This window comes from Paenibacillus sp. FSL R5-0810 (assembly GCF_038002285.1).
In the GTDB taxonomy this organism is placed as follows: Bacteria; Bacillota; Bacilli; order Paenibacillales; family Paenibacillaceae; genus Paenibacillus_AQ; species Paenibacillus_AQ lactis.
In genome coordinates this window covers 5,711,611-5,769,281 of record NZ_JBBOCF010000001.1, presented here as the reverse complement: position 1 = coordinate 5,769,281, position 57,671 = coordinate 5,711,611, and the positions used below count along the sequence as shown (strand labels likewise).

The window sequence follows — 57,671 nt, the reverse complement described above, 5'->3', positions numbered from 1 at the left end:
GTAGACACGCTTTCCATTGATGCCATACAGCACGTCTCCCTCCGCTATTCCAGCCTTTTTGGCCTCGGCGGACAGCACCTTGGTGACCGTCAGCGGGTCATCCGAAGGCAGCCCGACAATGGCGGACCAGCTTTCCTCCAGCTCCAGCCCAAGCGTGGCTCTCCGAACCTCGCCGTACTTCAGCAGATGATCGACAACATACCGGACGGTTTCCGCCGGAATGGAGAAGCCCATGTTTTCGATGCCGACAGCGGCGAATTTCTTGCTATTGATGCCGATGACCTCGCCCTTTAAATTGACAAGCGGTCCTCCGCTATTTCCCGGATTGATTGCGGTATCCGTCTGAATCAATCGGTAGGAGCCGTCAACGCTCCGGTTCAGCCCGCTGACCACCCCGACCGAAGCGGAGTTCCGGAGCGAGAACGAGATCGGCGTACCGATTGCAACGACCGTCTCGCCAACCACTGCCTCCTGGGCGGTTACCGCGAACACAGCTGGCTTGAGGGATTTGGCGTTGATTTTGACGAGTGCGATATCACTCTTCGGATCGCTAAAAACAGCCTTTGCCTTATAGGACTTGCCGTCGGACGTAACGACGGTAATGCCGCTTAGCCCGTCCACTACATGGGCGTTCGTTACGATCCAGCCGTCCGCTTTCCAGATGACGCCCGTTCCGTGCGCCAGATTATATCGATCATCCACTTCGCCCGGTGTTCCCTGGGCCACTTTACCGATAATGCCCACTACCGACGGCGATAATCGGCTAATCACGCTTGGTACCGTTTCTGGCTCGTATGTACTCTTGACTATAAAACTTTCTGTCGCTGCAGCCTCCCCTTCCAGAATGGCCCCATGGCTTCCTAGCATGAGCGCAGTGCTCAGCAGCAGCGCCGTTGATACTTTGTATCCGCGTCTCTTCATTTGTTCACCTGTTCCTCCCCGGTCCCATCCTCGATCCCGTTTCAACATTACTCCTGTATAAGTTGAACGTTTGATTAACGCTTAAGGCTGCCGTGTGAAATGTTCTTACGATCACTGTTGTTCCCTGATTTCTATGATTCCAAATTTATGTAGAGGGGAAATCCGGTCACAAAGGCGAACCAAGCGCGTGCTTCCGAAGCAGCTTTCCTTCAGAAAGCTTTTACCTTCTTCAGAATCATTTCTCACTATGCCTCTTTTGTTAAATCTTTAGTTTTCAACTTATATATAAGTTATCATATTTTTCCATATGCAACCATGACTTTAAGACCTATATCATGTGCACTATTGAACGGAATGCAAGACAGGTGCGTAATAATTCCTGCCAATTAAATTGCAGGGCCGCATCCCCTCCTGTTCCTGCATCAACTCGCAAAACGTCAGCCGTCCACGGACCCTCGATCAGGTTTCTAAACTTTGCCCGGTATATCAGCCGATCAGAACACAAAAAGACGCTCTCCCTGCTCCATGCAGGCGGCGTCTTGTTTGTATGTATTATCCCTTCGTCATGACCATTCATTACGATCGTCCGTACGGTTTAACTATTTGAACCAACCGGTAACCATCGCGTAGTCCGAGTACAGGAACACGAGCAAGCTGACGATACCGAAAGCGATTGCGAATTTATTTTTTTGGCGGGCCATCAACAAGCGAACCACACCAACAAAAATGAGAATGGTGAACAGGATCATAAAGATATCGAAATACTTGAACTTGGCAGTTGCATCCGATACAGCTGCAAGGAACATGAGACGTACCTCCTCGTGAGTTTCTTTCTCGGGCAAATTTGCATATCTTCTTCTATGTTATCCGTGAGTCCGCCAAGATGCAAGTCCCAGTGACCACAAAATGAAAAAAAGTCATAGAAATTTCTCATATTTAACCAGTCACTTCGTTTTTGTCGTGAAAATAATCATATTCTTGGGGCTTGGCATCATAGCACAAAGGCCGCTACAGTGGCGGATCGTTCTTCGATCATTTGTAATATCCGGGAACCGGAATGGCCCTATCCTGAAGGTAAAATCAGCATAAGCTGCAATCCTTAGGATGACCGCTTATGCCGGTCTTTTATTCGTTTGGCTTCAGGCCAACGTTCGGATTCTGAATCCATTCCGCATCCTAATAAAAAGAGCACCCGATGATCCATTCATCGGGTGCTCGGCAAGGATTCGAGAAGCGGCAGCTCCTTAACGGGCAGCCTCTACCTTATTCAGCTCCGCCGTCCGCTTCGTGTCGCGTTCCAATACCGGCTTCAGATATTTGCCTGTGTAAGACTGAGGCACCTTCACGATGTCCTCCGGCGTTCCGGTAGCGATGATGGTGCCGCCGCCGCTTCCGCCTTCCGGACCAAGGTCAATGATATAATCCGCCGTCTTAATGACATCCAGATTATGCTCAATGACCAGCACCGATTCGCCGGAATCGACTAACCGGTGAAGCACGGTAAGCAGGCGGTCGATATCGTCCACATGCAAGCCCGTGGTCGGCTCATCCAGGATATACATCGTCTTGCCCGTGCTCCGGCGATACAGCTCCGAAGCCAGCTTCACACGCTGTGCCTCCCCGCCGGAGAGCGTCGTGGCCGGCTGCCCGAGCGTAATATACCCGAGACCGACATCCATCAGCGTCTGCATCTTTCGGTGGATCTTCGGAATGTTCTGGAAGAACTCGGTGGCATTCTCCACCGTCATCTCCAGCACTTCCGATATATTTTTGCCTTTATACTTAACCTCAAGCGTCTCCCGGTTATACCGTTTGCCCTTGCATACTTCGCATGGCACATAAATATCCGGCAGGAAGTGCATCTCGATCTTGATGATGCCGTCGCCGCGGCAGGCCTCACAGCGGCCGCCCTTGACGTTGAAGCTGAAGCGGCCTTTCTTGTATCCGCGAATCTTCGCTTCGTTCGTCTGGGCGAAGATATCCCGAATATCGTCGAACACGCCGGTATAGGTGGCCGGGTTCGAGCGCGGCGTACGACCGATCGGCGACTGGTCGATATCGATCACTTTCTCGACATGCTCAAGTCCCTTGATCTCACGATACTGACCCGGGCGTACTTTCGCTTTGTTCAAATCCCGAGCAAGCGTCTTGTACAGAATCTCGTTCACCAAGGTCGATTTCCCTGAACCGGACACGCCCGTTACCGCCGTAAAGACGCCGATCGGAAACTTAACGTTGATGTTCTTGAGGTTGTTCTCCTTCGCTCCCTTGATTTCGAGCCAGCGTCCATCCGGCTTCCGGCGCTCCAGATTAACCGGGATGAACTTGCGGCCGCTCAAGTATTGGCCGGTCAGAGAATTCGGGTCCTCCATAATTTCCTTCGGCGTTCCTTGGGCAATAACCTGCCCGCCATGAATGCCGGCACCCGGACCGATATCGATGATATAATCGGCAGCCATCATCGTATCCTCGTCATGCTCAACGACGATGAGCGTGTTCCCTAGATCCCGCATATGCTCCAGCGTAGCAATCAGGCGGTCATTATCGCGCTGGTGAAGACCGATGCTGGGCTCGTCCAAAATATAGAGTACGCCCATCAAGCTCGAGCCGATCTGCGTGGCGAGCCGGATCCGCTGCGCTTCGCCGCCGGAGAGGGTCCCTGCCGAACGGCTGAGGGTCAAATAATCCAGACCCACATTGACGAGGAAGCCCAAGCGGCTATGAATTTCCTTCAGAATCAGATTGGCGATCTGCCGCTCTTTCTCGGTCAAATCCAGCGATTCGAAAAACTTCAGCGACTCTCCGATCGACAGGCTGGTGACATAAGCCATGTTACGGTCATTGATCGTAACGGCCAAGCTCTCCTTGCGGAGGCGGTGCCCCTTACATACATCGCATGGCTTGCTGCTCATGTAGCCTTCGATATATTCGCGAATGCCCTCGGAATTCGTATCGCGATAACGGCGCTCCAGGTTCGGGATGATACCCTCGAAGGTGACATACGCTTCCTTTCGCTGTCCGAAATCATTCTCATAACGGAAGTGCACCTTCTCGTTGCCCGTTCCGTACAGCAGCTTATTCATCTGCTCCTGGCTTAATTCGCTCACAGGCACATCCTGCGGAATGCCGTAATGCTGGCATACCGATTTCAGGAATTGCGGGTAATACGTCGATGTGCCGCCGCTCCAGGCCAAAAATGCCCCTTCCTCGATGCTCTTGCTCGTGTCCGGCACCAGCAGCTCGGGATCAACGATCATCTCCACGCCCAAGCCGTCGCAATCCGGACACGCACCGAACGGGGTATTAAAGGAAAACATTCTCGGCGTCAGCTCTTCCATGCTGAATCCGCAGATCGGGCAGGCAAAGTTCGAGCTGAACCGCAGCTCCTCCTGGCCGATAATATCGACCAGCAGCTGCCCGCCGGACAGGTTAAGCGCGGTCTCGATGGAGTCTGCCAGGCGCGCCTCGATATCCTCTTTAACGACGATGCGGTCAACGACAACCTCGATGGTATGCTTCTTATTCTTCTCGAGCTCAATGCTCTCGGACAGGTCGCGAAGCTCGCCGTCGACCCGCACGCGGACGAAGCCCTGCTTCGCAATGTCCGTGAACAGGTTCTTATGCTCGCCTTTTCGTCCGGAAACGACCGGGGCCAAAATTTGCAGCCTTGTCTTCTCCGGGTACTGCATAATGCGGTCCACCATCTGCTCTACCGTCTGGGACGTTATCTCCACGCCGTGCTCCGGACAGTGGGGATGCCCGATCCGGGCAAACAGAAGCCGCAGATAATCATATATTTCGGTGACCGTACCTACGGTCGAACGCGGGTTGCGGCTGGTCGTCTTCTGGTCGATCGAGATGGCCGGGGACAGACCGTCGATCGAATCCACATCCGGCTTCTCCATCTGCCCGAGGAACTGCCGGGCATATGCGGAGAGCGATTCTACATACCGGCGCTGCCCCTCGGCATAAATGGTGTCAAACGCGAGGGAGGATTTGCCCGAGCCGCTAAGTCCGGTCAGCACAACAAACTTGTCGCGCGGGATCGTGATGTCGATATTCTTCAAATTGTGTGCGCGGGCGCCTTTAATCACAATATTCTCACTGGCCAAACGATATCATCTCCTACTCCGTGCATAAAAATATGAGCCTGTATATATGAACCAAGAAGAACGACCGCCCGGGCCGTCCTCCTTGTTATCCAAATCCAAAATCCAGCATAATGCCCGCGGGAAGCTAATTGCCGGGCATGACTCGCCTAATGCGGAGCTCCGATAAGATAAGCTCCTTACTCGGCTTGAAGCTCCAGCAGCGCATCCCGAAGCTCTGCGGCACGCTCGAACTGGAGATTCTTCGCGGCTTCCTTCATTTCGGCTTCCAGACGCTGAATCAGGCTTTGACGCTCCTTCTTCGACATCTTCTGCTTGTCGCCGGCCAAATAGTCCGCCTTGCCCTCGGCCACCTTCGTCGCTTCAATGACGTCCCGCACCTTCTTGCGGATCGTCTGCGGCGTAATGCCGTGCTTCTCGTTGTAGGCAACCTGAATGCTGCGGCGGCGCTCCGTCTCCTTAATCGCCCGATCCATCGAATCGGTGATCTTGTCTCCGTACATGATGACCTTGCCGTCCGAGTTCCGGGCGGCGCGGCCGATCGTCTGGATCAGGGACCGGTCGGAGCGGAGGAAGCCTTCCTTATCCGCGTCCAGAATCGCTACCAGGGACACCTCCGGCAGGTCAAGGCCTTCCCGGAGTAGGTTAATTCCGACCAATACGTGGAACGTCCCCAAGCGCAGGTCGCGCAGGATCTGCATCCGCTCCAGCGTCTTAATATCGGAGTGCATGTAGCGGACCTTGATGCCAATCTCCTTGAGGTAATCGGTCAAGTCTTCCGCCATCTTCTTCGTAAGCGTCGTAATCAGCACACGTTCGTCACGGTCAACCCGCTCCCGGATCTCGCCGATCAGATCGTCGATCTGCCCTTCCGTCGGCCGCACGTCAATGATCGGATCGAGCAGCCCGGTCGGCCGGATGATCTGCTCCACCATCGTATCGCAGTGCTCAAGCTCATAAGGCCCCGGCGTTGCGGATACATAGATAATCTGGTTGACCTTCTCCTCGAACTCCTCGAACTTCAGTGGACGGTTATCGAGCGCCGACGGCAGGCGGAACCCGTGCTCCACGAGCACTGTCTTCCTTGCGCGGTCGCCGTTGTACATGGCCCGGATCTGCGGCAGCGTCACGTGCGATTCGTCGATCACGATCAGCATGTCGTCCGGGAAATAATCGAGCAGCGTATACGGGGTTGCCCCCGGCTCCCGGAACGTCAGCGGCCCCGAATAGTTCTCGATGCCGGAGCAGAATCCGACTTCCTTCATCATCTCGATATCATAACGCGTACGCTGCTCCAGCCGCTGCGCTTCGAGCAGCTTGCCCTCGGAGCGGAGCTGCTCAAGGCGCTCCTCCAGCTCCCGCTCGATATTGATCAGCGCAACCCGCATCGTCTCTTCGCGGGTTACGAAGTGGGAGGCCGGGAAGATCGCAATATGCTCGCGCTCTCCGACCAGCTCTCCCGTCAGGACGTCAATCTCCGTGATTCGCTCGATTTCGTCGCCGAACAGCTCGACGCGAACCGCATGCTCGCCCTTCGAGGCAGGGAATATCTCGATGACGTCTCCGCGGACGCGGAACGTGCCGCGCACGAAATTGATATCGTTGCGCTGGTACTGAATATCAACAAGCCGCGCCAGAATCTGATTGCGCGGCTTCTCCATGCCTACCCGGAGCGAGAGCAGCAATTCCCCGTATTCCTTCGGCGATCCCAAGCCGTAAATGCACGATACGCTCGCAACGATGATGACATCCCGTCGCTCGAACAGCGAGCTCGTGGCCGAGTGACGAAGCTTGTCGATCTCTTCGTTGATGCTGGAATCCTTCTCGATATACGTATCTGAAGAAGGGATGTACGCTTCCGGCTGATAGTAATCGTAGTAGCTGACAAAGTAATCAACCGAATTGTTCGGGAAAAACTCCTTGAATTCGCTCGCCAGCTGTGCGGCAAGCGTCTTGTTATGCGCAATGACAAGGGTCGGCCGGTTGACTCTGGCGATGGTCTGCGCGATCGTAAACGTCTTGCCGGTTCCTGTTGCACCGAGCAGGGTCTGGTGCTTCTTCCCCTGGCGCAGCCCTTCAACCAGCTGCTCGATCGCAGCCGGCTGGTCGCCTTGCGGCTGGAACTCGGACTCAATCTCAAAGGATTTGGTACTGACAACTAAATCGCTCATTGTCCATCATCACCCTTATGCTCTAAAATGTAAATCATGCTAAAAGATATGTCGAAATCTCCCGATGATATAGATATTGGGAAATTAGTGGTGTCGGTTAACAGGAATAAGAATATCTGTTCCCGTCTCATTATACCCTTTACGTTTTTTTGATGCAAACAATTTCATGGAATATTCAGCAGCCCGCGATCCGGTAAATTTAGCGCGGGCAAACGTGCGCTTTTCGGTCCGTTTTAAATTGCCTTAAACGGTTTCTAGTGAGTTCAATCATGGTTCAACTATAAATAAAGGAGATGATTACAGCATTATGGATATAACAATCATTATCGGCATTCTGGCCGGACTCGCGGCCCTCATCGGAGGCTTCCTCTGGGAAGGCGGACATATCGGAGGGCTGATGCAGGGCGCGGCAGCGCTGATCGTGTTCGGCGGAACCGTGGCCGCTGTCCTCATCAGCTTCCCGCTCTCCCGTCTCCGAACCATCCCCGCCGCCCTCCGGCTGGCCTTCGGCCGCAGCGTCCGTTCACCGGGCGAGCTTATCGATTCGCTGGTCGATATGTCGGTCATTGCGCGAAGAGACGGCGTTCTGGCCTTGGAGCGCGTCTCGGACGAGCATGCCGATCCTTTTCTGAGAGAAGGGATGCAGATGGTCGTCGACGGCACCGATCCCGAAATGGTCCGCCAAATCCTTGAGCTTGAAATCCAGGCCGCCGAGCAGAAGCACGAAGGCTACGCTAAAATTTTCGAATCTGCCGGAGGCTATGCGCCCACGATGGGGATTATCGGAACCGTCATGGGATTGATCCATGTGCTCGGCAGTTTGCAGGAGCCCACGAATCTCGGCCCTTCGATTGCCGTCGCGTTCACAGCTACCTTATACGGTGTTGCGAGCGCCAATATTATCTTTTTGCCCATTGCAACGAAGATTAAAGCACGTTCCGAAGAAGAAATTGTAAATATGGAGCTCCTGCTGGAAGGCATTCTAGCCATTCAGAACGGAGAGCACCCGCTTATCGTCCGCAAGAAGCTGGCCTCCTTCGCATCGGCGGGCAGGTTGGATGGACCGGCATCAAGGGGGTTCGCCCATGAGTGGACCGAATAGACGGAGGCGGCGCTCCCGTCCGCAGGCTGGCGGCGATCAGCGCGACCGCTGGATGATCACCTATGCGGATCTGATTACTTTGCTGCTGATATTTTTTGTCGTCATGTATGGGATGAGCCGTTTGGATCCGGAAAAATATCAATTGGTCACCGAGTCGCTGCAGGCCACCTTTCAGAGCGGGGACAGTATTCTGGAGATGGGCTCCGGCATAACCGGCACGGCCGATACGGAGAACCACAAGAACCCTCCTTCTAAAGCTGAGGAAGACAGCGCCGATGATGCCGAAGACGCCGGGCCGTTAAGCGAGCGTGAGCTCGCCTTCCGCGCCCAGGAAGAGGAGCTGGCGAGCTTTATGGGACTCATTCAGCAATATGTGAAGGATAACCAGCTCGAGGACGATATTTTCATCTCGGACGAGCCCCAAGGAATCGCCATTACATTAAGCGACCGCTTCCTGTTCGATGTCGGCCGGGCGGAATTGAAGCCGGGTGCAGCTCCCGTGCTCGGCAAGCTGGCGAGCCTGTTCAAAAATTTGGATTCCACCGTCAGCATCGAAGGCCATACGGACGATGTGCCGATCGGACGCGGCTCCATCTACAAGGATAATTGGGAGCTTTCCGGCGCACGCGCCATGTCGGTGCTTCGCTTCTTCTTAGAGAAGGAAGGGCTGGATCCAGCGGACTTCCAGTATGCGGGATATGCGGATACAAGACCGGCCGCGGACAATACCACTCCTGAAGGCCGACAGAAAAACCGCCGGGTCGAGATCACCGTGCTGCGACAGCTTCGCCAGTAGCAGGCACCGACTCTCAACGTAGCACGGCATTCAAATCTTGCGAGTTGCCGATAAAGCACTCCCTTTCACATCATCAAAGGCCAGGCCGCAGGTTGCGGTCTGGCCTTTGATTTTCTTAGCTATCACGATCGGTACTCGTCAACGAAGCTCGACAGACGAATCATTACAAGAACCGGCTCTAAGCGGCGGTTCCTGTCCCGCTCTCGCTTGGCCGCAGAACGGCAGAGCCGACGGCGAGCAAAATGACGGCCATCAAGCCGAGGACCGCAAGCGGCAGGCTGATATCAGCGAGCGTGCCGCCGGTCGCGGCGATCTCCACCGCTTCAATCGCCCACTTTTGCGGAATAAAGTTGGCGAGTTTCTGCATGAACTCCGGCATGATGGCCAGCGGCCAGAAGCAGCCGCCCAGCATGCAGCTCGGCGTGACGATCATGGAATTGATCATCGCGGCATTTTGATCGTTGCGGATGAGTCCCGCGATCGTGCTGGCAAGCCCCAGCGACACCAGCATGAAGGCCATCAGGATGAGAAAGTGCAGCATGAACGGAATGCCGTACTCGTAACGCAGCACATACCGGCTGAGCAGAAGCACGATGATTACCTGCAGCGAACCGACGACAAGGCTCCCCAGAAAGTTGCCGAGCGCGATCTCGTATGCCCGGACCGGTGCCGTATACATCCGCGACAGCGTGCGCTGCCTCCGGTCGTCCAATATCATCGCCACGACGCTCGAGATCAGGGTCATCATGAACATAAGCGTAAATCCCGTCACATTCGACAAGCCCGGCTTGGCGTACAGATTCAGATCCGTCACCTTCGTATCCACCCGCTTCTTGGCGGATTGCTCCAGCACCTGGCTCAGCGCTTGCATGCGGCCCTCACCCGAGTCAGACATTTCCCGGATTGCTGAGGCCGATCCGTTCAGACGCTTAACCGTTGAATCGGCGGTCATGCGGATCATGACCGATGCTTCCGACGTTGATACTTCATACACCTTGACGCTCGGCGATCCCCCTTCCATGATTCCGTCGCTGAAGCTTCGGGGAACATAAACGCCGACCGTGCTTTTATTCTGAAGCAGCTCCTCGCGCAGCACATCCTCGGAAGCCGACTCCTTCAGCACATATTGTCCGCTGTGCTCCAGCTGCTCCATCAAGTATTTCCCTGCAGGACCTTCGTCCTCATTCACATAGGAGACAATGATACCGGCTGCCGTCGTTCTGCCCAGCAGAAACACCGTCAGCGTGACGACGACACAGGGCACCAGGACAAAGACAATCCAGCCCCGTCTCCGCCCAAGCGTCCGTTTCACCATATTCCAGGCGATAATCAAGCTAGGCATGGTATCCCACCTTTCGGTACGTGATCATGGCAAAGGCCGACAGCACGGCCGTTATGATCGCCAGCATCCCGATGCAGGAGAGGACGAGGCCGGTCTCGCTGTCCAGCATCATCCGCAGCATGCTCTGCATCGCCCAGTGGTTGACCGTAAAGGCTGCGATCTTCTGAAAAAACTCCACCGGCAGCGGCATAAAGCCTCCGCTGACAAACGTCATGGCGATGATTATGGCCTGCATCAGGCCCCTGGCTCCGGCCGCCGTGCGGGACACGAACGTAATGAGCGCCGCAATCGTCATGGACGACAAGGTGAGCAGGACGCAGACCGTGATCAGCAGGAGCGGATGCCCTCCCCACTTCACGCCATAAAGCCACATCGATCCAAGCACAATGACAGCTGCTTTCACAAACGTGATCAGACTGCACCCAATGATTTTGCCGGCAAAAATCGTGCCGGGGGATACCGGTGCACTTTGCAGCCGGTACAGGGTCCGGCTCTCCCGCTCGCCCAGCAGGCTGCTGCTTGCCATCAGGCCTGAATACAGCAGAAACATGACCAACATGGAAGCCGCATAGTATTGAGCGGCAGAATAAGACCCGCCCTTTTCGCCCAATTGTCCAACCTCCACGCTAGCTCCGCCTGGCTTCCCATCGGAAGCCGATGCGGGTACCGCCAACGACGGCGAGCCGCCGAGCACGATGGCCTCCGCCTGTTTATGATTCGCGTCCGCCATAAATGTTGTAAAGACGGTATCCGCCACGAGATTCAGATTATAGTCTCTGCCGGGAAGCAGCTCCAGCTTCACCGCTTCTCCCCGTCCCATCCGCTCGTCGAAAGCTTCCGGGATCACAACCGCATAATCCAGCTCTCCCCGGCGGAGCTTGCCTATCGCTTCCTCACGGTTTGACAGGACATGCTGAACGATAATATCTTGCAACTCCCGTACATTCACAAGCCCAATCATACTTGCAGGGAGCTCCCCCTGCGCTTCGGGCAGAATAAAGCCCACATTCACCGGCGGCTGCTCAAATTCCTTTTCGTTGCCGAACCAGCCGGATAGCGCGTTACCTAATATAAAGATCAGAATAAGCGGCAGCAAAAATTGATTGATCAGCACCGTCCGGCTCGTAGCCATTCGCTTGAGCTCAAACCAGGCGATAATCGCAGTATTCATGGTTTGTTTTCTCCCTTCATGTATCCGGAGACCTCCGGCCTGTCTAGTCCCGCAGCTTCCGTCCAGTCAGGCTGAGAAACAGCGTCTCCAAGTCAGGCTCCTCGCACTGCAGCGATCGGAGCGTCGTGCCGTGCTTGCCGCAAATGAACAGAATATCCTGCAGCTCCTCTTGCGCCGATGGAACATAAATCTCGAGCCGATGATCAAGTTGCGTAACGCGCCCGACGCGCGGATGAAGCTTCATCTCCTGGATAAGCTCCTCCGTGACCCCATCTGCCGTGAGGATAATGCGCTCCTCTTGAGCCACCCGGGCCCGCAGCTCCTGCTGCGTACCGCAGGCGATGACATGACCTTGGTCCATAATGGCCACCCGGTCGCTGATCGCGGCAACCTCCTCCATATAATGGCTGGTATAAATGACCGTCGAGCCCATCTCATTCAACGTCCGGACAGACTCCAGGATATGATTGCGCGACTGTGGATCAATGCCTACCGTCGGTTCATCCATGATGATGAGCTTCGGGCGATGGGTAATCGAGCAGGCGATGTTCAGCCGTCGCTTCATCCCGCCGGAAAAGGTCGACGGCCGGTCCTTGGCCCGATCCTGCAGTCCGACGAACGTCAATGCCTCCTCCACCCGTTCCTTCAGCTGCTGCCCCCGAAGTCCGTACAATTTTGCAAAAAAAGCGACGTTGTCCATCGCGGACATTTCCTCGTACAAGGCGAGATCCTGCGGAACCAATCCGATTCTTCGCTTCACCTCAAGCGGCTGATCCTCAATCGATATGCCATCGACCTTGATGCTCCCCTGATCCTTCGGCAGCAGGCCGCAGATCATGCTGATGGACGTGCTTTTCCCAGCCCCGTTCGGCCCGAGCAGCCCGAAAATTTCCCCTTCCTGTACCTCCAGGTTCAGGTGGTCCACCGACAGCTTGCTACCATATCGTTTCACGACATCCTTCATTTCCAGAAAGACCGCCATTCGTACCATCTCCGTTTCCTCAATTCAGCTTTCTGACATTCATTGTATACAAGTTCGTCGTTTCCTTCAGGTAGAAGAAGTCACCTTATGGGGTGACCAAAGTCATCTCCTATCGCTCGAATGTCCTGTGATATAATGAAGCCACTGATGGACCGGAAGATATTAGTTTATGAAAAAGGTTGCTGATCGCACATGTCTTCTCCTCTCGCTTATCTTCGTTACGGCTTGATTCTCCTTCCGGCCGCGGCCGATATGTTCCTTCAGCAGCTGGATGACTACGGGGAATATATGGTGTTCGTCCTCCTGTTTCTCGCGGTGACGGTGCTGAGCCGTTTCCTGCCCACCCCGCCCGGGGCCAAGGCGGCTGCGGTGGTTGAAATCGCGTTATCCTTGTGGCTGTGCCATCAATACGGATTCATGATGGTGTTCTTGTCCATGTCCACGATGTGCGTCTATCTGCCCCTGCTGGAGCGCTCTTGGCGGTGGTGGTTTGCCTTCGCTCACCTCGGGCTGCTGAACATCGCCATTGCCGGCTGGGATCCGCTCTTGACGACAACGGCCAATTTGTTATTTTTGTTCTTCGCGGCGGCTTTCGGCCAAATCCAGCAACTGTTTGAAAAACAAGCCGATCACATCAAGCTGTACGACGAGCTGAAGCGGCTGCATTTCCAGCAGGATGAAGCGGGCAGACAGCTGCTGCAATTCGCGCACCAGGTGGAACGGGCGGCGCAGGCCGAGGAACGGAACCGGATCTCCCGCCAGCTGCATGACGATATCGGCCACCGGCTGATCCGCATCAAAATGATGATGGAGGCGGTCGTCCATACCGTCCCCCGCGATTCCGCTCGCGGCATGGAGCTGCTGCACCAGATCCGGGACCAACTGGGCGACAGCATGGAACAGCTGCGTTCGGCCGTTAAGCAGATGAGCCCGCACCGGCGCATGGCCGATGATTATTCCCTGGACCGGCTCCTTGCCGAGACCGGAAAGGAAACCGGCATCGAAACCGACCTTGAGCTGCAAGGAATGCCCTATCCGCTCTATCCGAGCCAGCAGGTGGTATTATATAAGAACGCCCGCGAGGCGATCACGAATGCTCTCCGTCACGGAGGCGCCACGCATGTCCGAATTTTTCTGCACTATGGGGAAGATGAGGTTCGCATGGAGGTCAGCAACAACGGCAAAGTGCCGGAGCCGGCCGATGGTCCGGACCCGGGCCAAGGCAAGCAGGGCATCGGCCTCAGCGGCATGCTGGAGCGGACCAAGGTCGTTGGCGGAACGCTTACGGTACAGCAAAGCGCTCCGTTTACCGTGATCACCCGGCTGCCGGTTTACCGAAAGCGTGAGATCGTATAAAACGATCGATGAAGGAGCAAGCGTCCAATTTAAAGAAAAGGTAGTGCTTACCATGATTTCCGTACTGATTGTCGATGATGACCCGTTCATTCGGGAGAGCTTGAAGCTGCTCGTGGGGATGGATCCGGATATCGAAATAACCGGGGCGGCGGCTCACGGCGGGGAAGCGCTCGACTTGCTGGAAGGCGGGCTTGCGGCCGACGTCGTGCTGATGGACATCCGCATGCCGGTATGTGACGGCGTTGAAGGTACCTTGCGCATCAGGGAGAAATACCCCGACATCCGGGTGCTGATGCTGACCACGTTCGATGATGAGGATTATATTGCAGAGGCTTTGCGGAATGGGGCAAGCGGCTATCTGCTCAAGAACATCCCGCCGGACCGGATCATCCAGGGCATCAAAACCGTCCATGACGGCAATATGCTGATTCATCCCGATATCGCCCGCAAGCTGACCGGCATGCTCCGCCCTGCCGCGCAGCCCGCTCCCCAGACGCCGGCCAGGCTGGAGGCGTTCGGTTTGACGCCGGCGGAATGCAACATCGTTACCCTCATTGCCGACGGCCTGTCCAACAAGGAGATTGCCGGCCGGCTGTACCTGAGCGAGGGCACCGTTAAGAATTACGTGACCGATATTTTGGGCAAGCTCAGTCTGCGCGACCGGACGCAAATTGCGATCTTTTATTTGAAGAAAGTTCAGAGTTAACTAATAATCGATTTAACCGTCAATAAGGCCTGCAAAGCGGAGTCTTCCTTCATGGAAAGCCGCGCTTTGCAGGCCTTGAGTTATGATACGGTTTGGTTTGGTTCAAGGGTTTGCGATTTACGGTTTACGGTTTACGGTTTGCGATTTACGGTTTGCGATTTACGGTTTGCGATTTACGGTTAGCGATTTACGGTTTGCGATTTACGGTTTGCGATTTACGGTTTGCGATTTACGGTTAGCGGATTACAGTTACAGGCTACGGTTAGAGGTTACGATTACGGGTTACGGGTTCCATTTACGGTTTGGTTACGCGACTCTATGCTTCAGCGCTGCTCGGAAGCTCTCAGATTGAACCAGCGCTGCAGCTCCTTCACCGATTCGGTACGAAAGAGCAGGTCATCACGGTCGAACACGAGATAGACCGGCAATCTATCGAGCCCGAGCTCCAGCTTATAATCGACAGCATCTCCCTCACGGTATTCGATGGCGGAATAACCGCCATATAAAGCTCCAGGCACTTGTGCCGCAAGCTCATCCCATTGCTGGCTTGCGTCACTTCCCGCTTGATCCATAAGGACCGTATGGATTCCGCCCGGCCCTTGGGCAATCAACCTCCGGAGCTTTTCCTTCCTAGTCTGTTCAAGCCTTGTGACCTTATCTGCCCGTAAAGGCTGTTGGCTGCCATCTCGGTCATACCGGTAGCTTCCTCCCGCCGGCACAACATTCAGTTTATCTCCAGTCTTGATGGAGGACAGCTCCAGCCTTCTCTCCTGCTCGTCACGAAGCACCGTACCCTCATTGATGTTCACGCCTATCACGTGCCCGATGTCTTCAATAGCACCTCTCTTATCCCGGTTCACCCAAGCCGAAACGTCCAGCTCGATCCGCCTTGCATTGGCGTCCAGTGAACGCACCGTACCCGTTATGACATCATCCAGAAAATTAAAATGGAACCGTCCTTCCGGTTCCTGTACAATATCCACGGTTTGTGCCAGGCGAACGGGGGGACGCATATCCAGCTGCTCGTTCGTCGATACCGCCTTTACGCGCTGACCGCGCCGGATGAGATCAAACTGCTCCCGGCTTACCTCATACCACGCTCCATTTGAAGCTACCGCCGCCCGCTCCAGATCGCGCTGCCTGCCATTCACTGCCGTCTGTTCATCGACCTCACGAAGGATCAGAACTCGGTATTTGATCTTATTCGTGCCCAAGATCGTACTTTTTCCGGCTACCAGCCCTTCATACACGACCGCTTCCTCGGGCCCTGCCGCAGTTTCGGAATCTCTCGTGTCTGCATGGCTCGCGGCAACCCCCGTTGCCGGACCCTGTGGGGCTTCGTGCGCCGGCTTCGGCTGGGAAGATGATCCTCCCGACTCGCATCCAATGATCGATAACACCCCTGCGACGACAACGGTCCAAATCACAGCTGCATTAGATAATGAAGCCACTCCATTCCCCCCTCTACGCCATCACTGGCTATTTGTGGATACAGACGCACATGACTTCCATTAGGTTGCAAGTGAATTGAAGGACAGCCTGAAATGAAATAAAAAAACGATGCTTGTCTCTTCGACAAGCACCGTCATTCCCATTTATGAATGAAATCCCGCTTCTTCCGAGCGGCGAGCCTTCTCGCCCGCCGGATCCTTGCGAAACTTCTGGACATGCAGCTTGTTCGCCAGCAGCGTAATAAGACTTACCGGCTTCAATCGGGCGGCAATGCCATCGCGCGGATCCGGGGCTACGATCGCTCCCAGCTGATGATGGTCCCCGGCATAAATGGCGCGCTGCAAAAACTTGCTTTCGCCCTGATGGTTCTGAACCTCCAGCTTGCAAAAAGCCGGGTTTTGCCGGAGAGCGCCGTGAAGCTGCTCCTTGCTGTGGACCAGGGTACCGTTCACCTTCAGAATCGTCTCGCCCGGCTGAATGCCGAGCTCATGGGCCGGGCTATCCGGCAGAACAGCCAGCACCCGTAATCCGCGAACGGGATGCACAAATACCGGACTGCGCTGCTGCTCTTCATACCGGCTGTACCATACCAAGCCTTCATGCAGCAGCAGAGCGGCCAATGCCGCAATCAGGGTCAACGGCGACCACCATTCGGCAAGCATGCTCAATGCGAGCACGACCGCGGCGTAAATGATCAGCCGCTTGGAGGTGATCGCCGCCTTCTCCTTGGGCAGCATGCTCTGCGTCATCTCGCCGAAGCCGATGACGACCGGCAGCGCCATCATCATAAATCCGCCGCTCCACGCATCCCCGCCGAAGAACGGCGTCCACGGAAGCACGGCCCCTCCGCCGGCGGCAGGTACAAGCATGAACAGCGGCAGCGGCCAGAAGCTCTGCATATGATAGCCGCCGACCAGCTTGCCCCGCTTCCCTTCCAGGAACAGCGGCGTCGCAAAGCTTGACCCCTGCAGCTTGACCAGAACGGCTTCGGCGAAATGCAGCACGGCAGCCAGCGCCAGCAGGGCCGGAATATCCAGGCTGCGGATGGTGGACAGCACCGCATGAGCCCATCCCTCCGCTGCCAGATTCGGAAACCAGCTCAACACGAACTGGAGGATGCCGAGCAGTCCGATGGAATAAGCAAAGCACAAATACCGGATATGAAACAGCATCAAGATCAATGAGGTGACCCAGATGCAGATAATCGCCCCCAGGCTTAGGCTTACCCCCAGGAAAGCGACTGCGACAGACACCGCAAGCCCTGCCAGCAATCCGCCGAGAAATGTCCGCCAGGTTTGCAATCCCCAGGAATGCAAGCGTACATGAAACAGTTTACGCTCCAGGAGTACCTGCCTCCGGTAGAGCAGCATAACGAATAGGATCGAAATATAATAAAAGGGCTGCGTCAGAAGTTGCAAGCCTGCATCCATCCCACGCATCAGCAGTTGTACCAGCGTTTCCAACAGCCAGCCACGCTCCTTTCTCGAATCAAAGAAAAAAGAAGGCTAAGTTGCAGCCTTCTTATGGTTTCGACGCTCTTGCCGCGATTTCCTTCCGAACTTCGGAAAGTCCGCGATTCAGTTGATTATCCACTTTCGGATCCTGAATCTTCTCGATCAGTGCTGCCTCCAGACTTTCCGCCGTCGCACTGTTAAGGACGCCGTCGGATTTCAGCTTATGCTTGCTCTGGAAGCTCTTGACGGCCTTCTCTGTCGCCCGGTCGAAATATCCGTCGGTGCGACCCGGATCAAAGCCGAGGGCCTCCAGCATGATTTGGGCATTCTTGACGTCGCTGCTGTTCGCGTCATACTTGTAGGTCTTCTTCTTGTCAATCGGGGCGACCGTAAAGTATTCCGGCTGGTCTACTTTAATATCCGGTTCAATCCCCTTCTCATGAATCCAGGTGCCGTTCGGCGTGAGCCACTTCGCAATGGTGACCTTCAACAGGCTGCCGTCGCCAAGCTGCTTCTCGAAGCTGGTCTGAACGGTCCCTTTGCCGAAGGAATGCTCGCCGACCAAGGTCGCACCTGCCGATTCCTGAAGTGCTCCGGCCAAAATTTCAGATGCACTTGCGCTGCCCTTGTTCATCAGAACGGTGATCGGATAAGGCTTCGCCTGCCCGTTCGACACATGCTTTTCCCGTTTCTTGTCTTTGTCTTCAACTTGGACGATCAACTTGCCTTTCGGCACAAAATTCTCGGTGATCCCGATGACCTCGGACAGAACGCCGCCCGGATTGTTCCGCACATCGATCACGAGGCCCTTCATGCCCTGCTTCTCCAGCTTCTCAAGCTCTTCCGTAAAGCGTTCACCGGTATTTGATGAGAATTGGGTAATCTCGATAATCCCGATGCCGTCCTTCTCCATCCGGGCGGTCACCGTCTCCAGGCTAACATCATCCCGAACAATGACAAGCTCGATCGGCTCATCGGAGCCTGCGCGCTTAATCTTCAGTACAGCTTTGGAGCCTTTCGGACCGCGGATTTTGGCTACCGCCGCGTTCAGGTCGAGGCCTTGCAGCGATTCGCCGTTCACGGACAATATGGTGTCCTTCGCCCGAATGCCTGCTTTATCTGCCGGGGATCCCTTGATCGGCGATACGACGACGACATTGCCGTCCTGCGAGGATACTTCAGCGCCGATCCCGCTAAAGGATCCTGCGATGCTCTCCGTGAATTGCTTCGCGGATTCCTCGCCCATATAGTTGGAATACGGATCGCCAAGGGCTTCCATCATTCCGTTAATCGCCCCGTCAACCAGCTTCGACCGGTCGACGTCCTTATAATAATTGTCTTCGATCAGGTCCAGCGCCGTACCGAGCTTCCTTGCCTCGGCATCATCGAGCCCGCTGCGATTCGAAATGCTCGCCAGAAGACCTTCACCGTTTCCGGTCTGCTGCGCAGCCGGCAGCTGGGTCAATGCCATGGTTATGAGTACACCGCACAGCATAGCGGCAACCATTAGAAAGACAACCGTTCGTTTTTTCAGCATGTACTTCACCGCCTTTGTACATTTCAACTGCTCTTTCGGGAATCCCGTCCACCTAGTATATGATAGGCTTACCGGGAATATTTATACAGCGGTACGAAGCATGTGTGGCGCAGATTCGCCCTGCCGTTACAGGTAAGGCCCAGGATTAACAGGCGATCCGTTAACCCGTACTTCGAAGTGAAGATGCGGTCCGGTACTTTGACCGGTCGAACCGACCTCGGCAATCTTCTGGCCTCTGGACACCTTGTCGCCCTCACTCACCATGATGCCGCCGTTGCGGATATGTCCGTACAAGGTCCATACGCCGCCCCCATGATCAACAATAACACAGTTTCCGTAACCGCTCCACCATTCGGCCAGAATGACGGTGCCGCTCTCGGCTGCCCGGATCTCCGTTCCTTGCGGAGCAGCAAAATCTTGACCGGTATGCATCTTGCCGACCTCACCCGTTACCGGATGCACCCGCGGGCCATAGCCCGATGAGAGTCTTGCCCCCGATACCGGAAGCGCAAACGGACCTCCGTTGCCGGTAAATCCGCCTCCCTTGCTTCCGCCAAGCTTGGTTGCCTTCGCCCGTTTCGCCGCCGCGGCGGCTGCCGCTTTCGCAGCAGCTGCTCTGCGTGCAGCCTCTTCAGCCGCCAGCTTGTTCTTCTCTTTCTGCAGATCCGATCGTTTGCTGGCCAAGGCCACCAGCATCTGGTCCTGCTCCTTGGTCAAAATCTCCGCGTCCTCGATCTCTTGATCATATTGGGCGAGAAGCACGCGCTTCTCCTTTTCCTTCTCATTCAGGAGGCTCTTGCGGTCTTCCATCTGTGCGTACAGATCTTTCGCCGTCGCATACTGGGTCTCGAGCTGTTTCTTCTTCTCGATGACAAGGAGCTTGTCCTGTTTATGCTGCACGAGCAAATTCTGGTCCTGATTGACGATCGTCTTTAAAGAATCCGCCCGCTCCAGGAAATCGCTGAAGCTTGTGGAGGAGAGCAGCACATCAAGATAGGAAGGCTGCCCGTCCATATAGATCAGACGAATGCGGGATTCCAGCAGCTTCTCGCGGGAAGCGATGCGCTCCTCGGCCGCTTCAAGCTCCTTCGTCGTCGTTCTCAGATTATCCTCGGTTTCCTCGATCTTCATCGATATCTTCATCAGCTCGTTGCTGACGATGCTGATTTGTTCCATGACATATTTCAGGTTTTTGGTCGTCTTTTTCTTATAATGCTGCGCTTCCTTCTTCTCCTCGGCAGCCTTGCTCTTCTGGGCTCTGGCCTCGCGGACCTGCTCCTGCAGCACTTTCAGCTCACGGTCGACGTCGGCTGCGGTCTTCTTCTCAGCTTGTCCGTCAGAGGGTTGGATCATAACAGAGGCCAATAATAAGGCTGCTACTCCAGCGGCGATTTTCTTCAACGTTCGCTCCCCATCCTTTACCTGGTTTAGACTTTCAAAAACTTACGGATCGACATGGTGCTGCCCCAGACTCCGATCGCAACACCGAGCACAATGATGATTCCGCCGAGCCACAACCACAGGTCTCCAAGCGGGATCAGGCTCTTGGCAAGCGTCATATCGGTCTGAGCGGCCGCATACAAGCGTCCGTATCCGACAAACAACAGGGTCACCGTGACAATCGAGCCGACGAGGCCGATCAATGCCCCCTCGACGAAAAACGGCCAGCGAATGAAGCTGTTGGTCGCACCGACCAGCTTCATAATGCCGATCTCACGTCTGCGGGCCAGAATGGTAACACGGATCGTATTCGAAATCAGGAACATCGACATCAGTCCCAGTCCGGCGACGAATATGAAGCCGATATTCCGGACCGTCCGCGTGATTTTGAACAGCGTTTCCACCGTTCCTTCGCCGTACTTGACGCGCATGATCGGCTCCTCCGCGTACTTCTCGTTCAAAGCGCTAATCTTGTCGGCAACGAAGCCGACGGTCGTAGGCTCGATGACGGATACCTCAAACGCATCCGGCAGCGGGTTCTGGTCCTCTTCGCTGAAGCCCTCCAGCCATTCCGAGCCGAGGCTCTCCTCCAGCTCCTTCATCCCGTCTTCCTTGGATACGAATTTAATCGAGCTGACCTCCGGCATCGTCTCGATCTCGCTGCGGATCTTCTCCCGAAGCGCCTCGTCGACATTCAGATTCAAGTAGGTGTTGATCTGCACATTACTATCTGCTTTATCGGCTAACGCGTTTACGTTCATTACAAGCAGCATGAACACACCCAATATAAATAACGACACCACGATGGAAGTTACCGATGCGACAGACATCCAGCCGTTGCGAAATATACTCTTCGCCCCTTCCCGCAGGTGCCGCAAGAAGGTTCTAAAACTCATACCCGTATTCTCCTCTCAGCTGGTCGCGCACGATCTGTCCGCGCTCGATGGCTAGTACGCGTTTGCGCATGGTGTTGACGATTTCCTTGTTATGCGTGGCCATGACAATCGTTGTGCCGCGAAAATTGATCTCGTCCAGCAGCTGCATGATTTCCCAAGATGTCTCCGGATCCAGGTTCCCGGTAGGCTCGTCCGCAATAATGACCGACGGATTGTTCACGATCGCCCGCGCGATTGCAATCCGCTGCTGCTCGCCGCCGGATAGCTGGGAAGGCTCGCGGTTCGCCTTGGCCTTCAGCCCGACAAGCTCCAGCACTTCCATCACCCGTTTCTTGATGATTCGCTGCGGCGCCTCGATGACTTCCATGGCAAAAGCTACATTTTCGTAAGCTGTCAGCTTTGGCAGCAGGCGGTAGTCCTGGAAAACCACCCCGATATTGCGCCGAACATAGGGGATTTTGCGCTGCTTCAGCTTCCCGATATTGAATCCGTTCACGGAAATTTGCCCCTTGGTAGGCACTTCTTCTCTATAAATAAGCTTCATAAACGTCGACTTTCCCGCACCGGACGGTCCGACGACATAGACAAATTCATTCCGGTTGATCTTAACCGACACGCCTTGCAGCGCATGAGCGCCGTTCGGGTAAGTCTTCCAAACGTCTTGCATTTCAATCACTAAGAATCACTTCCCAATCCATAATTAGCCTTTATAATTTCGACAGCTTCCATTGAATTCCTTTAAAATTCCTGAAAAATCCTCACAACACCACCTATTGTAACAAATTTGTTACCTTTTGAGTACCCGAAAGTTTATCCCCATCGTGACATATACATGAACAAGCGCATGAACGTCGGCCAATACGAAGTTAAGAGGGTGGTTTTGCATGAAAAAAATTCATCTTGGTCTCATCATTGTCAGCAGTTTGGTGCTGGTCCTCTCCGTAGGATTCGGCATGCTGACCCTGTACGTCAATCAGAAGGAGCTTCCTGAAGGGGTTATCGTGTCCGGATGGGATGTCGGCGGCAGGCCCGCCGATGAGGTGCTGGCCGAGCTCGATCAGCGGCTGGCTGCCCTGGCCGGCACGAAGGTCAAGCTGCAGGCGGCCATGCTGAAGGGGAAGACGGAGACGTTTACGCTGAAGGAGGCTGGAGTTCGATATGATGCGGAATCGTTCCGGGAGGCTGTAAGCAAGCTCCAGGACAACTCCGGCACCTTATGGGAACAGATGTGGTTCAGGCGAAACTTTCGGTCAGAATGGGAAATTTCCGCCGCGTGGAACCGGGACCTGCTGAAGAAGCGGCTTAATGAGGAATGGGAGAAGGAGCGATTCGGAGAGCCCGTCAATGCCGTGCGGAGCATTTCCGAGGATGATATCGTCAGATACATGCCGGAGAAGACTGCTTACCGCATCGATTGGGCCATGTTATATGATCGGCTGGGGGCAGCGCTGCCGGGCGACCTGTCGGCGGCCGGGAAGCAGGCGGGCACCGAGTTGGTGCTGGAATTGCCTCTAAACCTTGAGAAGCCCCCCGTGACCCTAGAGTCGCTTCAGGCGGAAGGCATAGCGCGCAAGATCGTCGAGTTCTCAACAAGCCTTGGAGCCAGCGGGCCCGGAAGGGTCCATAACGTAACGGCGGCGGCCAAGGCGGTAGACGGCATGATCTTGAAGCCGGGCGATGAATTCAATTATGGGCACGTCATCGATACCGCCAAGAAGGAATACGGCTTCAAGGAAGCGCCTGTTATCGTAAACGGCAAGCTCGTGCCGGGAATCGGCGGCGGCATCTGCCAAGTATCAAGCACGGTGTATCACGCCGCCCTCATGATCGGGCTTGACATCACCGAGCGCCGGAATCACTCTCTGCCGGTCAGCTATATGCCTAAGGGGCAGGATGCCACTTTTGCCGAAGGGGCGATTAACTTCCGCTTCCGCAATAACACCGGGAAGCATCTGCTCATTCTCTCCGAAGTATCGGACGATGCGCTGACGGTCAAAATGTTCGGAACCTTTCCCGAAGATACCGTCTATGAGCTGGAATCCTCGACGATCGAAACGCTGCCATCACCGGAAAAGATCATCCACAACAAAGCGCTGCCGCCAGGCTTCAAGCAGGTCATTCAGCAGGGCAAGCCCGGTTATGTAGTCGAAACATTCCGGACCAAAAAGGTGAACGGCAAGCTTGTGGAACGCGTTAAAATTTCCACGGATACGTACCGCGCCCAAGACAGCATCGTTGCCATCAATCCGACCCATGACGACGGGATGCCGGTACCTAACGAAACGCCTAAGGAAGAGGTGGTGGAAGACGGAATTACGGCCGCGCCTTAACATGCTGGACTAACTTCATGCGATACGCGTGACTCTTCTGTGCGTGCAGGGGATCTATAGACATAAAAAAAAGAACTGCCCCATAGTAGAAAATCTACTTATGGGGCAGTTCCCTAGCGTATGATTTCAGCATGCCCGTCTTGCCGGCTTAAAATCTGTGCGCCGTCCCGATCTCCGCCTCGGGATCCCGGCTCAGCTCATCCCGGAACTCGACCTGCCGCACCTTGCATCCCTTGCCGAGAATAACCCGGTTACCGCGAACCATATCGGCTTCAACGTATTCCAAATCCAGAACGTCTCCCTCAATTACCCGGGCCTCCAGCCTTGGCCCGCTTAAGGAGAACGACAGCATCTCCCACAGCCGCTTGCCCTTCCGGCGCACCGTTATCCGGTCGCCGATGACCTCCAGGGCCTTGCAGCGTCCAAATAGACGGATATCTCCGTTACCAAGATGCAGCCGGCCGCTGATGTTAAAGCTTCCTCTAAGCTCCGCCCATTCGCTCCGAACATCGCCATGTCCGCGGAGATTGCCGCTTAACGTGAGCCGTTCGGATTCCGAATCGCCATGAATGCTGCAGTGCCCCCCGATCTCGATGAAACGGCTGCGCAGCTGATCCTTCAGGTTCAAGTTGCCGGCCACATTTAGGCTTTCCGCCTCAACGGCCCCATGGACGGTGCCGGATCCGTTCACGCGAAGCTTCTGCGTCATCAAGGATCCGTTCACGCTCATATTCCCGTTCGCAACCAAGTCGACGCATTCGATATCGCCGTTGATTTGGCCCGAGCCGTCGATGCGAACTTTGCCGTACCGGCCGCCCGTTGCATTCCCGGTACCGGCAATTTTCAGATCGGACAGCTTCTCTTCATAGGGTATCATGGTAGTCCTCCTCCAATATATTACATAGGGTGAAATCACCTTATATAGTCGTTATAGTCGGTTATTATAAGTCGTCGAATGGTATCTTCATTCTATCGTTACATTAAGAATTCCACCCTTGTCGGCGGAATCCTCTGCCGGATCACAAAAGGAGCATCAGCTCTACGCTGGTGAGCTCCGTTCTCTTAGTAGATTATCACAACAGCATCCCTCGCTAAACCGCCTGATGGCTGAATCTTTCCTCGGTCTTGAGACCGAGGCGTTAAAAAGAATGGCCGGGAAATTTTACAGCTGCAGCCTGCTAAATTATGATATGATCCCATATGTAAACGCATTAGCTATTTCTGATCCTGATGATGAAAGGGGATACATACCATGGCTTTGATTCAATGTCATTTCTTCTCCGAAGTGCTTGGGCTCAGCACGTCCATGACCGTCATCTTGCCGCAGCAGACCTCCGCACAGATCGGCATGACCAATACGGCAGGCAGCGGCCTGCATCCAACGCTGTACCTTCTGCACGGCTTGTCCGATGACGATTCGATCTGGCTCCGCCGCACCTCTATTGAGCGCTATGTGGCCTCCATGGGATTAGCGGTCGTTATGCCGCAGGTACACCGCAGCTTCTATACCGACATGGAGCACGGCGGCAAATACTGGACCTTCATCAGCGAGGAGCTGCCGGCTCTCGCCCGCTCCTTCTTCCCGCTCTCCCATGTCAGGGAGGATAATTTTGTCGCCGGCCTGTCGATGGGCGGTTACGGTGCGTTCAAGCTCGGACTGCGCTGCCCGCAAACGTTCGCGGCGGCTGCAAGCCTGTCCGGTGCGCTTGATATGGTGAGCCGGATCGGCCCTGCCGAAGACCGGCATTATGACAACAGGCTCATCTACGGGGACCGCGACATTTCCGGAACGGACGACGACTTGCTGCATTTGGTGCGCAAGGTAGACGCCAGCGATGGACCGAAGCCGATGCTGTACCAGTGCTGCGGAACCGAGGACTTCCTGTATGAGGATAACCAGTCCTTCCGCCAGGTCTGCGAGCAGACCTCGCTGGACTACACCTATCAGGAAGGACCGGGCGGTCATGATTGGGGCTACTGGGACACCCATATTCAAGATGTGTTAAAGTGGCTCCCTCTGAAAAAGTAAACCCAAGTAAAAAAATGCACTCTTAAGAGAGGGCCCCTGCGGCTGCAGCCGGCGCTTTCGCTCCATGAGTGCATTTTTTCATTTATTGCATGTATTCAGCTGATGGGATTACTCCACATTGCCTTGCCGAAGGGCAAGCCACTCCTCGGTCGCCTGCAGCAGCTTCACGCTGCGCTCGATCGCATCCTTCACCTGAGCGGTTGCCGTGCCGCCGTATACGTTTCGGGCGTTAACCACCGTCTCCGGCTGCAGAACGCCGTAAATGCTGTCATCGAACAGCTCCGAGAACTGACGGAATTCCTCCAGCGTCAAGTCCAGCAAATATTTGTTATTCTGGATGCAGTACAGCACCGTTTTGCCGATCACCTCATGCGCCTGCCGGAACGGCAGTCCCTTGCCGACCAAGAAATCCGCAATATCCGTCGCATTCGAGAAGTCCGTATTCACCGCTTCGCGCATGCGTCCCTTGTTGACCTTCATCGTGGCAATCATCGGCGCGAACAGCTGCAGCGCTCCTTCCAGCGTGGCTACCGTATCGAACATGCCTTCCTTGTCCTCCTGCATGTCCTTGTTGTAAGCAAGCGGAAGCGACTTCAGCACGGTAAGCAGGCCCATCAGATTGCCGTATACGCGTCCGGTTTTGCCGCGAACCAGCTCCGGCACGTCCGGATTCTTCTTCTGCGGCATGATGCTGCTGCCGGTGCAGAATGCATCGTCAAGCTCAATGAAATTGAACTCCGTGCTGCTCCACAGCACCAGCTCTTCGCTTAGGCGGGACAGATGCATCATGATGATCGAGGCGTCCGCCAAAAATTCGAGAATGAAGTCGCGATCGCTGACCGCATCCAAGCTGTTCTCGTACACGCCGTCGAAGCCGAGCTGCTCGGCGACATAGTGCCGGTCGATCGGGAACGTCGTGCCGGCAAGCGCTCCGGCGCCCAGCGGCAAAATATTGATCCGTTTGTAGCTGTCGATCAGCCGGTCGATATCCCGCTGGAACATCGACACGTACGCCATCAGATGATGGGCGAACAGAATCGGCTGCGCGCGCTGCAGATGCGTATATCCCGGAATGATCGTATCCAGATTGTCCTTGGCCTGTCCGATCAGCGCCGTCTGAAGCTCATGCAGCATGCCGGTCAGTGCAACGACACGGTTGCGCAGGTACAGATGCATATCCGTCGCTACCTGGTCGTTCCGGCTTCGTCCGGTATGGAGTTTCCCGCCGACCGGCCCGACTTCCTCAATGAGATTTTTCTCGATATTCATATGAATGTCCTCGTCCGAAACCGAGAACTCGATGCTTCCTTCGCGGATGCGCTCAAGCACTTTATTCAAGCCCGCTTTGATCGTCTCCACATCCTCGACCGGCACGATGCCGCACTTGCCCAGCATGGATACATGCGCCAGACTGCCCTGGATGTCCTCCTCCGCCAGCTGCTTGTCAAAACCGATGGAAGCCGTGTACTCCTCCACCAACGCGTTGGTCTGCTTCGTAAAACGTCCGCCCCATAACTTGCTCACAACACTTGCCCCTCTCTGTTTGAAGGCAGAGGGCCGCTTCCCGCCGGGGATGGCAGCAAGAGCACCTGTTTAAAGGCTGCCCCTGTCCGCGAATCCCAAGCATGAAAACGGCCTTCAGCCCCTTCATTACTTGCATAGCTTTGCGTGGCTTACAATGCTTATCTTGCTTGCATTTTATAAAATGAACTTTTGAACTGGATTGCTTACTTATTCTGGTTTACGCCCGCCGCCACTTTCAGCCGCAGCGCGTTCAGGCGGATAAAGCCGGTAGCATCGCCTTGATCATAGGCTTGCGTTGGGTCGGCCTCCATCGTGGCGATATCCGGATTGTACAAGCTGACCGGGCTCTTCACGCCGGCGCCGATCACATTGCCCTTGTACAGCTTCACGCGCACCGTGCCGGTGACGTTCTTCTGGCTTTCCGTTACCAGGGCCTGCAGCGCCAAACGCTCCGGCGCAAACCAGAAGCCGTTGTATACGAGCGTGCTGTATCGGGTGATCAGGCTGTCGCGCAGGTTCATTACTTCGCGGTCCATGGTGATGGACTCCATTTTGCGATGGGCGGTGAACAGAATCGTTCCGCCTGGCGTCTCATAAACGCCGCGGCTCTTCATGCCGACGAAGCGGTTCTCCACCATGTCGACGCGGCCGATGCCGTGCTTGCCGCCAAGCTCGTTGAGCTTCTCCATCACCTGCAGCGGGCTCATCGCCTCGCCATTGAGGGCAACGACATTGCCCTGCTTGAATTCCAGCTCCAGGTATTCCGCCTCATCCGGCGCATCCTCAGGCGAAACGCTGAGCAGATACATGTCCTTGCTTGCCTCCGCGCTTGCGTCAAACCAAGGATCTTCCAGCACGCCGCTCTCGTAGCTGATATGAAGCAGGTTGCGGTCCATCGAATACGATTTCGCCGCAGAAGCCGTGACCGGAATGCCGTGCGCTTCCGCATATGCGATCATCTCGGCGCGTCCCGGGAAGGAGTTGCGGAACTCCTCAAGGCGCCATGGCGCAATTACATCAATGTCAGGAGCGAGTCCGGCTACGCCGAGCTCGAAGCGCACCTGGTCATTGCCCTTGCCCGTTGCCCCGTGAGCGATCGCCGTAGCGCCTTCCGCGCGTGCAATCTCCACCATGCGCTTGGCGATAAGGGGACGCGCGATGCTTGTTCCGAGCAGGTATTGCCCTTCATACATCGCTCCCGCTTGGAACATCGGGAAGATGAAATCTTTAGCGAACTCGTCGCGCAGGTCGTCGATATATACTTTGGAGGCGCCGGTAGCGAGCGCTTTTTCCTCCAGGCCGTCCAGCTCTTCTTTCTGGCCGATGTCCGCCGTGAACGCAATGATTTCAGCGTCATACGTTTCCTTGAGCCATTTGAGGATAACGGACGTATCCAGACCGCCGGAATACGCCAATACGATTTTTTGCTTTGCCATGGTTAAACTCCCTCTCCTTGTAACTAACAAATCCTATTCTTGCGTCTTTCACAAGCTAGACCAACAAACGGTCCAATCTTCGTATTTCAAGATTCGATGCCGAATTGCTCCTTGACTCACTTCATGACCCAAGGATGACTTTTTGAACAACCTCTATTATGCCATTAATGCTACCATTAACGCTTTTTGCGCATGCAGCCGGTTCTCGGCCTGATCGAAAATGACGGAGTTCGCGCCGTCGATCACGCCTTCGGAAACCTCCTCGCCCCGATGCGCCGGCAAACAGTGCAGGAACAAATAATCCGGCTTCGCCGCCTTGACCAGCTCCTCGTTCACCTGAAAATCCGCAAAGGCGGCCTCCCGTTCGGCTTGCTCCTCTTCAAAGCCCATGCTCGCCCATACATCGGTATAGATGACATCGGCATCCTTGGCAGCTTCGATCGGATCATGCGTGATCGTGATCTTTCCACCGGTTTGCGCTGCAATCTCTTCGCTCAGCTTCACAATGCCTTCATCCGGCATATAACCCTCAGGGCTCGCTACCGCCACATGCATGCCCATCTTGGCTCCGCCGATCAGCAGGGAATGCGCCATATTGTTGCCGTCCCCGATAAAGGCCATTTTCAACCCTTTCAGCTTGCCCTTATGCTCCAGCACCGTCTGCAGGTCAGCCAGCACCTGGCAAGGATGCGCCATGTCGCTCAAGCCGTTGATCACCGGAATGGATGCATGCTTCGCGAGGTTGATGACATTGTCGTGCCCGAAGGTACGGATCATGATGCCATCCAGATAACGGGACATGACCTGCGCCGTATCGCTGATCGGCTCCCCGCGTCCGAGCTGAATATCGTTCTTGCTCAAGAAGAGCGCATGGCCGCCCAATTGGAACATGCCGACCTCGAAGGAGACCCGGGTCCGTGTCGAGGATTTCTCGAAAATAAGTCCGAGCGTCTTCCCCTTTAACGGCTGGTACACCTCTCCGTTCTTCTGCTTACGCTTTAGCTCGATCGCCGAGTCCAGCAAAAACTGGATCTCCTCGGTGGAATACTCGTCCAATTCGATCATATCCCGGCCTTTCAAGCTGATTCCCTGTAGTTGTCCGCTAGCGGTCATCCCCTTGTCCTCCTTGCTGTTTGCTGTATTTTTCTATTGTATCATGACTTTCTATGCTTGGTTAACCGCCGTATGGGCATGAATGATATCGATAAGGATTGACACCGCCTGATCGATTTCCTCCCGTGTGACAAGCAAATTCGGAAGGAGGCGGATCACATTCGGGCCTGCGGTCACGAACAACAGTCCGCGGCGCTGCCCTTCCAGCACCAGCTCGCCGACCGGCTCCGCGCATTCAATGCCGATCAGAAGGCCTTTTCCGCGAATGCTTTTCACAAAAGGAATTCCCGCAAGCTTCTCTTGCAGCTGAGCCGTCAAGTATTCGCCCGCTTCCGCTGCGCGCTGAGGCACGTTGTCCTCCAGCATCGTCTCGATCGTAGCCGCCACCACTGCGCTTGCCAGCGGCGTACCGCCAAAGGTCGATCCATGGCTGCCTGCCGTAAAGGCATCGCGCAGATAGCCCTTCCCGAGCATCGCGCCGACCGGGAAGCCGGAGCCAAGCCCCTTGGCTACCGTGAAAATATCCGGCTCGATGCCGTAATGCTCATGGGCGAACAGCTTGCCGGTCCGGCCCATGCCGGTCTGTACCTCGTCAACGATGAGCAGCAGCCCGTGCTGCTTGCACAGCTCCGTGACGGCCTGTAAGAATTCCGGCTCGACCGGATGCACGCCGCCTTCGGCCTGCACCATCTCGATCATGATGGCCGTGGTGTTGTCGTTAATCGCCGCTTCCAGTGCCGGCAGGTCATGCAGCGGAACGCTCAGGAAGCCGGCAGGGAGCGGAAGGAAGCCTTCCTTCACCTTGTCTTGTCCCGTAGCGGTCAGCGTGGCCAGCGTCCGGCCGTGGAAAGACTGCGTAAAGGTAATGATCTCATAACGGCCGGTGCCCTTCACCTTCTGGTGATAGCGGCGAGCCAGCTTGATCGCGGCTTCGTTCGCCTCCGCACCGCTGTTGCAGAAGAAGACGGCATCCGCGCAGGTGTTTGCGGTCAGCAGCGCCGCTGCTTTTTCCTGTCCCGGAATATGAAACAGATTCGAGACGTGCCACAGCTCATCCAGCTGGGCCTTCAGCTTCTCCTTCACCTTAACCGGGGCATGCCCGAGATTGGTTACCGCAAGCCCGGCCATAAAGTCCAAATATTTATTGCCTTGGTCGTCCCACAACCAGCTGCCTTCCCCTTTGACGAGGCTGAGAGGGTATCTCGCATAGGTCTGAAACAATGAGCTCTCATGGCCTCCCGCTGCCGCATTAGCCGCTGCGCTTCCGCTTCCTTGTGCATCTTTCCCCATGACCTGTTACACTCCTTTACTTATGGCTTTGCTTAATTGAAGAAGTTGTTCAAAAAGCCGGCTTTTGATCACGAAGCCAATTAAGAAGTAAGCTCGGCATCGAATCTTGAATTCGGCCCGGTCTTCCGATCCTCAAGGGGTCTTACGAAGACCCGTTCTATGAATGCTTCAGCTATCCGTACGGTGTTGGCGGCTACATCCGAACAATGCGCGTCCCGAGCACTTCGCCTGCGACTACGCGGCTGAGTACATTCGGCTCGCTGCCGTCCACAATGACGACCTCGCGCACCTTGCCGTGAATGCAAGCAATGGCTGCCCTGACCTTCGGAATCATGCCGCCGTAGATTTCACCCGTACCGATCATATCCTCGATCTCCTGCACCGTAACGGTCGGCAGCACCCGCTTCTCGCCCCCCGCACTCTTCATGATGCCGGGCACGTCGGTTACGACGATCATCCGGGCTACGCCGAGATGAGAAGCGACTGCGCCTGCTGCTGTATCCGCGTTAATGTTGTAGCGCTGCCCTGATGCATCGACGCCGATCGGTGCTACAACGGGCATGTAGCCCATCTCCATCACGCCGTTAAGGATGGAGGACTTCACATGCGTGACATCACCAACCCAGCCGACCTCTGCGCTGTTCGCAACCGGCCGGGCTTCAATCAAACCGCCGTCGGAGCCGGACAGCCCGAGGGCCGAGCCGCCGACGCTCTGAATCCGGCGGACGATCTGTTTGTTGATCGTGCCGGCCAGCACCATCTCCACCACATCCAGCACGTCCTCCGTCGTCTTGCGCAGACCGTTCACGAACTCGGTCTCGATCCCCAGCTTCTCCAGGTTTCCGGAGATCGCTGGCCCGCCGCCATGCACAATCACCGGCTGAACCCCCTTCTCCTGCAGTCCCTTCAAATCCTCAAAGAAGCTGTCCGGTAGGGCGGCCAGCGTGCTGCCGCCGCACTTCATCACAAACATGTCTCCGCCCGCCTTCTTGCCGGGCATGGTCTCCTCCTGGTTCAACGTGCTGTTCACATCCGTCTCCTCCCGTCACTGCTTGAAGTATTATGTGCGGTAAGCCGCATTGATCCGTACATAGTCATAGGTTAAGTCGCAGCCCCAGGCGGTGGCTGATCCACTGCCAGTATGGAGCTTCACTTCGATATTCACCGTATCTCCCTGAAGATAGGCCAGTGCTGCATCCTCGTCAAAAGCCACTGGCCTTGACTGCTCCAGCACCGAAATCGGCCCAATCTTTATATCAACCGTCTCGGGATTGACCGGCCGGCCGGCTCGGCCTACGGCTGCAATGATACGCCCCCAGTTGGCATCGGCGCCGAACACCGCCGATTTGACCAGGCTGGAGCCGATAATCGTCTTCGCAATGGCCTGGGCGTCCACGTCGGTCTCCGCTCCGTCGACGTGGACCTCGATCAAATGCGTTGCCCCTTCGCCGTCCCGGGCAATCGCCATCGCGAGCATCCGGCACACATATTGAAAGCCGGAAGCAAAACCTTCCCAATCCGGGTGCGCCGGCGACAGCTCATCATGCCCGGCCAGACCGCTGGCCATGGCAATCAGCATATCGTTCGTGCTCGTGTCCCCATCAACGGTAATCATATTAAAGGTCAGATCGGTCGTCTGGCGAAGCAGCTGCTGCAGCGCTTCCTGCCCGATGACCGCATCGGTGGTGACGAAGCCGAGCATGGTTGCCATGTTCGGATGAATCATGCCGGAGCCTTTCGCCGAACCGGCTATCGTTACGTTCACCCCGCCGACCGAAACGGTTACGCAGGCTTCTTTTTTCACCAAATCCGTTGTCAGAATCGCTTGGTTAAAGGCTTCCGCTCCTTCGCGAGCGCCGCTCAGACGGCCCGGCAGGCCCTCTATGCCCGCAATCACGCGGTCCATCTTAAGCAGCTCGCCGATAACGCCTGTTGACGCCACCGCAACGTCGCTCTCCTCCACGCCAAACTCAGCGGCAGCCCGGGAACGCATCGTGTACGCATCCTCTTCACCTTGCTTGCCTGTGCACGCATTGGCATTCCCGCTGTTGACCACGATGGCGCGGAGCCTGCCGTCCGCAAGGCTTTCCCGCGTCACCTTCAGCGGAGCCGCTTGAAATACATTTGTCGTATAAACAGCTGCCGCAACAGCCGGCACCTCGCATACGATGGCGCCAAGATCGTGGCGGTCGGTCTTCTTCAGTCCGCAGTGGAGACCGGCAGCCTTGAAGCCTTTCGGCGTCACGATGGTGCCTTCCTCCAAAATCGCAAATAAGTTATCTCCCATGTCCATCTCCCCCGTCTGTTACGGATACACTGGCGTAAACGTAAGACCGAGGCTTTCCTCCCATCCCATCATCAGGTTCAAATTCTGGATTGCCTGCCCGGCAGCGCCCTTCACGACATTGTCGATCACCGATATGACGGTCAACCGGTTCGTTCGGGCATCCACCGCAAAGCCGATGTCGCAATAATTGGAGCCGCTAACCTCTTTCGTCGCCGGCCATACGCCGTTATCGCGAATGCGGACAAAAGAGCGATCTTTATAGTACTCGCGATACAATCCGATGAAGTCCTCTTCGGTATACGATCCCTTGAGCGTTGCATACATCGTGCTCATAATCCCGCGCGTCATCGGTACGAGATGAGTCGTAAAGGTGACGGTAACGGGCTCGCCCGATACTTGGCTGAGCACCTGCTCGATCTCCGGGATATGCTGATGCTTGTTGACCTTGTAGGCCTTGAAGTTTTCATTGATTTCCGCAAAATGCGTCATGAGGCTCGTTCCCCGTCCCGCCCCGGATACGCCGGACTTCGCGTCGATGATCAAGCTGGCCGGGTCAATCCAGCCGGCGTTAATCGCCGGGATCAGTCCAAGGAGCGTAGCGGTCGGGTAGCAGCCGGGATTCGAAATGAAATCGACGCCCTTCACTTCGTCTCCGAATACCTCGCACAAGCCGTATACGGCTTTTTCAAGAAGCTCGGACGAAGGGGCCGGATGCTTATACCACTGCTCGTAAGCAGTACCGTCCTTCAGCCTGAAATCGCCCGAGAGGTCGATAACCTTCAGCCCTGCCGCTAGGAGCTCCGGAACGAGCTTGGCGCTTACGCCGGAAGGCGTCGCCGTGAACACAAGATCCGCAGCCTGCGCAATCTCCGCAGGATCAACGCCATCCAGATTCTTCGCAACAATATTCGTCAAATGCGGGAATCCGTCCGATATCGGGACCCCGCTGCTCGATGATGAAATCACCGAAGTAATCTCGATGTAAGGATGCGCCTGCAGCAATCGGATCAGCTCCACGCCTCCATAACCGGTGGATCCTACAATGGCAACTCTCAGCTTGTTGTCTGTCATATCCTCATCCCTCTCCCACGGAACATCCGATAGACCGCAAGTGGAAAGGCGCCTGCTTGTAAGCGTCCTGATCGAGCGGTCTTATGCACGGTTGCATGATTCCAAATCCATTATCCGTCTCATAAATATGTATTATTATACGACTGTATTCATATAAATACAATGGATTCTCATAAATTGGCTGGAAATGGGTCAATCTCTCCCCCTATAAGTCGGACGCACGTTCATATTCTTCTTTTAATATCGAGAATACTTTGAGATTCCAATGCCGGTCCTTCACCTTCATCGCTTTGCGCAGTGTCCCCTCATAACGCATGCCGATCTTCTCCATGACGCGCTGGGAGCCGATATTGTCCTCGAAGCAGCGGGCTTGGACCCGAATCAGATCCATTTCGCCAAAGCCAAGCTTCAGGAGCGCGGAAGCCGCTTCGGTCATGATCCCCCGGCCCCAATATTCCCGAGCAAGCACATAGCCGATTTCTGCGCTTTGATGCTCAGGTCTCCACCATACAAAATCGACCGTGCCAATCAGCCTGCCGTTCTCCTTCAGTTCTATTCCCCAGGGTGCGATGTCGTGCTTGGCATATTGGGCTAATATGTATTGAATAAATCGCTTGCTGTCCTCAATCGAGCGATGAGTTTCCCATGTTACGTATTGGGCCACCTCATCATTTGAGGCATAGGCGTACATATCCTCCGCATCCCGCATCGATATTCTGCGCAAGCGCAGACGGTCGGTTTCTAGTTCGGGCAGGCTTGCATAGATCCGTTCAATCCCCATTTTTCGTAGCCTCCTCCAAGATATTAGTTTCCATTATAGGCGCTTCCCCGGAAAAATAAAGAAAAAATTCCCTTTTGTTATTTCGACTCCGCCTTTAGTTTCCAGGCTCCTGAATAGAACCTGTTACGGCCACGAACCGGCTCAAGGTAACAACCCATATCCATAAAAAAAGAACGGCGCTCATGCGCCGTTCTTGCATCATGTTATATGATTTAGGTTCTAATATTCCGAAAGCCTTCACCCAGCACCTCGTGTGCATTATGGATAATGACAAACGCATCCGGATCCACCGATTGGACCACCGTCTTCAGCCGGGGAATCTCGCTCTGGCCGACGACGACCATAAGAACGGTCCGGTGTTCGCCGGTATATCCGCCCTCAGCCGTCAGCTTGGTCAAGCCCCGGTCGAGATCCTCCAAAATCGCCTTCGTAATCGGCTCCGTATGATCGGAGATAATGTAAGCGACCTTGGTGAAGCTGAAGCCCAGCTCGATCGCATCAATCACCTTGCCCGTTACATATAATCCGATTAAGGCATACAGCGCTTGCTCCAATGACAGCACCATGGCTGCCGAAGAAATAACGATCGCATCCAGAATGACGATGCATAAGGAAAATGCAAGCCCGCTGTATTTATGCAGCAGCTGCGCGACAATGCTGAGTCCCCCTGTCGAGCCGCGGCCGCGGTAGACGAGCCCCATGCCGACGCCGACGCCGATCCCTCCATAAATGGAGGCGAGCAGCGGATTAGAGAGCGGAATTACCCAATCCTTGGTCAAAAACACGAATAGCGGCAACACCACGCTTCCCAGCAGGGAGCGGACGCCATATTCGCGGCCGATCAGCCCGAAGGCGAGAAACAGCAGCGGGATATTGAGCGCCCACTGCGTGAAAGCCGGTTCAATGCCAAGCCAAGCTTGGACAAGGACGGATAACCCGGACACGCCCCCCGAGGCAATATGGTTCGGCAGGAAAAACAGATTAAACGCCAGCGCCATAATAAAGGAGCCGGCGATAATAAAGATCGTATCGACGGTCTGACGGAGCGGACCGTTGATCGGAATGATAGGTTCCCGCCTTCTCTTGCTGGCGGATGGTTTACGAACGGACTGCGCCATGTTCTTCAAATCTCTCCTCGCGGCCTATTCGACTTCCTGTTTGATTTGACTGCGCAAATATCCGTCGATAAAAGCATCCAGGTCTCCGTCCATCACGGCGCCAACGTTCCCGGTCTCCACCTGGGTGCGATGGTCCTTCACCATGCTGTATGGATGGAACACGTACGAGCGGATCTGGCTGCCCCATGCGATTTCGGACTGCTCACCGCGGATTTCAGCCAGCTCCTTTTGCTGCTCCTCGATTTTGCGCTCATAGAGCTTGGAGCGGAGCATCGTCATCGCGCGCTCGCGGTTTTTGATCTGAGAGCGTTCGTTCTGGCATGTTACGACGACGCCAGTCGGAATATGCGTAATCCGTACAGCCGAGTCGGTCGTGTTGATATGCTGACCGCCCGCGCCGCTTGCGCGGTACGTATCGATCTTCAGATCCTCGGTCCGGATTTCCACCTCTACGTCATCGGTAATTTCCGGTACGACATCGCAGGATACGAACGACGTATGCCGGCGTCCCGAGGAATCGAAAGGCGAGATGCGCACGAGTCGGTGCACGCCTTTTTCCGCCTTCAGATAGCCGTATGCATTAAAGCCTTTAATCAAGAGCGTTACGCTCTTGATGCCTGCCTCATCCCCCGGCTGGTAGTCCAGCGTCTCCACCTTGAAGCCGCGTTTCTCGGCCCACCGGGTATACATCCGGTGCAGCATCTGGCCCCAGTCCTGCGACTCGGTACCGCCCGCGCCGGGATGCAGCTCGAGGATGGCATTCATTTTGTCATAAGGCTGATTCAGCAGCAGCTGGAGCTCAAACGCCTCCACGCGTCCGACCAGTTCCTTAATGGTATCCCCGATCTCGCCGGCCAAGGAATCGTCTCCCTCTTCATCCGCCAGCTCGATCATCACCACAGCATCGTCATAGTCCTGCTGCAGCTTCTGATATGAATCCACCGCGGATTTGACCGCATTCATCTCCGAGATAATGCCCTGAGCCTTCTCATTGTCGTCCCAAAAATCCGGAGCCGCCATCTTCTCCTCAAAATTCTCAATTAACTCCTGCTTGAGATCTAAGTCAAAGAGACCCCCTAAGATTGGTTAGTTTCTTGCTGATTTCACGCAGGTCCTGCTTTACGCTTGGATCGATCATAAGTCCTCGTCCTTTCTGTCTTTGCATCGTATCTTCTTCTAGTATACCCTCTCCGATCGGGAAATCGTTCCATTCGGAGGATAAATTTAGCTGTTACTTTCCGAATGACGCGACTAGGCAAAAGCTTTTTAGCTCAAATCGTTCAGCAGCCGTGTCGTTACGGGAGCATGTGCCGTCTCGTTATGGAAGCATGTGCCGTGCTCTCAACCGGGATGTCGATATGTTCAGATAAACTCCCTTAATCGCTGCCAGGGCTTTGGAGTCATGGCCTTAGCCACCACCCCGACTGCCCAAGCAGCTCTTAAGGGAGTTCAATGAATGCCGGTCCATCGACAAGTCCGGCATGATATGCAGTTACCATTCTTTAAGATTGACTATACCGGGATGTGGGACAAGTACGTAAAATGTTCCTACGATCACTGTTGCTCTCGGATTTCTTGATCAAATGAATTCATAGGTTGAAATCCGATCACAAAGGCGACCGCTGCCGCTTCTTCGAAATCATTTTACTCCCTTGTCCTGCTACCTGCTCTTTAATTCGTCCTATATCGAATGTTACGCGTTCTGCCCATGGCAGTGCTTGAATTTCTTGCCGCTGCCGCATGGGCAAGGATCGTTGCGGCCGATCTGTTCACCGACCTGAACCGGACGCTTCTCGGCAGGCTCGCTGCTGCTGTTCGTGGATACCTTATTCTCGTCCACTACTGCTTGGCGCTCCTGGTTCGTGGCGATTTGAGCCTTCATGATATACGTGGCGACTTCCTCTTGGATCGTCGCAATCATGGCATTAAACATCTCAAAGCCCTCGAATTGGTATTCACGAAGCGGATCGGTACCGCCGTAAGCACGGAGGTGGATACCCTGACGCAGTTGATCCATCGCGTCGATATGATCCATCCACTTGCTGTCTACCGCGCGGAGCACGATAACCTTCTCGAACTCGCGTACCATTTCCGGACCGATCGCCTGCTCGCGCTCGTCATACTTCTGCATGACGCGCTCGAAGAGGTAATCGGTAATCTCTTGGGCTTCCTTGCCCCAGAGATCTTCGCGCGTAACTGAACCTTCGTCCAGCAGCTTGCTGTTGATGTAATCGGCAACGTCCTGCAGATCCCAGTTCTCCGGAATATCATCGCTGCAATGAGCCTCTACAACCCGCTCAATGACCGGCTTGATCATATCAACAACAATCTGTTTGATATCCTCGGACTCCAGAATCTCCCGGCGCTGCTTGTAAATGATTTCGCGCTGTTGGTTCATTACGTCGTCATACTGGAGGACGACCTTACGCATGTCGAAGTTGTTGCCTTCTACCCGCTTCTGCGCGGATTCGACCGCACGGGTGATCATCTTGCTCTCGATCGGCTGATCTTCTTCAAAGCCAAGTCGTTCCATCATGTTCAGTACGTTGTCCGTACCGAAACGCTTCATCAGCTCATCGCCCAGGGACAGATAGAACTGCGTAGAACCCGGATCGCCCTGACGGCCGGCACGGCCGCGCAGCTGGTTATCGATCCGGCGCGATTCATGGCGCTCGGTACCGATAATATGCAGACCGCCGATATCTTGCACGCCATCACCCAGCAAAATATCCGTACCGCGTCCCGCCATATTGGTGGCGATGGTAACGGCTCCCGGCTGGCCAGCGCGCGAGATAATCTCGGCTTCCTCGGCATGGTATTTCGCGTTCAGTACTTTATGCTGAACCCCTTTGCGCTTCAGCATTTCAGACAATCGCTCGGAGTTCTCGATCGAAACGGTACCGACGAGCACCGGCTGATTTTTCTTATGGCGCTCTACGATCTCGTTCACGACCGCTCTGAACTTGCCTTCCTCGCTCTTGTAGACCACATCCGGCATATCAATCCGCTGGTTCGGCCGGTTCGTCGGAATTTGAAGCACTTCAAGACCGTAGATCTTCTTGAACTCCTCTTCCTCCGTCTTCGCCGTACCGGTCATACCCGCTAGCTTGCGGTACATCCGGAAGTAGTTCTGGAAGGTGATGGTCGCGAGCGTCATGCTCTCGTTCTGTACCTCGATGCCTTCCTTCGCTTCGATCGCCTGGTGCAGACCGTCGCTATAACGGCGTCCGGCCATCAGGCGGCCCGTAAACTCGTCGACGATAACCACTTCATCGTCCGTCACGACGTAGTCAACGTCACGGCGCATGATGACATTGGCCTTCAATGCCTGCACAATATGGTGGTTCAACGTAACATGGTTGTGGTCATACAAGTTGTCGATACCGAAGATACGCTCTGCGGTAGCCACACCTTTTTCCGTAAGGGATACGGATTTGACCTTGATGTCCACCGTGTAGTCCTCTTCCGGAACGAGACGCTTCACGAACCGGTCAGCTGCATAGTACAGCTCGGTGGATTTCTGCGCTTGGCCCGAAATAATCAGCGGCGTACGCGCTTCGTCGATCAGGATGGAGTCCACTTCGTCAATGATACAGAAGTACAGCGGACGCTGAACCATCTGTTCCTTGTACAGCACCATGTTGTCCCGCAAGTAGTCGAAACCGAACTCATTGTTCGTTCCGTAAGTAATGTCGCAGGCGTAAGCATGCTGTTTCTCCGGATGCTCCATGCCGCTCAGGTTGAGCCCGACGGTCATGCCCAGGAAATTATATATCTGCCCCATCTCTTCGCTGTCACGCTGCGCCAAGTAATCGTTGACGGTAACCACGTGAACTCCTTTGCCAAGCAGGGCATTCAAGTATACCGGCAGGGTACCTACAAGCGTCTTACCTTCACCGGTCTTCATTTCTGCAATTTTACCTTCGTGGAGGGCCATCCCGCCGACCAGCTGCACGTCGTAATGACGCTTGCCGAGCACCCGTTTGGAAGCCTCGCGGACTGTCGCAAACGCTTCAGGAAGCAACTCCTCAGGCGTCTCACCTTTCTCGATCCGCGCACGGAACTCTTCGGTTTTCGCTTTAAGCTGCTCGTCTGAGAGCGCCTCAAATTCCGGTTCCATTTTGTTGATTACATCGACCGTCTTCATGAGACGTTTGACATCACGTTCATTGGTGTCGCCGAAAATCTTTTTGACAAGTCCTAGCATGGTTAACCCCTTTCGTGCAAAACAAGTGATAGAATCAACTTCATTAAATGCCAAAGGGTTAAATGATGAAATCGATTCATTGATTCCTTATGATGGTCCCATTCCTGACAGGGTTCGCAGCCTGTCCCAAAGAATGAGGGTTTGCCTAAATTGTAACAGTTTGTAAGGGATGCCGCAACAAGTTGCTGCTTCTGCTGCCCGCATTCGTCTGGCGCGAATCCCTGCTTTATAAGACGAAGCAGCACGCATAAAAGTTGCGTGGAGCATTTACCCAGTACCTTTTGACCCCATGGCAGATGGCATACCCGGTCCTGCTTGTTCGAAGGGCGTTAGCATTGACCCTGCGAACCAGGACATCTGTATGTTTGAAAATTCGAAATGACAGGCAAGAACCCACAGCTAAATTCAAGCATACTTAAGGCCAAGCACCATGCGCCCATTTAGTAACTAAACCACAAATATATTCGTTAAACGCAGCCAGATATCTAAACAAAGCCACTCAATATTATCGACAAAAAGAGGGTTCCTATTTAGCCCTGAACGGCCTCCAACCAAATAAAGAGCCCCACCTGCGGGTGAAGGCTCATCTTGCATGTACATTTCAGCTTAAAGGTTTCATTCGTTTAGTATGATTCGTTCCGGTCGCTGCAAGGTAAACATCCGCTGGCCCCAGGGACCCGCGTCCTCGCCTTACTCGCGCTCGATCAATCCGTACTTGCCGTCATTGCGCTTGTAGACGACATTTACTTCCTGTGTGTCAATGTTGGAAAATACGAAGAAATTATGACCAACCATGTTCATCTGCAGAATCGCTTCCTCAACGTCCATCGGCTTCATCGTGAAGCGCTTCGTGCGGACCACTTCATAATGATCCTCATACTCGTCCTGCTCGACTTCCGTCTGAGTCGCCGTAGCTGCGCCGTTCCCGGCAACGAGCGTCTTCAAGCCGCCCTCTTGCCTAATCTTTCGGTTCAGCTTGGTCTTGTGCTTGCGAATCTGGCGTTCCAACTTGTCCACAACAGCGTCAATGGAAGCGTACATATCATCGCTTCGGTCTTCCGCACGCAGAACCACGCCTGTGAGCGGAATGGTCACTTCCACCGTGTGCAATCCTCGAACGACACTCAATGTAACGTATCCTTCAGAGGTGGGGGGTGCTTCAAAATACTTATCAAGCCTGCTGAGTTTCTTGTCAACATAGTCCTTCAAAGCATCGGTCACTTCAATTTGTTGACCTCGAATACTGAATTGCATAGGGCACTCCTCCTTTGCACCTTTAGTATACCATTTTGTTAACGCTGTGTAAAAAGACAAATATGTGAATTTTGGCACAAATATTCGAGCAACAATGGCGAACTCCATTACTGGGATAAGAAACGACCGTTTCAATGACCTTAGAGGATCTGGATTCCCTCATGGGAACTTAGGCAGGCAGGGACACCGGATTGACCATCACCTATGGAACGCCGAGCCCCGCGTTGGGTCGTGCTTCTACAGAAGGGGCTGCCGCTGCCAAGCTAAGGAAAATTACTTATCGCAAACAGAAAAAGACCCCGGATTTACCGGAGTCTCCTCGCTAGCGAATTCAATTCTTAACCATCGATACCGTTTATGTAGGTCGGCTATGCCGGGATGATTATAATTTGATTACGTTAGCTGCTTGCGGGCCACGTGCACCTTCAACGATTTCGAATTCAACGGATTGTCCTTCTTCCAGCGTCTTAAAGCCTTCAGATTGAATCGCGGAGAAGTGTACGAAAACGTCGCCGCCTTCTTCAGTCTCAATGAAGCCATAACCTTTCTCTGCGTTGAACCATTTAACTTTACCTTGCATGCCCTAACATTCCCTTCATTGTCAAATAAAGTGTGACACTAATTGTCCACATTTCCGACTATAGCACCCGGCCTTACTAGTGTCAATCGCCCTGAAGACGGTTTTCTGCTGAAGAAAACGTCTAATCTTGTCGACATGGCTTAAACACTGAGCTCGTGGGTACTGCGGAAAATTGCTTTATCGATAATTACCCAGCAGGGGAGGGGGTGAAACAGGCATTAGCATAAAATAGTTTCTTATCTCTTTTCTATATATTCTTGTAGAATTGACTTCACTCTTAAACCAGCCTCATATATATCTGAGTAATTCTCAGCCAGCAAATCAATAATTATTCCATATGAATTTAGTAATGATTGACGGTAACTTACACCAAATCTTACTTTTGCAAAGTCTGTAATTTCCTTTATTTCCTCAACCTCATCAAGAATAGTCAAAAAAATCATCTGAAGTACTTTTGCACTAAAACCATAGAGAATAAATGGTGTGACGTGTGGGGGAGCATACTGAGTAATTGTGGACTCGTACAACTCGACAATTTCCGGTACTATTTTGCTTGCCTCAAAATTTGCAGCTCTCTCAGCGGCAAGTTTTTTATAGTGGAGATTCCTATCCCTAGACCCTAGCATTTCTATAATACCCTTTTCTAGAGCAACGCTGTCTTGCATCGGAACAAGCTTCCCCCAACTACTAACAACCTCACTAAGGCCACCGACATCACTAGCAATAACAGGGACTCCCATTAACATGGCTTCAATCGCTGTGTACGATGACGTTTCTGTTTTCACGCCAATTTGAATAGAAGGAATAGCACATAAGTCCGATGCATTATATAAAGAGGACATTAATTGGTTATCTACCGGTTCAATAATTTTAACTCTATTGTTTAGCTGACGATTGGCCACGCTTTCTTTCAATCCCGTTTGACCATTATCGATAAGTAACAATGAATATTCGTTGGGCAATGCCGCTACTGCATCCAACAAATAGTCAATGCCCTTGATATATTCATAACGGCTTGGACAGAAAATAAGGAATTGGTCATGATCAATACCTAATTGTAATCTTACATCGGATATTTTCACATCAGAAAATGAGTGGTGCAAGAAATTCGGAATATTAACCACATTAGCGTCTTTGTTTATCATTTTCAAGTATTTCAACAGTCCTTCTCCGACACTTACGACTGTCCCAACTTCCTTCAGTGCAAACCATTCACTTTTTCTCCAATACTTATATTCCAGCGAATTATTCTCAATGTGACCATTGATTACCTCTTCCTCCGGAATATGTCCATGAATTGTTAATAGAATGGGTATGCCCCACTTTTCAGCAATGACTTTAATTCGATTATATGCGATAACGTCCTGGCAATGAATAATGTCAGGTTTTGATTCACCCAACTTTAATCTTAAATTCATTTCTAAACGAACAGCCCATGTTTCAATCACATCGACCGACAAATTATTGGGGTATTTATTAAAAAGTTGCCGATTGGTATTGATTACTATATTAGATATATGCTCTGTAATTTCACCTCCGGGAGTTATCCATTCAACACTATGACCCATTTCGATTAATTGTTTGGTTAATGCACTTATGTGAGTTGTTATTCCGCCTTTTCCGTGTGCATCCAAAGCCGCTATCCAAATATTCATTATTTATCTCCTCACCTAGAAAATATCAATGTGTTTACATTTCTCAAAATAGTTTCTTTCTTCTTGTGAGGCTAATTCCGACACAACCGGTTCGGAAAAAGTCCGGTTTAGTTGAACCTTGGAAAATAACATCCCACCCATATAATTAAACCTACTTAATATCTCATGGTCTTCTATGACATCAAATCCTCTATTCGCAAATTGTTCATACCACCATGATTTAGGATACAAAGTTACATGCGTTTCATCCAAGTCCCAAGGATCATAAAAATGTGGCATTTTAAGAAACACAGTATTCCCTAATCGAGATAACTCATCTATAGCTTCAAAAACTTCTGGTTCTGGTATATGCTCCAAAATGTCAAAAGCTATAACAAGGTCGAATTTTCCTTCGAATGGGATTTTTGTTGCACTTGAGCAAACAACATGGCCTATTGCGTATTCATCAGCATTTTCAATGGCATAACTACTTATATCGACTCCCTTCGCATCAACGCCAAGCAATCTTAACGATCGGACTAGATATCCTTTTGCACACCCAACATCTAATAAGGTTTTTGGATTTAAATATTTTTTTATATCGTAAGACCATTGGATAAACCGAGTATCATATTGGTAAGACGTATAATTACTATTTCCGCTGTAGTACTTTTCATCAAAATGATTCATCATTGTTAAATCCACCTTCAGATTAATAGTTTTCTACCTTTTTGTATAAATCAAAAAACCATTCATGTTGGTCTAATCCTTCTCCTATAAAACGTATTAGTTTTTTTAAGTTTGATACATTCTCGTTACCATTCAGTAGATTTATTTGCAAGTTAAGATAATGGAGATCCACAGCGTAAGGGTACAATTTATGGCTATCCACAAGAATCTGCGAGGCTTCTTTATCTCTTTCCAACTCTATCAAACATAGAACTATCCACTTTGTACAAATTAGTTTCCATGATTCTTCAACATCTGGATATGTTTTTACAAAATATTGCAAGGCTTTTTCATACTCTTGTTCTGTAACTAGCCCAATTCCTTCACCTAAATATATCGAGTCTAAAGAGACTTTATCATTTGATAAAAGAGAGTACACTTTAATAAAACTATCATTATTTCTTGCCACTCTTCTCGCGGCTACCTCCCACCTTGCTATTGGATGGCCCTCAAGCCAATTGTAAATAACAGGTACGTAAATAGTATCGTCGGAGACAATATTCAATGCGCTTCTGAATTTTTGTAAGTCTTCATCAGTAAAGAATCTCTGTTCATCAATCATAATTTCCCAATCTGTTGTACACGACTTTCTTACATTGTAAGTTGAAACTAGCTGTAGATAATTCATAAGATCCAGGGTTACTTTATCCCAGTTATATTTTTTTGCGGTCTTCATGCCATTAAAAGAAAGTCTTCTTCTAAGAGAAGGACTTTCTATCACCAGTATTATTTTTGCTATAAGTTCTTCAAGATCACCGATTTGAGTTAAGATGAGATTTTTTTCATGCTCTCCATATTCTAAGACACCACTATTACGTGTTGAAATTACCGGGCAGCCCGTTGCCATGGCCTCTAAGACAGGAAGCGAAAATGATTCATACTCTGAAGCTGAAACATATACAAGAGCATCCCGAAATAACGCTGCTATTACTTCTTGAGATGGGTTTACAAAGACTTCATCTGCTAGGTTACCCCACTCTAAACTTGGCATTTTGGGATTAATCCAGAACAGTTTAAGATCCGGATAAACTGCCTTAACTTTTTCAAAAGCTTTAACTATATTATGGATACCCTTAAAGCTAAGATCCTCGTTCCCCATCATAAGAATATACTTTTCTTTAGAAGCAACACCCTCCATGTCTTCCCTAGGTTTAAAAATACTATGATTTATAGCATTTGGGATAACTACGGATTCTCTGCCGAAATTTTGTTTTATTAACGAAGACGCTTGGTTTGATACTGTCATAATGAATTTAGGTAATTTCATTTGAGTTTCTACAAAAGTCCTCAATTCATCAGATAAACGCTCAGGATGAAATAGATGTTCATCTCCTTGTTCGAAATAAACAACAGGAGCAATACCAGTCTCTATACAAGCCTGTATATGATCCCAATATGTTGCAATAATAACATCACACATCGGAATACCTTGAGCTAGGTCAATACCAAAAGGTACTTGCTTATAATCTGCCGTAATCGGATACCAATCAGGTTTGGGAAAATGAGAAATGATACAAACATCCCATCCTTGCTTGTTTAATCGGTTTGCATGCTCTAGAATAATTTTAACTCCACCGCAGACACTTACATGTGTCATAACAAACGAGATTTTTGGGTTTTTCCGGACTTCACCATTTCCAGAACGCTCAAGGATTTGTGGTTTAGCCAATGGAAGCCTAGAAACTCTGGCTAAAAGTTCTTTATTTCTTAGTGTAGCTATCATCTCTTATCTCCTTACCATCTCACTCTTACCTAATTGCATCTCTATCGTCTGTTTAGCCCATTTCGAATCAGGAAACTTATTTACCATCAATTGAAGAACATTGATTTCTTCCTCTTTGTTATAAGCACTATATATCTTCCATTGTTCAAATAATACGGGAAAGTCTGTTCTTAATTTCTCTGCCTTTTTTAAATAATACAAAGCATCATCCCAAGCCCCAAGTTTACTTAACGACTTTGAAGCTGTTATGAAAATCTCTCGATTAAGCCTCTGGCTGTTGCTCTCCACAAGTACTTCTAGTACTAAATCGTCAAACCCGAATGATTGTAATTGCTCAGCAATTAGCAGTCTCAATTGAGGATCATTAGTAGCGTTTATTAAAAGATCTAGCAGGTCATATTTATTCAAGAATATAGCATCTTTAACCAGTTGGTTCCAAATCGATAGAATGGCTTTCCCAGAAGGAACCTCGTTAACGGTTTTATTCCCTACTAAGTCTCTTAACCACTTAATTTCTTTTAAGGATAACGGTAGCTCATCTTTGAACACATTTATTAATTCTTTATTGTCAGTTGTTAAAGCTAAAAATACGACATTGTTCACCAAAAACGGATCAGTGTTTCTTTGCTCTCTGTTATTTAATAATTCTGTAACAGCTTTATCATATTTCCCTTCAACTAAGTAAACAAACACAGAGACCGGGAATAATAGTTCCAAGTTAAAAAAAGTTATGAATTCTTTTAGAAGAGGCTTTCTCTGACTGTACAGATAACTTATTAGCTCAACATATCGTTCTTTTGAAAAAGGCCAAATACTACTTATTGTTTGAAATAGATCCCTTCTGTCTACAATAGGGAAAATTGAAAGGAATATATCAAACAAGGCCAACGTATTGGGAGAAGCCTTGACCGCTAGTAAAATATAATTTTGTGCATCCTTTGGATTACCAAGCATTACACTGATTTCTGCCAGTTTAGCCTGCGCCAAATAGGAGCCCGTTCCATCATAGTGTTGGACCAGCTTACTAGCGTTCTCCTCCCCTATCTCTAAGCATTTTTGTAAACACAACTCTGCGTCCTTTAGTAATCCCCATTCGGTATAAGTAAGACCCATTTGATACCAAAAATCTGGAACATTCTCATAAAGATTAACTGCATCTTTACCTACCCTAATCGCATCAGCGTATTGTCCCAGAGCGTGTAAACATTTCATAATATCCAGAACTACCTTAGGTGAAAACGCATAATGGCTTCCCAACGAATAGGACTTCTTAAGTGAGTTTAGTGCTTCTGAATATCTCTTATCTATGAGATACTGCATTCCTAAGTTGTAATAATTAAATGCCGTTGGTTTTTCCCTAATTTCTTTTAACAGTATATTTAAGTTTCGTTGTGTTTTTTGCTTGTTGTTAACAATATGTTTTTTATATCCCTCGTGTAAAATAACCGTAGAGAGAAAGCCTGTCTGCTCATTGCCGGTTGGAAGAACTTGTTCATGCAGGGCTCCTTGGTAACGTATTTCAGGGGTATTTCGGAATAATCTAATAAATTGATGTGTTAGATATAATCCTGAACCGAGATCATTCTTTATCCGGATATAGTAAAGGTCTTTATCTAATTTTCGCTGAAGCTCACCTTCAGGATCCTCTAATACTTCATCTGCATCAAGGTGAAGAATATAGTCTGAAGTCGCAAAATTCAGTGCATAATTTCTAGCTGCTGAAAAATCATCTACCCAATTAAAATCGTAGACGTGATTAGTAAATCTCCTGGCTATTTCCTTTGTTCTATCCGTTGATCCAGTGTCGACAATAATAATTTCCCTTACAATTCCCGAGACACTTTGAAGGCAACGTTCAAGGCAACCCTCTTCATCTTTTACAATCATACACAATGACACCGAACTCATATTCATGACTCCAAAATCCTCTCTTAGTGCAATATCTTCTGCAGTCTTTCGAAAGCAGGTTGGTAACTGTCCTTGTAACTTAATCGATAGTGGAATTCAGCTTTATCTAATTGCCTAGTTAACTCATAATAAAGCCCCAAATTGAAATGGGCCTTAAATGAGCCCACACCCTTAACAGTTTCATATTTAAAAGTTGGAGCTTCCCCAATATTAATACATTTTTCGAAAACATCAGGTATTAATTCAAATGAATTGATGTTTTTTGATTCAATTAAGCCAACTCCATACATAAAGTATAAATCGGTAAAATCGGGGAATAATTCAATCCCTAAGTTAAAAATATTTTTAAGCTCATCAAATTTCTGCAGTTTAATATTGCAATATCCCAATGTAAGCAACGCCGAACTTAAGAAATTTCTTCTCATACTCCTTAATTCAGCTTCTATAGATCTATATAAAAAATGTTCCGCTTGAACATAGTCTTTCATAACATAATAAGTTCTACCGATCTGAAACAAATTGTAGCTAGTATCAGAATCTGTACTGAGTTCGCTTAGTAGAAGTTGTAGGTTACGCTCATACTTATTTTTTTTTGATATTACCTGTGCACTATACCCAGAATGGCTCAAAATAATCCCGGTATCTATTACTCGATCGATCAAATTTCCTGAATACGTCAATTGCTCATGAATTTTACCAGTGTATCTATACCGTCTATCTCTTGGAAATAGTCTTGTGACTGAAGATGAGGAAATATCCCCGGAGACAGTCTCACTAACAATTGTGACTGAACCAGCAGATCCCTTATGTTCCTGGATATATTTGTATCGTTCTTGGATGGCACTGAGACTTCCATTTACTATGATCTCATCAGCGTCCATTACAAATATGAATGGCTGACTTGCTAGATCGAGGGAAAAATTTCTTGCATCTGAGAAACTGCCATTCCATTCTCTATTTGCCACTATAGCGCCTAATTTACGAGCAATCTCGGGTGTTTGATCCGTGGATCCTGTATCAACAACAATAATTTCGTTAACAAATGGTTTTGCTGTATTTATCGCTTTTTCTAGTAGTTCTGATTCATTCTTTACAATCATGCATAATGATAAGCCAATAGTATCCATAACTCCTCCAGTAAAGAAGGAGCAGGCAAAACGCCTACTCCTAGAGATAAAAAGAATATCATTGGTACGAATACCCGCCTACCAGTAATACAAACTGACCGTCGCTGTTTTCAACTTTAATATCCACCGGACCAGTAATTGAGCTGGCTGGTACTCGTGCCCTTACCTCCCCAGTTGAATAGAATAAAGTTTGTACATTGATGTTGTTTATATACACCTTCGTTGCGGATTCAAAATTTGTTCCTTTAATGGAAATAAAGGATCCTCCAGCTAGTGGACCAGAATTAGGAGTCACACTCGTGATTGTTGGTGCCGGCTTCTTTGGAGGAGCCTCATAAGTGAAGCCACCTATTTTTTCAGCAAATTGACCATCTTTATTAACAACTCTTACATCGACAGACCCGCTTGTACTCGAAGCCGGAACTCGACCTCGAACTTCACTTACGCTATAGAATATTGTCTGTACCTCAGTGTTGTTGATCCATACTTTTGTGCTAGCATCAAAATTCGATCCTTTAATAATAATGTAATAGCCTCCTGTCATTGCCCCTTGAGAAGGGGAAATGGATGAAATAACAGGGGCTGGTGGTGGTGGTGGACTATTGTAACTAAACCCGTTAGTTACCGTCACCTCTTGACCATCACCGTTTAATACTCGTACATCAACAGGTCCAGACTGAGATGTTTGAGGAACTCTTGCTCTTAACTCATTAGCGGAGTAAAAGAGTGTCTGTGCGGCGACATGATTAATATAAACTGTCGATGTTGAGTTAAAGTTAGTTCCTTTAATTACAATGTAGTACCCTCCTGACATATCTCCAGAATTCGGGGTAATCTGCGTTACCGTCGGCGGAGGGGGTAACAGATAGGTAAATCCGTTGGCAAGTGAAGCTTCTTGTCCATCGGTATTCAGAACTTTAACAGTTACAGGTCCAGCGGTAGTGCTAGCTGGAACGACCACCCTTATTTGTGACGTTGAGTAAAACGTTGAATTGACTAGAGCATCATTAAAGTAAACTTTTGTACCGGCATTAAAGTTCGTTCCATTAACGTAACTATAATATCCTCCTGTCATAACGCCACTATCAGGGGAAAGAGAAGATAGCGTTGGTCCAGGCGGGGGAGGTGGTGCAACATAAGAAAATGCAGCAGAAGCGACTGCTGACTGATTTTCAGAATTGACCACCGCAACATCCACTGTTTTTTCTGTTGTCGATGCAGGAACCCTTCCTCTTAGCTCGCCCCCTGAATAATAAATTGTTTGGACCGGCTGGTTATCCATATGAATAACTGAGGAGCTAGTATAATTGGATCCTTTTACGACAATAAAATAGCCTCCGTCAAGGTTACCCTCTTTGGGAGTCACTGATGTTATTGTCGGAGCAGGAGGTGGTGGCGGAGCCAAATAAGTAAACGCATCAGCAGCAACGTACTCCTGTCCATCAGCATTGACAACTTTGATGTCCACGCTTTTTGAAATTGACGATGCTGGGACAGTCAATCTTATCTCTGTGCTAGAATAGTATGTTGATTGGACAAGCACATCGTCTAAATAAAGCTTTGCGGTTGAGTCAAAATTAGTTCCATAAATTCTAATAATATATCCACCTTGCATTGCTCCCTCATTTGGAGTTACAGATGTGATTGTTGGAGCTGCCTTAGGTGGTGGGGCTAAATAAGTAAAAGCTTTAGGTGCAATAGCTTCTTCACCGCTTGTATTCAATACCTTTACATCAACCACTCCACTTATACTAGATGCCGGAACAGTGGCACGTAGTTCAGTGCTGCTGTAAAATAGAGTCGCTGCTTTAACGTTATTTATAAACACCGACGAAGTACCTTCAAAATTAGTACCTTTTATCGTAACGATATACCCACCTTGCATAGTTCCTTCATTTGGAGTCACGCTACTTATAGTAGGGGTAGGCGGAGGCGGCGGACTCAAGTATTCAAAGGCTTGTGGTAATGTAGATTCTCTACCGAATTTATCTACAACTTTAACATCTACTTTACCTGGGATATTCGATTTTGGAGTAGTAAACGTTAATTCCGTACCACTATTAGATTTAATATCAACTCTTACAGAATCCAAATATAGTTCGGTAATTCCAATTAAATTAGAGCCCGTTACTTTTACCAAAGTTCCTCCGCTTTGAGGCCCTTCAACTGGAGTTAAACCATTGATCTCTGGTGGAGCCGGGAGAACATAAGTGAATGCATCAACTATAGCATCTTCTTGTCCATCAGGATTTACTACCTTTACATCAACCGTATCTGCGTTCTGCCACTGTGGAGTTCTTACTTTCAGTTGATTTCCACTATAGAAAATAACATTTTGTAGCTGTATGTCGTCAAAATAAACCTTTGCACCATTCTGAAAATACTCGCCTCTAATATCAAGCGTGAGGTTCCCGGTTACTTCACCTTTGTCAGGTGAAACACTTTCAATTACCGGCTTAGGATAAACATATTGATACCCGTAATCCAATACCGCTTCTTGACCATCAGGATTTACAACCTTCACCTTGACGGATTCCGCTTTGGCCCAACTAGGGGTTGTGGCTGAAATTTCAGTATCCGAAACAAACTCAGAGGTAATCAATGTGTTGTTAAAATAAACTTTTGCCCCATTAATAAAATGGTTACCGTATATTGCTACACTTTCATTCCCTAGCGTTAGTCCTTGATTTGGGGATAAGCTTTCGACTTTAGGTCCAGGCACATAAGAAAACGCCTGATCCGCAGTTACAACCGTTTCATCTGGATTTGTTATTGTCACATCTACGGTTTGAACCGAAGCAGATGGAGGCGTATTGACCACTATTTGCTTCGATGTTGTAGAGACTACCGTTCCTGCTTGATCACCAAACTTAATTTCAGCTCCTGGAAGGAAAAAGTCCCCGGTTATTACGACTCTAGTTCCGCCGGCTAATGGACCGATATTCGGGGTAATGGAGGTCAGAACCGGATTAGCAACGTACTTGTAACCCGCTGTCGCAAACTGCCCATCCGCATTTGTTACTTTAATCGTAGTATCACCTTGGACACCTTTTGGAGCCGTAACAATCAGTTGGGTCGAATCGATATATTGAATATTTGTTGCTGAATTTGATCCAAACACAACTGTTGGATTTGGCCTAAAATGCTGACCAGAAATAACTACACTCTCCCCACCGTCGATTAACCCTCTATCCTTTACAACTGAAGTGATCTCAGGGGCAGGATACGATACTTTAATGGAAGGATGCGGAACACTAAACTGATGTGGGGCTCCGGCGTAATCCTTGTAAGTTACATTTATATCTTCTGCTCCAGTGGAAATATTCCCCGTTTTCCCACCAGTTTTATGGCGAATTTTGTAGGTCAAAGTCAACGTTTGTTCTTTTAATTCATTAAATTTGAATGTGATAGTATTTCCGTTGACTACAGGTTGAGGAATATTATGAGAATAAGAATCTGGGACAATTTCAAATTCTGAACCTACACTATCGGTTACAGTTACATCGTAAGCACTGGCTACCCCTATCTCATCAACAATGGCTTCATATATCTCTGCAAGTCCAACCGATCCCAATACAAAATGATGATGGTGAGCTGTTGTAGCCATTTCTTTCATTAACTGGTTTGGAGCGCTTGAATCTGGATTTTCATTTACTTTTAATAAGGCAATCGTATAAAATACAATTTCTTCACTTTTAGCTAAGTTTGCTTGCTCCAAGGCTTTTAACCGGGCATTTTCCACAGGGGCAGGCTCTGTTGCTTCCCCGTCAGTCAAAAGAAGTATAACCGGTTGGGCATCTGGTCGATGATTGCTTAAAAGCTCCCGCGATTTAGCAATAGCGCTTGTTGTATTTGTTCCTCCGCTAGCACGAATACCGTCGATGTAGCTTTTTAATTCATCCGGATTGTTAGAAAGATCCTTAAACTTAACATCGCTAGCAAAATCAACGATTCCGATTCGGTGTTTCGAAAAATCCACCAAGTCTATAAACCCTTTTGCGGCAGCTTTAGCGTTAGCCATTTTGTCTTCGCCATTATTGTTACTTGGCAGCATACTACCGGAGCGGTCAATAATAAGTATAACATCATTTGGTTTCACAAAACTTGTGTCCCCAGAGCCTGTTACATTAAGTTGGACGTCTGTTTCACCACCCTCGAGGATTTCAGTGGGATTTACTGTTTTAGTAACCTTAACAGCCTCTGGATATCCCGCAGCTTGTGAACTAATGGGAAATTGCGTCCAAATTAGTACTGCTGCCAAAAGTATGTAAATATACTTGGCCAATGACCATTTCATTTAGCGAGCCTCCTTTTTTCTTCACTTTTTATAATCCACGAAAAAAGCATCCATTCTTTCATAATCGGATACTTTTCCGTATTGACTGGATGCATTTTTCTTTCTATTAAACTTAGTAAATTCCTCACCTAAGCCCTCTTTTTCTGATAGAATCATGCTAACGATTTGTTCATGCAACGTTTTGATCTCGATCAATTTTCCTCGGTCATGCTGTATGTTCCCCCGCTGTTGCAGTTGCGAAAAGAGAGCATCAATTTCACCGACATTTGCCTCATAATTTTCAAATTTCGGTTCTCTTAATACCTCTTTATACAAATGTATAAGACGATCTTCAAGCGACTGGGATTCTTTCGAACTAACCATCCTCTAATTCCCTTTCCCGCTCTTCACTAAGAGAACCGCTTGTTTCCATGTCTCAAGCATCCCTTTAGCAAAATCAAGAGTCTCATCCAATAACGTCTCATCTCTATTTATAATAAATTGAGCCAAATAGTTATTGTAGAAGAGGTATAGCTCTTTTAAGTTATGAGAAATTTCATACTGCAGATCCAACGTTATAATCAATTCGTTAAAAATGCTCCTCACCTTGTGCAATACTTCGACCATTCTTTCATAGTTGCCTTGGGCGTATAGCTGCTTTGCCTTCAGTAATGACCTTACCGTTTCCTGATATAGCAAAAGAGTCAACTCTCCCGGACTCGCCGTTTCAACCTGAACTTTCAAGTATTGCAGTTGTTGTGCATTTTGCATGTCCAATCTCTCCATAGTTCTTTTTAATTGGGCTTAGAGTTCAAATTAACCGCCGAGTTGTGAAACTAGCCATGAGCTTTGTGAATTCATTTTCTGAATGGCCTGCTCCATAGCGGCAAATTTTTTGTAATACCGAGTTTCAATATCCTTTAATTTTCGTTCCAAATCGGATTCCTTGTCGCCTAACTGCTTTAACTCTCGACCAAGTACACTGTCGTCAATAGCTTCAATAGATCCGCTACCAATTTTTTTAGTAAATTTATTAAGCTGGGCCGTAACTTCCTCATAAAGTCTATCAGCAAACCCCAGCTCTTGCCTCCTTTTCTTGATGTTTTCCGGGGTATCCGCGGGTGTATCCGAAGATTGTGTAAATAGTTGCTTCACTTCATCAAATCGGTTGTTTATCGCGTCTTGAAGTTTTGCTTCATCAATCTCCAGCTTACCGTTCTCTCTATAATCCTTTTTTACAGTGATACCAATCTGAGATAACATTTTCAATTGATCCCCGGTCGGTGTATCCAGCGGCAAATTTAAAGCCGATCGAAGAGACGAAAGTGTACCCGTGAGCAGATTGTCATTGTACAGCGTTCCGGCACGCGCCTTATTCTCCCACAATTCAATTTCCTTTTCGGACAAACTGCTTTTTTCTTCAGAAGTTAGAGGCTCATAATCGCGATTTTTTTTCGTTGTTGCAGCGGTTGAAAACAAATCAACAATTTCATTGTATTTTTCAACGAAATTTTTGATTTTATCTGCAATCCCGGATCGGTCAGTAGTGGCACTTATTGTTGCTTGTCCGCTTCCCCGGAGAGTTACTTGAACCCCATTGATCGAAACATTATTGGTGCTAGACTTAATTACATTACTTCCATTCACGGTATATTCCGCGTCCTCACCCGTTTTAGAAAGTTGAGCAGCGTCTAGGTTAAACACTTGCGCTAAAGCATTTGTTGTTCCCTGCGGGGTTATCTCAATTTTCGAGGAAGAACCCGTTGTCGTAGAACTCAGATACAGTACGCCAGAGCTTTGATCAAAACTTGCTTTAACGCCCGTCGTTTTCGAGTTATTATTAATATCTTTTACAATAGAATCCAAAGTCGAGGTACCCGCCGTAATGGTAATATTAGCCGAACCGCTCGCCCCTGTGATGGTAACAGTCCCACCTGTTGTGACCGGATCCGAAGAGGATTGGGAGACTTTATTCCCGACAATCGTCGCTGAAGAAGCCAATTTAGTCACCGATATTGTACTTGTACTCGGATTAGCCCCTCCTGATATAATGTCCAGTACGCCGGTATTCGAAGAAGTAGCCTTTACGGTTTCAAAATTAGATTCAAAACGCAATCCATCTACAGCACTTCGAAAGGATAACAAAGCAGTATTCATTGATCGATAGTCTTCCCGTTTCCAAAGTGTGTACTGTTTCTGTTTCAATACCTTGTCCAACGGCATTCGTTCGGCTCTCATTAAGTCCTTAATCAATGAGTCCGTATCAAGTGTACCGCTAAAGCCCGTTATCCTTATAGGTCCATTTATCCCCGCCATAACGCACCTCCCTACATTTTCTCGTCCACGAACACTCCAACTTGAAGACACATGTTATACACCATATCTAATAGTTTCTCCGGCGGAATTTCGCGAATAACTTTATTAGTTTCATTTTCAACGACAGTAACCATAATGGTATTCGTCTTCTCATGCAACTTCACCTGAATATGGGTCCCCATATCAGATAGCTTCTTGTTTAATTTATCCATAAGCTCAGGAACTGTATATTCTTCCTTGTTCTTGCCGCTTACCTGCTCTGATTGACTTGAAATTGCGGAGGTAAGATTATCATTTATCCCAGGGACCTGGAATGGAAATGAAGAGTTCGGTCCAACCTTCATTAGAGCCTCCAGTTCACATCAAAAATGGTTCTATAGTAAAAAAGCCGACCGGTTTCCCGGCCGGCTTAATGTAAAGATTAACGAAGCAATTGCAGAACGCCTTGAGGCTGTTGATTCGCTTGAGCCAACATCGCTGTTGCAGCTTGCTGAAGAATATTGTTCTTCGTGAATTCGGACATTTCTTTTGCCATATCAACGTCACGAATACGAGACTCAGCAGCTTGCAGATTCTCGGAAGTCGTTCCGAGGTTATTGATCGTGTGTTCCAAACGGTTTTGAACAGCACCGAGGTCAGAACGAATCGCAGAAACCGAGTTAATAGCAGCTTGAACGGAAGCCAAGTTTGCAGCAGCTGTCGAGTTCATTTCTGCAGATCCTTGCAAGTCAGTCAGACCGGCAATATCCAAAGAAGTTGCAAGAGCAGCTTGCAGATCAAGAGTGATCGTTTCTCCACCGTTAGCACCCACTTGGAAAATCACGGAGCTTGTAGAGCCATCAAGCAATTTTTTAGTGTTGAATTGAGTTTGTGAAGCAATCGAACCAATTTGCTCAGTAAGTTGAGCAATTTCCGAGTCGATTTTAGCAGCATCTGTTGTTGTCAATACTTCGTTCGCACCCTGTACATACAACTCAGCCATACGTTGCAGCATCGCATGAGTCTCGTTCAGTGCACCTTCAGCTGTTTGGATCAGGGAAATACCGTCCAAAGCATTCTTGGAAGCTTGCTCCAAACCACGGATCTGATTGCGCATTTTCTCGGAGATTGCCAGACCAGCAGCATCGTCAGCTGCACGGTTGATTCTGTAACCGGAAGACAATTTCTCCAGAGATTTGCCTTGTTGTGTGTTGTTGAAAGACAATTGGCGTTGCGTGTTGTAAGAGCTGATATTGTGGTTAATACGCATGATAAAATTCCTCCTTGGAATGTGTTGGTGATTCGCATCCATGCTTCACCCATTTGTGATCGAGACCATAGCGTTCGGCCGTCACTGCTACGTCTTTCGACCAACTATTATATTTATCGGCGTTTTAACCTTAATGTTTATAGCATATTGATATTTTTTAATAGATTTTTTATTCCCTTTTTTGTGCTGCTACTTGATTTAAAATATTCTGGATGTCTGTGTTAAACTCTATAGCATGCTGATTCTGCTGTTTA

General features: G+C 50.7%; 45 protein-coding genes (2 of these 45 only partly in view). 6 read left to right on the top strand and 39 right to left on the bottom strand.

Annotated features, from left to right (window positions below):
• The 4 genes from MKX76_RS25495 to uvrB all read right to left on the bottom strand — a co-directional run.
• Positions 1-867, bottom strand: the 5' portion of a protein-coding gene (locus MKX76_RS25495) for a S1C family serine protease (RefSeq protein WP_445669858.1). The gene continues 162 nt to the left of window position 1, outside the view; 867 of the gene's 1,029 nt are visible here — the first part of the coding sequence; it begins with the start codon at positions 865-867; the stop codon falls past the left edge of the window.
• A gap of 653 nt (positions 868-1,520) precedes the next feature.
• On the bottom strand, positions 1,521-1,727 hold the full coding sequence (locus tag MKX76_RS25490) for a hypothetical protein (RefSeq protein WP_007132258.1): 207 nt from the start codon (positions 1,725-1,727) through the stop codon (positions 1,521-1,523).
• A 438-nt stretch (positions 1,728-2,165) separates the two neighbouring features.
• On the bottom strand, positions 2,166-5,033 hold the full coding sequence (gene uvrA / locus MKX76_RS25485; protein ID WP_007132259.1) for an excinuclease ABC subunit UvrA: 2,868 nt from the start codon (positions 5,031-5,033) through the stop codon (positions 2,166-2,168).
• Positions 5,034-5,209: 176 nt separating this feature from the next.
• Positions 5,210-7,201 carry an excinuclease ABC subunit UvrB gene (uvrB, locus tag MKX76_RS25480; protein WP_007132260.1) on the bottom strand — a complete coding sequence of 664 codons (1,992 nt, stop codon included), beginning with the start codon at positions 7,199-7,201 and terminating at the stop codon, positions 5,210-5,212.
• Between the two features lie 307 nt (positions 7,202-7,508).
• Between uvrB and MKX76_RS25475 the strand changes: the two genes are divergently transcribed.
• Positions 7,509-8,303, top strand: coding sequence for a flagellar motor protein (locus MKX76_RS25475; RefSeq protein WP_144868663.1), 795 nt, complete (start codon positions 7,509-7,511; stop codon positions 8,301-8,303).
• Positions 8,287-9,099, top strand: a complete 813-nt coding sequence (locus MKX76_RS25470; RefSeq protein WP_007132262.1) for a flagellar motor protein MotB — start codon at positions 8,287-8,289, stop codon at positions 9,097-9,099. Before MKX76_RS25475 ends, MKX76_RS25470 begins: the two co-directional genes overlap by 17 nt.
• Before the next feature lie 178 nt (positions 9,100-9,277).
• Here the strand turns inward: MKX76_RS25470 and MKX76_RS25465 are convergent, their stop codons facing one another.
• The 3 genes from MKX76_RS25465 to MKX76_RS25455 are packed head-to-tail and all read right to left on the bottom strand — an operon-like array spanning position 9,278 to position 12,603.
• Positions 9,278-10,441, bottom strand: a complete 1,164-nt coding sequence (locus tag MKX76_RS25465; RefSeq protein ID WP_341034802.1) for an ABC transporter permease — start codon at positions 10,439-10,441, stop codon at positions 9,278-9,280.
• The gene (locus tag MKX76_RS25460) at positions 10,434-11,612 is read right to left on the bottom strand and encodes an ABC transporter permease (protein WP_341034801.1); all 1,179 of its coding nucleotides are present in this window, start codon (positions 11,610-11,612) and stop codon (positions 10,434-10,436) included. The genes MKX76_RS25465 and MKX76_RS25460 overlap by 8 nt, the downstream gene beginning before the upstream one ends.
• Positions 11,613-11,655: 43 nt before the next feature.
• Positions 11,656-12,603, bottom strand: coding sequence for an ABC transporter ATP-binding protein (locus tag MKX76_RS25455; RefSeq protein WP_432806738.1), 948 nt, complete (start codon positions 12,601-12,603; stop codon positions 11,656-11,658).
• Positions 12,604-12,786: 183 nt separating this feature from the next.
• Here MKX76_RS25455 and MKX76_RS25450 point away from each other — a divergent pair, with 183 nt between their 5' ends.
• Positions 12,787-13,950, top strand: a complete 1,164-nt coding sequence (locus MKX76_RS25450) for a sensor histidine kinase (protein WP_251535733.1) — start codon at positions 12,787-12,789, stop codon at positions 13,948-13,950.
• 52 nt (positions 13,951-14,002) lie between these two features.
• On the top strand, positions 14,003-14,656 hold the full coding sequence (locus MKX76_RS25445; protein ID WP_341034800.1) for a response regulator transcription factor: 654 nt from the start codon (positions 14,003-14,005) through the stop codon (positions 14,654-14,656).
• A gap of 323 nt (positions 14,657-14,979) precedes the next feature.
• Here MKX76_RS25445 and MKX76_RS25440 read toward each other — a convergent pair whose 3' ends face one another.
• The 6 genes from MKX76_RS25440 to ftsE all read right to left on the bottom strand — a co-directional run bounded on the left by MKX76_RS25440 (position 14,980) and on the right by ftsE (position 22,111).
• Positions 14,980-16,107 (bottom strand): hypothetical protein, encoded by a 1,128-nt coding sequence (locus tag MKX76_RS25440; RefSeq protein WP_341034799.1) that lies wholly within the window; start codon positions 16,105-16,107, stop codon positions 14,980-14,982.
• Positions 16,108-16,251: 144 nt separating this feature from the next.
• Positions 16,252-17,571, bottom strand: coding sequence for a PDZ domain-containing protein (locus MKX76_RS25435; RefSeq protein WP_341034798.1), 1,320 nt, complete (start codon positions 17,569-17,571; stop codon positions 16,252-16,254).
• 58 nt (positions 17,572-17,629) lie between these two features.
• The gene (locus tag MKX76_RS25430; protein ID WP_007132271.1) at positions 17,630-19,099 is read right to left on the bottom strand and encodes a S41 family peptidase; all 1,470 of its coding nucleotides are present in this window, start codon (positions 19,097-19,099) and stop codon (positions 17,630-17,632) included.
• Between the two features lie 126 nt (positions 19,100-19,225).
• On the bottom strand, positions 19,226-20,500 hold the full coding sequence (locus MKX76_RS25425) for a murein hydrolase activator EnvC family protein (protein WP_341034797.1): 1,275 nt from the start codon (positions 20,498-20,500) through the stop codon (positions 19,226-19,228).
• 26 nt (positions 20,501-20,526) lie between these two features.
• Entirely contained in the window at positions 20,527-21,435 is a 909-nt protein-coding gene (gene ftsX, locus MKX76_RS25420; RefSeq protein WP_007132273.1) for a permease-like cell division protein FtsX, read from the bottom strand.
• Positions 21,425-22,111: a cell division ATP-binding protein FtsE gene (gene ftsE / locus MKX76_RS25415; RefSeq protein ID WP_007132274.1), complete on the bottom strand. Its 687-nt coding sequence runs from the start codon at positions 22,109-22,111 to the stop codon at positions 21,425-21,427. Before ftsE ends, ftsX begins: the two co-directional genes overlap by 11 nt.
• Before the next feature lie 208 nt (positions 22,112-22,319).
• On the opposite strand from ftsE, the gene MKX76_RS25410 reads away from it, so the two are divergent.
• Positions 22,320-23,765, top strand: coding sequence for a VanW family protein (locus MKX76_RS25410; protein ID WP_341034796.1), 1,446 nt, complete (start codon positions 22,320-22,322; stop codon positions 23,763-23,765).
• A gap of 148 nt (positions 23,766-23,913) precedes the next feature.
• On the opposite strand, the gene MKX76_RS25405 is transcribed toward MKX76_RS25410, so the two are convergent.
• A complete protein-coding gene (locus tag MKX76_RS25405; RefSeq protein ID WP_028406896.1) occupies positions 23,914-24,642 on the bottom strand; it encodes a polymer-forming cytoskeletal protein in 729 nt (242 codons plus the stop codon).
• A gap of 375 nt (positions 24,643-25,017) precedes the next feature.
• Between MKX76_RS25405 and MKX76_RS25400 the strand changes: the two genes are divergently transcribed.
• On the top strand, positions 25,018-25,794 hold the full coding sequence (locus tag MKX76_RS25400) for an alpha/beta hydrolase (protein WP_341034795.1): 777 nt from the start codon (positions 25,018-25,020) through the stop codon (positions 25,792-25,794).
• A 108-nt stretch (positions 25,795-25,902) separates the two neighbouring features.
• Here MKX76_RS25400 and argH read toward each other — a convergent pair whose 3' ends face one another.
• The 25 genes from argH to MKX76_RS25275 form a co-directional block, all read right to left on the bottom strand.
• Positions 25,903-27,318, bottom strand: a complete 1,416-nt coding sequence (gene argH / locus MKX76_RS25395; RefSeq protein WP_028406894.1) for an argininosuccinate lyase — start codon at positions 27,316-27,318, stop codon at positions 25,903-25,905.
• Between the two features lie 203 nt (positions 27,319-27,521).
• On the bottom strand, positions 27,522-28,754 hold the full coding sequence (locus tag MKX76_RS25390) for an argininosuccinate synthase (RefSeq protein WP_028406893.1): 1,233 nt from the start codon (positions 28,752-28,754) through the stop codon (positions 27,522-27,524).
• Between the two features lie 156 nt (positions 28,755-28,910).
• Positions 28,911-29,867, bottom strand: coding sequence for an ornithine carbamoyltransferase (argF, locus tag MKX76_RS25385; protein WP_210093982.1), 957 nt, complete (start codon positions 29,865-29,867; stop codon positions 28,911-28,913).
• 51 nt (positions 29,868-29,918) lie between these two features.
• On the bottom strand, positions 29,919-31,157 hold the full coding sequence (locus MKX76_RS25380) for an acetylornithine transaminase (RefSeq protein ID WP_341034794.1): 1,239 nt from the start codon (positions 31,155-31,157) through the stop codon (positions 29,919-29,921).
• 193 nt (positions 31,158-31,350) lie between these two features.
• On the bottom strand, positions 31,351-32,157 hold the full coding sequence (gene argB, locus MKX76_RS25375) for an acetylglutamate kinase (protein ID WP_341035078.1): 807 nt from the start codon (positions 32,155-32,157) through the stop codon (positions 31,351-31,353).
• Positions 32,158-32,217: 60 nt separating this feature from the next.
• Positions 32,218-33,444 carry a bifunctional glutamate N-acetyltransferase/amino-acid acetyltransferase ArgJ gene (gene argJ, locus MKX76_RS25370; protein WP_341034793.1) on the bottom strand — a complete coding sequence of 409 codons (1,227 nt, stop codon included), beginning with the start codon at positions 33,442-33,444 and terminating at the stop codon, positions 32,218-32,220.
• A gap of 18 nt (positions 33,445-33,462) precedes the next feature.
• Positions 33,463-34,515, bottom strand: coding sequence for an N-acetyl-gamma-glutamyl-phosphate reductase (gene argC / locus MKX76_RS25365; RefSeq protein WP_341034792.1), 1,053 nt, complete (start codon positions 34,513-34,515; stop codon positions 33,463-33,465).
• Positions 34,516-34,720: 205 nt separating this feature from the next.
• Positions 34,721-35,296 (bottom strand): GNAT family N-acetyltransferase, encoded by a 576-nt coding sequence (locus tag MKX76_RS25360; RefSeq protein ID WP_341034791.1) that lies wholly within the window; start codon positions 35,294-35,296, stop codon positions 34,721-34,723.
• A gap of 212 nt (positions 35,297-35,508) precedes the next feature.
• Positions 35,509-36,414: a YitT family protein gene (locus tag MKX76_RS25355; protein ID WP_341034790.1), complete on the bottom strand. Its 906-nt coding sequence runs from the start codon at positions 36,412-36,414 to the stop codon at positions 35,509-35,511.
• Positions 36,415-36,438: 24 nt separating this feature from the next.
• Positions 36,439-37,552, bottom strand: a protein-coding gene (gene prfB / locus MKX76_RS25350; RefSeq protein ID WP_100085298.1) for a peptide chain release factor 2 whose coding sequence is annotated in 2 segments (ribosomal slippage) — positions 36,439-37,479 and positions 37,481-37,552 — 1,113 coding nt in all. Because the reading frame shifts where the segments join, the coding sequence is not laid out codon by codon here.
• 555 nt (positions 37,553-38,107) lie between these two features.
• Positions 38,108-40,621: a preprotein translocase subunit SecA gene (gene secA, locus MKX76_RS25345; RefSeq protein ID WP_251535742.1), complete on the bottom strand. Its 2,514-nt coding sequence runs from the start codon at positions 40,619-40,621 to the stop codon at positions 38,108-38,110.
• A 690-nt stretch (positions 40,622-41,311) separates the two neighbouring features.
• Complete coding sequence (hpf, locus tag MKX76_RS25340; protein ID WP_007132289.1) at positions 41,312-41,875, bottom strand: ribosome hibernation-promoting factor, HPF/YfiA family; 564 nt, start codon at positions 41,873-41,875, stop codon at positions 41,312-41,314.
• A 382-nt stretch (positions 41,876-42,257) separates the two neighbouring features.
• The gene (locus tag MKX76_RS25335; protein ID WP_007132290.1) at positions 42,258-42,455 is read right to left on the bottom strand and encodes a cold-shock protein; all 198 of its coding nucleotides are present in this window, start codon (positions 42,453-42,455) and stop codon (positions 42,258-42,260) included.
• A 236-nt stretch (positions 42,456-42,691) separates the two neighbouring features.
• A complete protein-coding gene (locus MKX76_RS25330) occupies positions 42,692-44,110 on the bottom strand; it encodes a glycosyltransferase family 4 protein (protein ID WP_341034789.1) in 1,419 nt (472 codons plus the stop codon).
• Positions 44,111-44,125: 15 nt separating this feature from the next.
• Positions 44,126-44,782, bottom strand: coding sequence for a class I SAM-dependent methyltransferase (locus MKX76_RS25325; protein ID WP_007132292.1), 657 nt, complete (start codon positions 44,780-44,782; stop codon positions 44,126-44,128).
• Between the two features lie 19 nt (positions 44,783-44,801).
• Positions 44,802-46,541: a glycosyltransferase family 4 protein gene (locus tag MKX76_RS25320; RefSeq protein ID WP_341034788.1), complete on the bottom strand. Its 1,740-nt coding sequence runs from the start codon at positions 46,539-46,541 to the stop codon at positions 44,802-44,804.
• A gap of 3 nt (positions 46,542-46,544) precedes the next feature.
• Positions 46,545-48,428, bottom strand: coding sequence for a glycosyltransferase (locus MKX76_RS25315; protein ID WP_167324134.1), 1,884 nt, complete (start codon positions 48,426-48,428; stop codon positions 46,545-46,547).
• Between the two features lie 44 nt (positions 48,429-48,472).
• Positions 48,473-49,576: a tetratricopeptide repeat-containing glycosyltransferase family 2 protein gene (locus MKX76_RS25310; protein WP_007132295.1), complete on the bottom strand. Its 1,104-nt coding sequence runs from the start codon at positions 49,574-49,576 to the stop codon at positions 48,473-48,475.
• Positions 49,577-49,634: 58 nt separating this feature from the next.
• Entirely contained in the window at positions 49,635-53,873 is a 4,239-nt protein-coding gene (locus tag MKX76_RS25305; protein WP_341034787.1) for an IPT/TIG domain-containing protein, read from the bottom strand.
• A 21-nt stretch (positions 53,874-53,894) separates the two neighbouring features.
• Positions 53,895-54,236, bottom strand: a complete 342-nt coding sequence (locus tag MKX76_RS25300) for a hypothetical protein (protein WP_341034786.1) — start codon at positions 54,234-54,236, stop codon at positions 53,895-53,897.
• Between the two features lie 3 nt (positions 54,237-54,239).
• Positions 54,240-54,623, bottom strand: coding sequence for a flagellar export chaperone FliS (gene fliS / locus MKX76_RS25295; RefSeq protein WP_341034785.1), 384 nt, complete (start codon positions 54,621-54,623; stop codon positions 54,240-54,242).
• 45 nt (positions 54,624-54,668) lie between these two features.
• Positions 54,669-56,168 (bottom strand): flagellar filament capping protein FliD, encoded by a 1,500-nt coding sequence (fliD, locus tag MKX76_RS25290; protein ID WP_007132299.1) that lies wholly within the window; start codon positions 56,166-56,168, stop codon positions 54,669-54,671.
• Between the two features lie 11 nt (positions 56,169-56,179).
• Entirely contained in the window at positions 56,180-56,512 is a 333-nt protein-coding gene (locus MKX76_RS25285) for a flagellar protein FlaG (RefSeq protein ID WP_007132300.1), read from the bottom strand.
• Between the two features lie 77 nt (positions 56,513-56,589).
• Entirely contained in the window at positions 56,590-57,417 is an 828-nt protein-coding gene (locus MKX76_RS25280; protein ID WP_007132301.1) for a flagellin N-terminal helical domain-containing protein, read from the bottom strand.
• 169 nt (positions 57,418-57,586) lie between these two features.
• On the bottom strand, positions 57,587-57,671 hold the 3' portion of the coding sequence (locus MKX76_RS25275; RefSeq protein WP_312889535.1) for a carbon storage regulator. The gene runs 116 nt beyond the window's last position; only the last 85 of its 201 coding nucleotides appear in the window; its start codon lies off the right edge, out of view; it ends in the stop codon at positions 57,587-57,589.

What these genes read in the sequence shown, in the direction of transcription:
- argC (WP_341034792.1), bottom strand. Translation starts at nt 34,515, where the DNA reads ATGACAGACAACAAGCTGAGAGTTGCCATTGTAGGATCCACCGGTTAT.
- MKX76_RS25310 (WP_007132295.1), bottom strand. Translation starts at nt 49,576, where the DNA reads ATGGATACTATTGGCTTATCATTATGCATGATTGTAAAGAATGAATCA.
- argJ (WP_341034793.1), bottom strand. Translation starts at nt 33,444, where the DNA reads ATGGGAGATAACTTATTTGCGATTTTGGAGGAAGGCACCATCGTGACG.
- MKX76_RS25335 (WP_007132290.1), bottom strand. Translation starts at nt 42,455, where the DNA reads ATGCAAGGTAAAGTTAAATGGTTCAACGCAGAGAAAGGTTATGGCTTC.
- MKX76_RS25460 (WP_341034801.1), bottom strand. Translation starts at nt 11,612, where the DNA reads ATGAATACTGCGATTATCGCCTGGTTTGAGCTCAAGCGAATGGCTACG.
- MKX76_RS25450 (WP_251535733.1), top strand. Translation starts at nt 12,787, where the DNA reads ATGTCTTCTCCTCTCGCTTATCTTCGTTACGGCTTGATTCTCCTTCCG.
- MKX76_RS25305 (WP_341034787.1), bottom strand. Translation starts at nt 53,873, where the DNA reads ATGAAATGGTCATTGGCCAAGTATATTTACATACTTTTGGCAGCAGTA.
- MKX76_RS25280 (WP_007132301.1), bottom strand. Translation starts at nt 57,417, where the DNA reads ATGCGTATTAACCACAATATCAGCTCTTACAACACGCAACGCCAATTG.
- MKX76_RS25285 (WP_007132300.1), bottom strand. Translation starts at nt 56,512, where the DNA reads ATGAAGGTTGGACCGAACTCTTCATTTCCATTCCAGGTCCCTGGGATA.
- MKX76_RS25315 (WP_167324134.1), bottom strand. Translation starts at nt 48,428, where the DNA reads ATGATTGTAAAAGATGAAGAGGGTTGCCTTGAACGTTGCCTTCAAAGT.
- MKX76_RS25445 (WP_341034800.1), top strand. Translation starts at nt 14,003, where the DNA reads ATGATTTCCGTACTGATTGTCGATGATGACCCGTTCATTCGGGAGAGC.
- hpf (WP_007132289.1), bottom strand. Translation starts at nt 41,875, where the DNA reads ATGCAATTCAGTATTCGAGGTCAACAAATTGAAGTGACCGATGCTTTG.
- MKX76_RS25470 (WP_007132262.1), top strand. Translation starts at nt 8,287, where the DNA reads ATGAGTGGACCGAATAGACGGAGGCGGCGCTCCCGTCCGCAGGCTGGC.
- MKX76_RS25465 (WP_341034802.1), bottom strand. Translation starts at nt 10,441, where the DNA reads ATGCCTAGCTTGATTATCGCCTGGAATATGGTGAAACGGACGCTTGGG.
- MKX76_RS25405 (WP_028406896.1), bottom strand. Translation starts at nt 24,642, where the DNA reads ATGATACCCTATGAAGAGAAGCTGTCCGATCTGAAAATTGCCGGTACC.
- MKX76_RS25380 (WP_341034794.1), bottom strand. Translation starts at nt 31,157, where the DNA reads ATGGGGAAAGATGCACAAGGAAGCGGAAGCGCAGCGGCTAATGCGGCA.
- MKX76_RS25300 (WP_341034786.1), bottom strand. Translation starts at nt 54,236, where the DNA reads ATGGTTAGTTCGAAAGAATCCCAGTCGCTTGAAGATCGTCTTATACAT.
- MKX76_RS25475 (WP_144868663.1), top strand. Translation starts at nt 7,509, where the DNA reads ATGGATATAACAATCATTATCGGCATTCTGGCCGGACTCGCGGCCCTC.
- uvrB (WP_007132260.1), bottom strand. Translation starts at nt 7,201, where the DNA reads ATGAGCGATTTAGTTGTCAGTACCAAATCCTTTGAGATTGAGTCCGAG.
- MKX76_RS25400 (WP_341034795.1), top strand. Translation starts at nt 25,018, where the DNA reads ATGGCTTTGATTCAATGTCATTTCTTCTCCGAAGTGCTTGGGCTCAGC.
- MKX76_RS25490 (WP_007132258.1), bottom strand. Translation starts at nt 1,727, where the DNA reads ATGTTCCTTGCAGCTGTATCGGATGCAACTGCCAAGTTCAAGTATTTC.
- MKX76_RS25410 (WP_341034796.1), top strand. Translation starts at nt 22,320, where the DNA reads ATGAAAAAAATTCATCTTGGTCTCATCATTGTCAGCAGTTTGGTGCTG.
- fliS (WP_341034785.1), bottom strand. Translation starts at nt 54,623, where the DNA reads ATGCAAAATGCACAACAACTGCAATACTTGAAAGTTCAGGTTGAAACG.
- ftsX (WP_007132273.1), bottom strand. Translation starts at nt 21,435, where the DNA reads ATGAGTTTTAGAACCTTCTTGCGGCACCTGCGGGAAGGGGCGAAGAGT.
- MKX76_RS25430 (WP_007132271.1), bottom strand. Translation starts at nt 19,099, where the DNA reads ATGCTGAAAAAACGAACGGTTGTCTTTCTAATGGTTGCCGCTATGCTG.
- MKX76_RS25330 (WP_341034789.1), bottom strand. Translation starts at nt 44,110, where the DNA reads ATGAATATTTGGATAGCGGCTTTGGATGCACACGGAAAAGGCGGAATA.
- secA (WP_251535742.1), bottom strand. Translation starts at nt 40,621, where the DNA reads ATGCTAGGACTTGTCAAAAAGATTTTCGGCGACACCAATGAACGTGAT.
- MKX76_RS25390 (WP_028406893.1), bottom strand. Translation starts at nt 28,754, where the DNA reads ATGGCAAAGCAAAAAATCGTATTGGCGTATTCCGGCGGTCTGGATACG.
- MKX76_RS25355 (WP_341034790.1), bottom strand. Translation starts at nt 36,414, where the DNA reads ATGGCGCAGTCCGTTCGTAAACCATCCGCCAGCAAGAGAAGGCGGGAA.
- MKX76_RS25360 (WP_341034791.1), bottom strand. Translation starts at nt 35,296, where the DNA reads ATGGGGATTGAACGGATCTATGCAAGCCTGCCCGAACTAGAAACCGAC.
- argF (WP_210093982.1), bottom strand. Translation starts at nt 29,867, where the DNA reads ATGACCGCTAGCGGACAACTACAGGGAATCAGCTTGAAAGGCCGGGAT.
- MKX76_RS25325 (WP_007132292.1), bottom strand. Translation starts at nt 44,782, where the DNA reads ATGATGAATCATTTTGATGAAAAGTACTACAGCGGAAATAGTAATTAT.
- argB (WP_341035078.1), bottom strand. Translation starts at nt 32,157, where the DNA reads ATGCCCGGCAAGAAGGCGGGCGGAGACATGTTTGTGATGAAGTGCGGC.
- MKX76_RS25320 (WP_341034788.1), bottom strand. Translation starts at nt 46,541, where the DNA reads ATGATAGCTACACTAAGAAATAAAGAACTTTTAGCCAGAGTTTCTAGG.
- fliD (WP_007132299.1), bottom strand. Translation starts at nt 56,168, where the DNA reads ATGGCGGGGATAAATGGACCTATAAGGATAACGGGCTTTAGCGGTACA.
- MKX76_RS25455 (WP_432806738.1), bottom strand. Translation starts at nt 12,603, where the DNA reads ATGGTACGAATGGCGGTCTTTCTGGAAATGAAGGATGTCGTGAAACGA.